The organism is Plantibacter sp. H53, assembly GCF_001650455.1.
GTDB classification, from domain to species: Bacteria; Actinomycetota; Actinomycetes; order Actinomycetales; family Microbacteriaceae; genus Plantibacter; species Plantibacter flavus_A.
The window spans coordinates 164,560-222,230 of sequence record NZ_LWCT01000024.1 but is presented as its reverse complement, the minus strand read 5'-3'; the positions used below and the strand labels follow the sequence as shown (position 1 = coordinate 222,230).

The window sequence follows — 57,671 nt, the reverse complement described above, 5'->3', positions numbered from 1 at the left end:
CTTCGTGGCGAGGAGACCCGACGGCGCGTACCGGCGCGACGGCAGCGCCGGATCCTCCGAACTCGGCCCGCCACCCGAGCGGAACGACCGCGCCGTGTGGAGGATCGCGAAGAAGATGACGATGATCGCGAGGGTCACGAACAGGATCGAGAGCACTCCCTGCACGGTGGTGTTCCGCACGACCGCCTCCATCGCCGCCCGCGTCGGCGCATTGCCGAAGCTGTCCTCGCCCGCCGCGAGCGCCTCGCGGAACGCCGCGTTCTGCGCCCAGTAGCCGACGGCCGGAACCGGCGAGAAGATCTTGAACATCGACGCGGTGATGGTGACCACGGCGGTGAAGGCCAGCGGGACGGCGACGATCCACAGCCACCGGAAGTTCCCGCGTTTCGCCACGATCGCCATGCAGACGGCGAGCGCGATGGCGGCGAGCAGTTGGTTCGCGATGCCGAACAACGGGAAGAGGGTGTTGATGCCGCCGAGCGGATCGGTGACGCCCATGATGAGGATCGCTCCCCACGCCGCCACCATCACCGCAGTGCAGATCCACGCTCCGATCCGCCAGTCCGGGTCGCGGAACTTCGGGATGATGTTGCCGAAGGTGTCCTGCAGCATGAAGCGCGCCACGCGCGTCCCGGCGTCGACGGCGGTGAGGATGAACAGCGCCTCGAACATGATCGCGAAGTGGTACCAGAACGACATGAGCGACGTGCCGCCGATGAGTTGCTGCATGATGTGCGCGAGGCCGAGGGCGAGCGTCGGCGCACCGCCGGTGCGGGAGACGATCGACTCCTCCCCCACGTTCGCCGCGGTCTGCGTGAGCACGTCGGGCGTGAGGTTGACCCCGGCGAGACCGAGCGAGTTCACGAACGCGACCGCCCCCTCGACGGTGCCACCTGTCGCCGCCGCGGAGGAGTTCATCGCGAAGTAGATGCCGCGGTCGATCGACAGTGCCGCGACGAGGGCCATGATCGCGACGAACGACTCCATGAGCATGCCGCCGTATCCAATGAAGCGGGTCTGGCGCTCCTTCTCGATCAGCTTCGGCGTGGTGCCCGAGGCGATGAGCGCATGGAAGCCGGAGAGGGCGCCGCACGCGATCGTGACGAAGAGGAACGGGAACAGCGAGCCGCTGACGACCGGGCCGGCGTCGCCACCGGCGAACTCGCTGAACGCCGGGACCGTGATCTCCGGGCGGACGAGGACGATCGCTCCCGCGAGCATGACGATCGTGCCGATCTTCATGAACGTGGAGAGGTAGTCACGTGGTGCGAGGAGCAGCCACACCGGCAGGATCGCGGCGACGAAGCCGTAGACGATGATCCCGACGGCGATGACCGTGCGGTCGAGGGTGAACGCCGCGGCACCCCACTCGGTCTCGGCGACCCAGCCGCCGGCGACGATCGCGAACATGAGCAGGACGAAGCCGATGATCGAGATCTCGGTGATCTTGCCCGGCCGGATGAACCGCAGGTACACGCCCATGAAGAGCGCGATCGGGATCGTCATCGAGACGCTGAAGACACCCCACGGGCTCTCGCCGAGCGCGTTGACGACGACGAGGGCGAGGATCGCGACGATGATGACCATGATCGCGAGCGTCGCGATGATCGCCGCCGTCCCGCCGATCACGCCGAGCTCGTCGCGCGCCATCTGGCCGAGGGAGCGGCCGCCACGGCGCATCGAGAAGAAGAGGACGAGGTAGTCCTGCACGGCACCCGCCAGGATCACGCCGATGATGATCCAGATGGTGCCGGGCAGGTAGCCCATCTGCGCCGCGAGCACCGGGCCGACGAGTGGACCGGCACCGGCGATCGCCGCGAAATGGTGGCCGTAGAGCACCCGGCGGTCGGTGGGGACGAAGTCCTTGCCGTTGGCGAGGTACTCGGCCGGGGTCGCTCGTCGGTCGTCGGGGCGCAGCAGCTTGCGTTCGATGAGCTTCGAGTAGAAGCGGTAGGCGATGAGGTAGGTGCAGACCGCCGCGAAGACGAACCAGATCGCGTTGACCGTCTCACCGCGGACGAGGGCGAGCATCGTCCAGGCGAGACCGCCGAGGAGGGCGATGGCGACCCACAGGATCACCTTCGCCGGGGTCCATCTCGGGGCGAGGTCGGCCTCGTCGACCGCCGTGGGCGGCAGCTCCGGATCCTGGACCAGGACGGGTTCCGCCTCCCCGCCGCCCGCGGGCTGCACCGCTCCGTCCCGCCCCGATCCTGCGCGTGCTCGGTCCTGTCGTCCGGCGTCGTTGCCCATGACGATTCCTCCCTCAACGGTGGTTTTCGTGCGTCGAGGCTAACAGCGTCGCGGCGGCGGGCGCTCGCGGGGTCGGGGTCAGACGCGGAAGGTGGTGCCTCGGACGACCAGGTCGGGTGCGAGCTGGACCGATGAGACGCGGGCGTGCTCACCCGAGAGCCGACCGAGCAGGAGATCGAGCGCCGCGTACCCGGACTCCTCGAACGGCTGGCGGACGGTCGTGAGGTCGAGTGCCGACGCCAGCGGTCCGTCGTCGTAGCCGACGAGCGAGCGCCCCTCGGGCAGGTGCGCGCCGGTGACGCGGAACGCCCGATGCGCGGCGGCGGCCAGCTCGTCGTGGTTGGCGACCACGGCGGTCGCTTCCGGGTCGGCCCGGAACGCCCGCTCGAGCGCGGCACCGACGGCTTCGACGAGGTCCGTCGCGGCGACGTCGGCCACGGCCTCGGAGACGGAGAGCAGGTGACCCAGGCCGCGCGCCCGCAGCATGCCGGCCGACACGTACTCCTCGGAGCGTTGCGGTTCGTGGAGGAACACCACGCGTTCGTGACCGAGCTCCGCGAGATGTCGAGCGATGAGTTCACCACCCTGCTCGTCGTCGATCAGGACCGAGGGCAGCCCGAGCCGCCGCTGCGCGCCGTCCGGGACGTCGACGAGGACGACGGGCGGGCCGGGGAGCGCCTTCGACTCCAACGCGGCCGGTGACAGCGGCACGCCCATCACGATGATCCCGTCGATCCCCGCACGCATGGGAAGCGCGTCGAGGACGGGACTGTCGCTCCCCGCCGCCGAGGGGAGGTCGTGCACGACGATCTCGACGGAGTCCGTCGCGGCGCGCTCCATGAGCCCCGACAGTCGCCGGTAGTAGGAGGCGTAACTCGAGAACGGCGCCGCGACGGCGATCCGCTGAGCGCCGCTCGCGGCGACGCCACCTCGGTAGCCGAGCTCCGTCGCCGCGGCGATGACCGATCGTCGCGTCGCTTCGTTCACGCGCTGCGGGTGGTTGATGGCCAGGGAGACGGTGGAGATGCTCACGCCGGCACGCTTGGCCACCGCGTAGATCGTGGCCTTCTGCGGTCGCTCGTCTATGGCGCACCTCCTCCGTCGATCCTAGCCCGTAAAAAGTTCTTTGATCGAAGTTCTTCGATAACGGATACTCGAACCGGACACGGCATCGATGCCGGGATCGGAGGAACACCATGGCTCGGAGCAAGCCCACCGTCGACGCGTTCGTCACGGCGGTCACCGGGCGTCTGGCATCACTGCAGCAGACGCCCGAGCCGAAGGATCCCGTCGGCCGGCGTGCACACGCGGCCGCCTTCGACCGGGTGTCCTCCGAGGCGCTCGGCACCGAGACCCTCGTGGCGGCGACCGAGGACCACACCGTCCACGTGCCCGGCCACCCTGACGCACGGCTCCGCGTCTACTGGCCCGACCAGCAGCGACTCCCAGCCCTCGCCGACGGTGCGTCCGGTGGTCGGCCCGTCCTCGTCTACTTCTTCGGCGGTGGCTTCACGATCGCCGGGATCGACTGGATCGGTTGGGATGCCGGGTTCCGTCGCCGCGCCAGGGAGGCCGGTGTCATCATCGTCGCCGGCGAGTACTCGTTGGCCCCGGAGGTCCGGTACCCCGCGCAGCCGGAGCAGTGCTGGTCCGTGTTCGAGTGGGCGGCCGAGCACGCACGTTCACTCGGCGGCGACCCCGACCGACTCGCGATCGGCGGTGCATCATCGGGCGGGAACCTCGCCGCCGCCGTGACCCTCATGAACCGCGACCGCGCCAAACGACCGATCCGGCTGCAGCTGCTCGAGGCGCCGTCACTCGACCTGACCCGCGGACACCTCGACGCCCGGGGGATCACGCAGGTCCCGGGTGCCATCCTGCGTCGCCTCGCGCGCCAGCTCGTGCTCCAGTACCTGGGGCCGGACCGGGCGACGCAGCGCGAACCGTACGCATCGCCGCTCCTCGCGACCGACCACCGGGATCTGCCGCCGGCCGTCATCTACACGGCGGAGATGGACCCGCTCCGCGGAGACGGCGAGGCCTACGCCCGCGTGCTGAGCGAGGCCGGCGTGCCGGTGAGCTGCGTCCGGTACATCGGGCAGACGCACACCTCCGGCGGGCTGACCGGTCACGTCCCGGCGGCAGACCACCTGCATCGCGACGTCATCACGACCCTGCGGACGCTGCACGAGGAGCCGGCGAGCTACGGTGCGCCGCTCCGCGAGCCGGCGGAGGCCTCGCGGTGACGTCCGTGGAGGAGCTGCGGCTGGATCCGGGTGTCCTCGCCTGGGCTGGGCGGATCGAGCAGCACGCGGAGCAGCTGCCGGCACTCCGCTCCTCGGACCTGGTCCTCCGTCGGCAGGCGGCGCGGCGGCTCTCCGACCTCCTGGCGGAGGAGTTCACCGAACCCGCGCCGCCGTCGGTCGAGATCACCACGAGCTGGATCGACGGACCGGCCGGGCCGCTCGAGCTCCGCCGATACCGCCCGGAAGGACTCCCGTCTCCGGCGCCGACCCAGCTCGCGCTGCACGGCGGCGGCTTCACGTCGGGCACCGTCCACGAGCTCCTGAACGACCGGCTCCTCGCCGCCCGGGCGCTCGCCGCCGGGATCCAGGTCGTCGCGCTCGGATACCGGCTCGCACCCGAGCACCCCTATCCGGCCGCCGTCGACGACACCGTCCACGCCCTTCGGGTCCTGACGACCGAAGCGGGCCCGAGCCGTTTCGACATCGACCCAGGCCGCCTGGGCATCGCCGGCAACTCGGCGGGCGGCGGGATCGCGGCGAGCGCCGTCCTCCACCTGCGTGACTCGAGTGATCTCCCGCTCGTCCATCAGGCGCTCGAGGTCCCCGCGGTGTCGCTGACCCCATCGGGCGACTCCGCCACACGGTATGCGCGCGGGTTCGGACTGGACGACGCGGAGGCACTCGTGCCGCTGTATCTCGGCAGTCCGCGGGCGGTGGACGCCTACGCCTCCCCGCTCGAGGCCGACGACCTCTCGGGCCTGCCGCCCACACTGATCCAGGTCGCCGAGCACGACCCGCTCCGCGACGCAGGTCTGGCGTACGGACGCCGACTCATGGAGGCGGGGGTTCCGACGATGACGTGGATCGGGCACGGGCACGTCCATGCGTCTGGTGGTCTCACGGCCGTCATGGAGGGGGCGAGGGAGTGGCAGGCGGTCCAGGCCACCGCGCTCCGTGAGGCCTACGGGACGAACCCGCTCACGCCAGAGCCGATCCAGCCGAGGAGACGATGATGTCAGCTCACACCCCACCCACCGGTCCGTCCACAGAACCCGCCGAGCCGGAGCCGCGGATCGGTGACGCCGTCCCCGTCGCGGCGGTCGATCCGGACGCCGTCCCCGGGTCACCGCAGGCACGCGGCTTCCTGCCGCTGTTCGTCCTGGCCTGGTTCGGGGTCACGCTGGCGCTCGGCACCATCAGCGGTGCGTCGATCCCGAAGGCCCTCGCCTTCCTCGACGACGCGACGAAGGGGACGAACCTCTCGATCGTCGCGGCGGTCGGTGGCATCGTCATCATGATCATCACGCCGCTGTTCGGCCGGCTGTCCGACCGTTCACGTTCGCGCTTCGGGATGCGGCGACCGTGGATGCTCGGCGGCGCGATCGTGGCGCTCGGTGGGGTCGCGATCCTGGCGACGGGTGACAGCCTCGCGGTGACGATCCTGGGCTGGAGCATCGTGCAGCTCGGCTTCGGTGCGACGAACATGGCGGTGCACGCGCTGCTCGCCGATCAGATCCCGGCGCGGATCCGAGCGCGTGTCGCGGCCGCCGCCAGCGTTTCGGGCGGGCTCGCCCTGATCGTCGGTGCGCAGATCGTCGCCGCCCTCCCGAATGACGCGCGGTGGACCTGGTTCGTCGTCCCGGGCCTGATCGGCGGCGTCCTGAGCACCGCGCTCGTGTTCGGGCTCCGGGACATCGTGCGGACGGTACCAGCTCCGCCGCTGCGCCTCGCCGACGTCCTGTCCACGTACTGGCTGAACCCCGTGCGCTACCGCGACTTCTTCTGGGCTTGGGCCTGCCGGCTGCTCGTGACGATGTCGATCGTCTCGGTGTCGATCTACCTGTTGTTCTTCATCATCGACCAGTTGGGCATCCCGAAGGAGCAGGCATCGGGGGTCCAGGCGAACGCGCTCATCATCTTCACGGTCGGGAACATCGTCATGACGGTGCTGTTCGGCTGGATCTCCGACCGGACCGGGCGACGGAAACCGATCGTGCTCGTCTCCAGCCTGCTGAGCGCCGTCGGGCTCGGGGTCGCGATCGTCTCCCCCGACGTCACCGTGTTCCTCGTCGGCATCTTCATCGTCGGAGCGGCTCAGGGAGCCTACGTGTCCGTGGACATCGCCCTCATGACGGAGGTGTTGCCGTCGTTCGACGAGGCCGGCAAGGACCTCGGCATCGTCTCCCTCTCGTACCAACTCCCGCAGCTGCTCGTACCGATCGTCGCCGTCCCCCTACTCGCGCTCGGTGGCGGGGAGAACTACCACGCGCTGTATCTCGCGGCGATCGTGTTCGCCGTCCTGGGCGGACTCGCCGTGCTGCCGATCAGGTCCGTGCGATGAGACCGGCACCTGCATGGTCAACGGCTTGCAGGGGTTGGTTCCGGGGTGGTTTCCAGGCGGGATCCATCTCGGACCCAGGACCCGGAGCGACACTGGATCACACCCGACCCTTGACCACCGGATCCCCATGACCCTGCCGTTCCCCACCTCGCCCGATGACGTACTGCAGCGGCGACCGCTCCGCGCCGCGCTCGCGGACGCCGTGCTGCAGGACTTCATCGACGACCTCCCGGTCCCCCTGCGACCGACCGACCTCGCGACCCGGCTCCTCTACCCGCGCTGGCAGGTGTACTCCGACATCCACGAGGGCAGACTCGTCGCCGAACGGGTCCGGAACAACAAACGGTTGTTGAAGATCGACGTCGAGCGGAACCGGGCGTGGATCGCTCGCGGGCTCGCCACCCGTCGGGCTCGCGCCGGGTCCGCCGTGGGCGAGGCGGGGCCCGAGTCGCCCGTCTCGGTCGTCATCGTGGATCCCGAGGCCCTCGCGCAGCTGAACACCCTCACGGCGACCGGCTTGAGCGTGCGGGAGGCGGTCGAGCATGCGCTCACCGTCCTCGGCTCGCGCGAAGCGGCGACCACCGCCACGGTGCCCGACATCGACTCGCGTGGCCGACAGGTGCGGGCGGGCTGACGCGGCGGAGACTCGTCAGATCGACGTGCGCATCGCGGCTCGAGCCAGTCGACTCCACGCGAGGCGTGGTGATGCGATCGCCGTCAACGGCCACCCAGCGCGAGAACGACGATGAAACCGACGACGAGGACGACGGCCGCGACGATGACGACGGTCGCAATGATCCCGATGCCGACCGTGGGAAGCTGGTCTGCGGACGAGCGACGACGCGCACCGCTGTCTCGTCGTGGTCTCACGTGTGGTCCCCCATGCAGATCGCGCTGGCTCTGCGCCGGCATCCTGGACCCCGACGCGCCGGGCAGCGTCGACCGACCCGGTTGACTCAGTATCGACGGCGCGGCGTTCCGTCCACATCCTGCCGCGGGCTATTCCACCCCCGCCACCTGGCGGGTTCGGCCTCCTGGCCGTCGCCGCGCGGTTCTCGGGACTCGTAGGGTGAGAGTCGAACTGAGGAGGACACCGTGATCGGAGTGGCCATCGTCGACGACGAGGCGTTGGTACGGTCCGGGTTCGAACTCATCCTGGGTGCCGTCGAGGACATCGAGGTCGTCGCCTCGGTCGACGGGATCGGCGCCGTGGAGGCGATCCGCTCGAGCCGTCCCGACGTCGTCCTCCTGGACGTCCGCATGCCAGGGCGTGACGGGCTCGACATCCTCGACGAACTGCAGACCTGGGACGACCCGCCCGTCGTCGCGATCCTGACCACCTTCGACTCCGACGACTACATCGCACGCGCCCTCCGCAGCGGCGCCGCGGGGTTCCTCGTGAAGGACACGGACCCGGAGCAGCTCCCGATGCTGCTCCGATCCCTCGCCGCTGGCGGCATCGTGCTGTCCCCGCAGGTGTCCCGGACACTCGTCGGCGGATTCGCCCGCACCGCCGACCGCGAGGCGGCGAAGCGACTGTCCGCGCTGACTGTCCGCGAACAGGACGTGCTCGCGGCGCTCCGGACCGGCGCGTCCAACACCGAGATCGGCGAGGCACTCCACCTCAGCCGCGCGACCGTGAAGGACCACGTGAGCGCGATCCTCGGCAAACTCGAGGTGACGACCCGACTCGAAGCCGCGATCATCGCCGAGCGTGCCGGGGTCCGCGGCGACGAGGCGACCCCGCGGTGAAGCGGCGCTCCCGGCTCTGGTCGGTCCTCCTCGAACTCGCCCTCATCGCGGCGGCGGCCGTCGAGAGCCTGACGACGCTCGAGTGGGCGACGCCCTGGGAGTCCGGCCTGGCGATCGCCGCCGCGGTCGGCCTCATCTTCCGGCGACGCTGGCCGTGGCTGTCGCTCCTCCTCGCCGTGCCGGCCTTCACCCTCAACCTCGCCACCCTGGCCGGGTTGGCGTCGCTGTTCTCCGTCGCGGTGCGGGAGCATCGACGCTGGCGGCTCGTCACGACGGGCGCCGTCGTCTTCGTCCTCGCCGCGGTGCCGTGGTGGGGGTGGACCTCGCCCAACTACACGATCCTGTCCATCGTGTACGCCGCGCTCTACGCGGCGGCGCCGATCGCTTTCGGTCTGCTCGTCCGCACCCGCCGCGAACTGTTCGACCGCATCCGCGACCTCGAGCAGATACGACGCAGCGAGCGGGCGCGCATCGCCTCCGACGTCCTCGTCGAGGAGCGCACGCGCATCGCCCGGGAGATGCACGATGTCGTCTCCCACCAGGTCAGTCTGATCGCCGTCCAGGCCGGTGCGATCCAGGTGCAGACCGAGGAACCCGCGACGAAGCGGATGGCGGTGACGATCCGTTCGCTCGCGTCGCGCACGCTCGACGAGCTGCGGGACATGGTGACACTGCTGCGCGCGGAGACCGGACACGCGCCGCTGGCCCCGCAACCGACAGTCGACGACCTCGCCCGGTTGATCGCGGAGAGCGGCATCGCCGTCACCTCCGCCATCGAGTTGCCGGACGGCCTCCCCGCACCCTTGCAGCGTGCGATCTACCGGACGGTGCAGGAGGGGCTGACGAACGCGCGCAAGCATGCGCCGGGCGCCGCGGTCGACGTGCGCGCGGAAGCCTCCGCCGACGAGGTCACCGTGGTCATCCGGAACGCCCGCCCCGCACGCGCGTCGGACAGCTCGCGGTCGTCCGCGGGCCACGGCCTCGTCGGCCTGAGCGAACGCGCCGAACTCCTGAACGGGTCCCTCCTCACCGAGGACGCGCCGACCCGGTTCACCCTGACGTTCCGCGCGCCCTACTGAGGCTCAGGGTCACTGACGCTCAGGGTCACTGAGCGTCAGGGTCGGAAGTCCGCTTCATCACCGAAGAGCGGCGTCTGGAAACGACGCTCGAAGCGCACGATGCAGCCGGTGCCCCGCACGAGCTCGTAGGCCTCGATGCACTCCGGATCCGTCGTCGCGGCGATGCGGTACTGCTCGTACGCGGCGAGCGACGGGAAGCTGAACAGCGCGAACGCCTCGTCGTTGTCGCCCTCCGCTGGGAGGAAGTAGCCGTGGTGGTCGCCACCGAGCCGGTTCACGAGGCGGATCCAGCGCCGCCCGTACTCGGTGAAGGTGTCGAGTTGCTCGGGGTCGATCTGGTAGCGGAGGTGGATGGTGATCATGGGTCCAGTCTGGCCGGTCAGCCGGCGGCGACGAACACCGTCCCGTCCGCGGACACGGTCACCGGCTCCGGGCCCGGCGAGACGAACACCGCAGCACCGCGCTCCAGCACCACCGTGTCCGGGCCCTGTTCCACGCGCGCGGTACCGGCGGTCACGACGATCACGGCCGCCCTGCCGCGAGCGAGGTCGCCCGCCGTCCCCCGGTCGACCTTGACGAGTTCGAAGTCGTCGACCGGCACCGGGTAGACGAGCCCGCCCTCCGGCCGGACGACCGGCTCGACGAACGGGACCGGCACCGGTTCGAACTCGAGGACGGCGAGCAGTTCCGGGACGTCGACGTGTTTCGGCGTCAGCCCGCCACGGAGCACGTTGTCGCTCGAGGCCATGACTTCGACCCCGAAGCCGGAGAGGTAGGCGTGGATGTTGCCCGCGGGCAGGAACAACGCCTCGCCCTCGTTCAGTGTCACGAGGTTGAGGAGCACCGCGACGACGATGCCCGGGTCGCCCGGGTACTCCTCGGCGAGTTGCCGGACGAGCTCGCGCTCGGCCGCCCAGCGTGGGTGATCGGGGTCGGTACGCGCGGCCGAGACGAGGGCGGCGACCACGCCGGGCGTCCGTCGTTCGAGCACCGCCCGCACCGTGTGTTCCAGACCGGCGTCGAGTAGCTGCCCCGCCAGTGTCTCGAGCACCCGCCGGTCGGTCCCCTCGACGAGGCCGGCGAGGTGGACGAGCAACGCCTGCGACCGGTCGGTCGCTCGGAATCCGCACAGTGCACGGAAGCCGTCCTGGAGGGCGACGATGATCTCCGGCTTGTGCGAGGCGTCCTTGTAGTTCCGGTGCGGCGCGTCCCGGGGCACGCCCCGGCGCTCCTCGTCCGCGAACCCGGCCCTGGCGCGGTCGGGAGTGGGGTGGACCTGGAGGGACAAAGGACCAGCCGCGGCCAGGAGCTTGAGCAGGAAGGGCAACCGGTCCCGTCCGCCCAGGGCGGCGTCGGGGTCCGAAGCGAGCCAATTGTTGAGGCTCGCGGGGCCGCCCTCCTCCGCGTGGACGAGGGTGGTCACGCTGTCGGGGTGCGCCCCGAGCCAGAGCTCGGCCTGGGGCGAACCGTCGGCCGGCACGCCAAGCAGCTCCGGGATGGCCGTCGTCGAACCCCATGCGTACCGTCGGGGGTCGCTCGTGATGCGGTGCAGGGTCATCCGTGCACGCGCCGACGACCGCGGAACAGCAGCAGACCGCCCATGGCGAGCAGCGCGAGAACGCCGACGATCCACGGCGTCGCCTCGAGGCCGGTGCGGGCGAGGTCGCCCGCGGGAGCGTCGGTGGCACCGGCGTTCGACCCTCCGGCCTCGCCGGTGCCGGGCTGTCCGGTGCCCGGCTCGCCTGTGCCGGGTTCCGGGTCCACCGCAGCGACGATCGTGGTGACGTCGTCGACCAACAGCGTGCCGGTCCCCTCGCCACCGAGGTAGAACCCGATCTGGGTGACGGAGGTGGGGTCGAACGCCGCCTCACCGGCCCACGCCGGCGGGGCGAAGTCCGAGAACGGGATCTCGACCAGCTGCCAGCCCTCGCCCACGATGGGCGCGACCGTCTCCCAGTACGTCCCCCGCGTCACGAACTGGACGGTGACGTCATCGCCCGGCGTCCCCTGCACCCAGAGCTCGAGCCCGCTGTACCCCCACCAGTCCTGCGGCGTCCGGAAGGTCCGGACGACACCGGCGTAGCCGGGACCGGCGAGGTCGTAGGCGGCCGACATCGCCTGCGACCCCGAGTCGGGGTTGCTCGTGAGCGTCGGCGTGATCGCTCCACCGCCGACGTTGCGCACATAGGCGGCTTGGAGTGCGGCGTCGTCGGTGTAGGACTCGAAGTCCTCCACGACGAGCGGCTCGCTCGGGAGGGCCTTCATCAGGAAGTCGGAGGCTCCCGTGCTCGTGGCGGTCGTCCCGGCCCCGTTGACCGCGGACACCGACCACCAGTACCGCTGCCCTGCCGTGAGCGAGACCGTCGGCGTGATGGAAGTCGTCCCGACGCCGTCGACGACGACGACCGGGTTCCCGAGATCGGCCTGTGGGGAGAGCGTGAAGCGGTAGTACGCCGCACCGGCCGACGGCTCCCAGGTGAAGGTCGGCGTCGCCGTCACGTCGACGGTGCCCGGTACGGGCGACGTCGAACCGAACGCCGCGGGCGGTCCGCTCGGGGCGTCCACCGCCGACCAGATGGTGGCCCGCGACAGCGTCGCGCCCGCGGCGAGGGTCACCCGCAGGTACGGGCCGACGAGGTCGCGTGCGACCACCGCGCCGCCGACGCCGGCCTCGGTCGCCGCGGTCTGCCAGGTCGAACCGTCGGCGCTGGACTCGACGACGACCGATCCGGAGACCGCGAACGCCGCCGCCGACAGTCGGTCCTGCTTCCAGGTGACGCTGGCACCGTCGGCGACCGCCGTCACGCTCGTCCCGTCGGCACGGGGCGTGATCGCCAGGTCGTCGTGCGCTTCGGTCAACAGCCAGGACTCGAGCGGGTCGACGAGCACGCGGGTGTCGGTCTCGGTCGGGACCGGGTCCGATCCGGACACGGGCACACCGCTCGCATCGAGCGCCACCACCCGGTAGACGGCGCCGGTCGGCGAGCCGAAGTCCGTCGCCGATCCCGCGTCGGCGGCGAGGACACCCGTGTCGACCGGTGTCCAGGCCGCACCGTCGATCGTCCACTCGACACGGTACGAGACCGCACCGCCGGCACCACGCCACCGGACGGTGTTGATGCCGTTCGCCCGGTCGATCGCCGTGATGAGCGGCGTCCCGACGGCGGGAGCGGCCGGCACGGCGCCGATCGCGGCGGCGTAGGCGGTGATCGCGGAGACCCTGGCGCGCTCGGCGTCGGTCGCACCGGGAGCGTGGATCGTGAAGCCGTCGTCGTGCGGCACGAGCCCGCCACGGTCGTTGTTGCCGAACAGCGACCAGAACAGCATGCCGGTCACGTTCGGGTCGGCGACGAGCGGTTCGAGGAGCGCCGGGCTCGCAGCCGTCGAGGCGTACTCGCCGGCCAGGTAGACCTTGCCGGCGGCGGTGACCGTTGCCGCGTCCGCGGAGACGCGTGCGGCGGTGGGCGGGTAATAGTGCACGTCGACGATGTCGAGCCCCGGCGCGGCGAGCGTGTCCGGATCGATGTCGAACCGACGTCCGGCCGCCACGAGCTGCTGCGGGGCGCGTTCCTTGATGAATGCGACCTGCCGGTCGATCCAGGGCGCGGTCATCCCCTCCAACTCGTTCCCGAGTTCCCACGCCATGATCGTCGGGTCCTCGGTGTACCGGACGCCGGTGAGCGCGTTCGTCCGCTGGAGGATCGCGTCGACGTACGCCTGGTAGGCGGCGATCGGACGCTCGTCGGTGTAGAAGTCGGCGGACGACAGGCCGTAGGGCGTCGTGAAGTCGCGATGACCGCCGTGGTAGTACTCCCACTCGTCGGTGAGCGGGAGGACGAGCCGGATCCCGAGTTTGCCCGCGTAGGCGATGGCGAAGTCGATCGTGGCGAACGCCTCCTCGTTCATCTGCCCGAGGGCCGGCATGATGGCGAGCGGGTTCGCGCCGTCCTGACCGGTCGAGGTCATCATGTGCGTCCGGACGACGGTCGAGCCCATCCGTGCCGCCGCGTCGAGGGTGTCGGCGATACGGAAGGCGGTCGGGTAGTCGACCCCGCCCACGTTCTCGTCGAGACCGAGCCAGTAGATGTTCGGTCCGCTGAAGCGGAAGGTCTCGCCGTCGAGCACGAGCCGGGAGCCGTCACGCTCGACGAACGAGGTGTTGAGCGACGTCCAGTCGGTGGGCGCAGCGGCGGCGGGGGTCGCGAGCGCCGGGAGCAGCGCGGCGGTGACGGCCGCGGCGAGTACGCCCGCCGCGAGACGTCCTCGGGCGCTGCGACGGGGATGGTGCGGGTCGGTGGTGCGGTTCATCGTGCCAGGCTCCTTCGTCTGGGATGGTGCATCAGGTCGTTCGCCGGGAGGCCGAGAGCCTCCGGTCGGTGGATGAGTGCTGCGGCGCCGAGGATCGGTCCGGCGCCGTCGAGGGCGGAACCCGTGACGACCACGTCGGCGGCGTAGTCGAGCACGATGGCGTCCTGCACCGCGGCGCGGACGAGGTCGAGGTAGTCGGGGCTGACGGCGGTGAACCCGCCGCCCACGGCGACCGCTTCGAGGTCGAGGAGGGTCGCGGCGCTGGCGATGGCCTGGCCGACAGCCGTGGCCGAGCGGACGACGGCCGCACGGGCAAGCGGGTCGCCGGTGGCCGCCGCGACGGCGAGTTCCTCCCCGGTGTGTCCGTCCCAGCCCATGGACCGGGCCCAGGCGACGCTCCGCGGACCGGAGGCGATGCGTTCCAGGGTCGCGTCGTCGGCGGACGTCCGCGCGTCCCGCGAGGCGATCTGCACCTGACCGATGTGGCCGGCGTTGCCGCTGCGGCCCGCGATCAGGCGGCCGTGCAGGATGATCCCACCGCCGACCCCGGTCGAGACGATCATCGCCATCGAGTTCTCGGTGCCACGCGTCGCTCCGAGCCAGTGCTCGGCGAGGGCGATACAGGTGCCGTCGAGCCGGACCACCACCGGGACGTCCGGTAGCAGCCGCCCGACGTGCGCGCGCAGATCGAAGCCGTGCAGCCGCGGGAGGTTCTTGGGGCTGACCGTCCCGCGCTCCAGGTCGACCGGGCCGGCGGAACCGATGCCGACGCCGACGAGCGCGGACCCGTCCGGCAGGTGTGCGACCGAGGCGAGGACGACCCGGTCGACGGCTTCCTCGAGCGCCCGGCGCCCGGCATCGGGCCCGGTCGGCGCCCGGTGCGCGCTGCCCTCGACCACGACGCCTTCGGCCGTGACGAGTGCCGCCTCCACTTTGGTACCGCCGAGGTCGACCGCGAGCGCGATCGATCCCGACGGGTCCTGCCTCCCGGTCATGTCCGCCAGGGTCACCGCGCCCAGTCCTCGACCAGCTGGTTCGCCGTGCGGACGACCCGGGTCGACCGGAGCTCGTCCTCGCCGAGTTCGGCTTCGGTCCGCACGCGGAACGTCACGCGCTCACCCGGCAGGAGCGTCACGAGTTGGTCGTCGACGACGGCGGCCGGGTCGACCTTGTCCACGAGCAGGGTGAGGTCGCGCAGGAAGGACTCTGCCGCGACGGTCACGGCGTACCCGCCCTCCTCGCGAGCGATCTCGATGCTGAGGCGTGGAGCGGGGAGCGCAGACACGCGAGCCTCGGCGAAGAACCAGAAGCCGCGTTCGGCACCGAGGGTGGCGACGAGCACCTCGTCGGTCGTCGATCCCGCGACCGCGACCGCTTCGGGGATCTCGACGAGCGTCGAGGAGCGTCGGTCCAGGTCGACCGGGACCCGCACGGAGGCCAGTTCCGTCCCGTCGAACCGGAGGCGTCGGATGACGAGCTCGTCCGCCCAGGCGTCCGGTCCGTCGTTGAGGACGGCGACCACGAGGCCTTCGCCACGCGGTTGGACGGTCACGAGGCGATCGGCGTAGACGTGCTTGAGCGCATAGAGCAGTGGCTTGGCGCGCTCGTCGCCGTCGACGGCGGCCCAGGAGGTCACGGGCCAGCAGTCGTTCAACTGCCAGACGATCGATCCCATGCAGCGCGGGCTCCAGGACCGGAAGTGCTCGATCGCCACCGTCACCGCGTTCGCCTGGTTGAGCGACATCGCCCAGTGCCAGTCCTCGGTGTCGTCCGGGAGCGGCAGGTGGGCGACGAGTCCGTCGGTCAGCTTGTCGTTGCCGTCGATCGCCTTCTGGTGGTGGATCATGCCGGGCGACTCCGGCGTGAGCGGCGAGTCCGAGATGGCCCGCCCGATCGTCGACCACGTCGCCGGCCCCTGCCAACCGAACTCGGCCACGAAGCGCGGCGAGACGTCGCGGTAGGCGGGGTAGTCGACGCGGTTCCACAGCTCCCACAGGTGCACGGATCCGTGGTCCGGGTCGTTGGCCGGGATGTCCGGCGTTCCCGACCAGGGGCTGCCCGCGGTGTAGTTGCCGGCCGGGTCGAGCTCGGCGACGAGCCGCGGCAGCAGGTCGAGGTAGTAGCCCATGCCCCAGGTGCGGCCCTGGACGCGCTTCTCCCATCCCCACTCCTCGAAGCCCCAGATGTTCTCGTTGTTGCCGTTCCAGAGCACGAGGCTCGCGTGCGGCATGATGCGCGTGATGTTGTCGCGCGCCTCCGCCTCGACCTCACTCCACAGCGGTTCCTCCTCGGCGTAGGCCGCACAGGCGAAGAGGAAGTCCTGCCACACCATGATCCCGCGCTCGTCGCAGAGTTCGTAGAAGTCGTCGGACTCGTAGTAGCCGCCACCCCAGATGCGGAGCAGATTGAGGTTCGCGAACTCGGCCTGGTCCATCCGGCGCGCGAGCCGGGCGCGGTCGACGCGGGTCACGAAGGCGTCGTCGGGGATCCAGTTGGCGCCGCGCACCCACACGGCCTCACCGTTCACGACGAAGCGGAACGAGGTGCCCTCCGCGTCGGGTTCGAGTTCGACGGCGACGGTCCGGAAGCCGATCCGCTTCGACCACTCGCCGAGGCGTGCCTCGTCCTGCCCGAGCGCGACGTCGAGGTCGTACAGCGGCTGCTCGCCGTAGCCGCGTGGCCACCACAGCTCGGCGTCCGGGACAGTGAGCTGGACGACGGCGGAACCGGCACCGGCCGGGAGCACGACCTCGGCGTCCACGCCGGCGACCGTGGCCGAGAGTGCCAGGGCGACATCGCCGTCGCCGGCGCGTTCCACGTCGACGTGCACGGCCACCCGGCCCTCGCCGCCGTCGACGGTCACGACCGGACGCACCGAGGCGAGCCGGGCCGTCGACCACGACTGCAGACTCACGGGCTTCCACAGGCCGGAGGACGCGGCGTCGAGCCCCCAGTCCCAGCCGAAGTTGCAGGCGGCTTTGCGGATGGCGTTGAACGGGTGGGAGTAGGTGTGCGGGCGGTAGCCGATCTCGAGGCTCGCGACGTCGGCGGCTGCGACGGGCGACGCGAAGTGCACGACGAGGTCGTTCTCTCCCTCGCGGAGGACGGCGCCGACGTCGATGCGGTAGGTGCGGTGCTGGTTCCGCGTGGTCGCGACGACCGAGCCGTTCACCGTGACCGTGGCGACGGTGTCGAGTCCCTCGAACACGAGGTCGTGCCGCTCGTGGCCGTCCGGCTCCCAGGCGAAAGTGGTGCGGTACTCCCAGTCCGTCGATCCGATCCACGTCACGAGGTGCTCGTTGCGGTCGAGGAAGGGGTCGGGGATGAGCCCTGCGTCCAGGAGGTCCGTGTGCACGAGGCCGGGCACCGTCGCGGGGACGCTCGTCCCGACGAAGGCCTCGGGGACCGCACCGCCGACCGCACGCAGACTCCACCCCTCGTGGAGGAGACGGGTGGTCAGGGGACGGACGGTGGCGGTGTCGATGATGCTCACTTGGTTGCTCCAGAGGTCAGGCCGTTGTAGATGTATCGCTGCAGGAAGAGGAAGGCGACGAGCGTCGGGATGATCACGAGGATCGTCCCGGCCGCGATGATCTGCCACTGGGCGCCGAACGGTCCCATGAACCGGAACAGCGAGGTGGAGATCACCCCCAGGTCCTGCGACGGCATGTACAGGAAGGGGATGTAGAACTCGTTGTAGATGGCGATGCCCTTGATGATCACGACCGTCGCGACGGCGGGTTTCAGCAGCGGGAGGATGATGCGCCAGTAGATCGTGAAGCGGTTCGCACCGTCGAGCATCGCGGCCTCGTCGAGGGACACCGGGATCGACTGCATGAACTGCAGGAAGATGTAGATCGCGACGATGTCGGTCCCCATGAACAGCAGGATCGCGGCGCCGCGGGTGTTGAACAGTTCGAGCGCCGAAACGACCTGGAACGTGGCCACTTGCGTGGTCACCGACGGGACGAGCGTCGCGAGCAGGAACAGCCCCATGACGAGCTTCCGGCCGCGGAACCGGAACCGGTCGAGCGCGTACGCCGACATGGTGCCGATCAGGATCGTCCCGGCGACGGAGACGAGCAGGATGATCGCGGTGTTGAGGAAGCCGGTGACCATGCCGCCCTGATCGAACGCGACGACGAAGTTGTCGAAGTTGAACCAGTTCGACGGTGGGGTGAGCGGGCCGGTCGTCCGCTGCTCGCGGTCGGTCTTGAACGCGAGCATGAAGATCGTGGCGAGGGGGACGACGGCGAAGAGGCTCGCGATGATGAGCGAGGCGTACTTGATCGTCGTCGCGGTGAGGGCGCCGGCGCCCTGTGGACGCTTCGGCCCGCGCCTCGTCCGCCGCAGCGGGGTGCGGGGCTCGGGAGCGGACGCGGAGACCGGTCGGTCGGTGGTGGCGGTCACGACTCGCCTCCCTTCTCGTCGGGGAACACCCGGCGTTGGACGAAGGTGATGATGAGGACGATCAGCAGCAGCACGACGGCCATGGCCGACGCCAGCCCCACCTTGGAGAACTTGAAGGCCGTGTTCACGGTCTGGATCACGAAGGTCTCGGAGCCGTTGGCACCGCCGGTCATGATGTACGGCATCTCGAAGGCGGACAGGGCCCCGGCGATCGCCAGGATGAACGACAGGCCGAGGATGCGCCGGATGCTCGGCAGGATGATGAAGCGGAACTTGTGCCACGAGTTGGCACCGTCGAGGTCGGCGGCCTCGTACTGCTCCGACGGCACCGACTGGATGGCGCCGAGGAAGAGCACGAAGTTGAGGCCCATGTACCGCCAGACCGAGGTCGCCGCGAGGGACGCGTTCACGAAGGACGGGTCGCCCAACCATTGCGGGGTGTCCTGCACGCCGACCGCCGCGAGCAGGGCGTCGAGGGTGCCGCCGGGTCGCAGGAAATAGAGGAAGACCAGACCGATCGCGACCCCGTTGATGAGGTACGGGAAGAAGATGACGCCCTTGAAGAGGTTCTTGAAGCGGGTGCGGAAGCTCAGCAGCGTGGCCAGGTAGAGGGCCAGGACGAGCTGGGCGACGGCACCGACGAGGTAGTACAGGCTGACGAAGAAGACCTGGAAGATCTCCGGCTTCGTGAAGATCTGCACGAAGTTGTCGATGCCGACGAACTCCTGCTCGGGCTCCAGGCCGTCCCACGAGGTGAGGCTGTACCAGAACATGTTCGCGACCGGCACGTAGGTGAGCACGATCAGGAAGGCGAGCGGCACCACCAGGAACAGCCAGGGGGTGACGCGCGAGCCGGTGGCCTTCGGCGGTCTGCCCGGCCGCAGTGTGCGCGCGCGGCGTGGATGGTTCGTCACCACCGCTCGGGTGGCGGGTGACGCTCCCTGGACTGTGACCATGTTCGTTGCCTTCGATTCGCTGGAGTGGGTGGATGGCGCCCGGGCCCGCCGGACCGGAGGTCCGCTGAGGGGGTTCGTGGGCCCGGGCGCCGGTCGGGTGCTACTCGGCGACGTCGGCGCGGGCTGCCGCCCAGCGCTCGTTCAGGTCGGCGAAGGCGCTCTCCTTGTCGCCGTCGGCGGCGCCGCGGGCGATGTCGATGAGCTTCTGGCGGTAGGTGTTGCCGAAGAGGTCGATCTCGGCGGCGTTCGCGATGTCGTTGATCACGGCCTCCTTGCCGACCGGGTCGGGAGCGAGCTCCAGGTAGGTGACACCGAGGTCGGCGAAGTCGGACAGCGAGTCGGGTGCCGGGTCGCTGATGACCGGGCTGATCGCACCCTGGCTGGCGGCGAAGCCGGACTCGTTCGTGAACCAGTCGATCCACGCCTTCGCGGTCGCCTTGTTCTTCGAGTACTTGCTGACCGCCAGGAACTTGTCGGAGGCGGTGACGGAGGTGAAGCCCTCGTCGGTCTTCCACGGCATCGGCCAGAAGCCGATGACGTCGCGGGACTCGCCGGCCTTCTCTGCGGCGTCCTGCATCTGCGAGACGGCCCACGAGCCGAGGACCATCGAACTGATCTCACCGGAGGCGAGGAGGTTCTTCGACTCCTCCCAGTTCGTGGTGGTGGGGTCGGGTTCGCTCAGACCGGCGGCGACGGTGTCGAAGAGGAGGCCGTCGATGTTGTACTGGTCGTTGCCCTCGGTCCACGGGCTGTCGGTCGCGATCATCTCGGTGCGGACCTTCGGGCCCTGCACCGCTCCGAGGTTGCCCTCGAGCGTCGCGAGCGGCCAGCCGTCCTTGTAGTTCGTGTAGTACGGGATCGAACCGGTGGCCTTGATCTTCTCGAGCGCGGCCAGGTACTCCTCCTCGGTTGCCGGGGGCTCGGTGATGCCGGCCTTCGTCCAGACGTCGCGGTTGAAGACGTAGCCCATGGCGGACCCGAAGGTCGAGACGCCGTAGGCCGTCCCGTCGAAGGAGGCCTCGTTCGCGAAGCGGTAGGTCTTGGATTGCTCCTCGGTGCTGCCGAGCGGCTCGAAGAAGTTGGCGTACTGGTCCTTCGTGACGTTCGAGGACGGGATGAGGAGCACGTCGCCGTAGTCCTTCGAGTTGAGGCGGATCTTGGCGTCGCCCTCGTAGTCGGTCAGGGCTTCGAACTTGACCGTGGTGCCGGGGTACTGCTTCTCGAACTCCTTCGCGTAGTCCTTGAAGGTGGTGTCGACGAGGTCGGTGCGGTTGGTGAGGACGGTGATCTCACCGTTCGGCTTGCCGTCGTCGTTGGCGGCACCGCCGGAGCAACCGCTGAGGACGAGTACCGCGGCGGCAGCCGTCGCGGCGAGGCCGATGATCGGTCTCCGGGACATGGGAACTCCTTCGTTCGTGGGGGCGAAGGGCCGGGTCGCCTCCTCGCTCGCTGTCCAGCATCGTCTGCCGTCCAGCACCCGTCAAGAGTAAACATTATTAATTTATATAACAAATCGATCACAGGAAATCCGCCCGCCGGTCACCCTCGAAGCCTCAGGCGACGGGGACGGGACCCGAAGTGGAGCGCTCGATGACCACGGCGTGCGGCGCTTCCCGGGTGGCGCCTGGGCGACCCGCCAACAGCTCGAGCAGCTCCTCGCCCGCCATCTCGCCGATGCGTTGCACGTCGTGACTGAGCGCCGACATCGGCGGGTCGGACAGCTGGCACTGCGACGAGTCGTCCCACGCGACGATCGACAGGTCGTCGGGGACGCGCAATCCGGCCTCCTGCACGGCCTGCAAGCCGCCGAGCGCCATGACGTCGCTGTCGAAGACGACCGCCGTCGGTCGCGGGTCCCGTGCGAGCAGCGCCTGCATGGCCTGGACACCGGACGCCCGGGAGTAGTCGCCGCCGATCGAGACGGTGTCCACGTCGGGCAGGTCGGAGGCGAGGGTGAACGCCTCCATGCGCGAGAGCGTGTGGGTGAGTTCGCGCGGACCGGTGACGTGCGCGAGCCGCCGGTGCCCGAGGGAGACGAGGTGGTCGACGGCCTCGTGCATCGTGACCGCGTCGTTGGTCCAGACGGCCGGCAGCCCCTGGGCCGTCGTCGGTGCGCCGATCACGATCGCGGGGATGCCCGAGCGCTCGACGAAGGCGACCCGCTCGTCGTCGTCGATGAGGTCCACGAGGATGACGGCGCTCACCGTGCCGTCCCGCTGCCAGCGTCCGAGCTGCAGCAGCTCCTCTTCGCGCGTCGGCAGGACGCGCAGCAGCACCGACAGGCCATGCGGGCGGACCACGCGATCGATGCCCGCGATGAGCTCGTGGTAGAACGGCTCAGCCCCGTAGATCTCCGAGGCACGGAACAGCGTGAGGCCGATCGGCCGGGGCTGCGCGATAGTCTGTTCGGCGTCGAGACCCATCGGGACGCGGCCTTTCGTGAGGAGTGGTCGTGTGGCCCTCACATTACGCGCTCGACGATCGCCGGGAGGGACAGATGGCCAGACGCGAGTCCGTGCAGTCGGGCCCCGGTAGCCAGGCACTCATCGTCGACCTCATCCGCTCGGCCGGCACGATCAGCCGCACGGAGCTCACCGAGGCGACCGGCCTGACCCAACCGTCGATCTCCAACATCGTGCGTCGACTCATCGAGGACGGGCTCGTCCGCGAGACCGGCCGCGCAGCACCCCGAGGCGGGAAACCGCGGACCCTCCTCGAGATCAACGCGAGTGCGAAGTACGGGATCGGCGTGCAGCTCGGGTTCGAGTCGATCACGCTCGTCGCCACCGACGTCCGTGGTGGCGTGGTCGGCCGGCAGCTCGTCGACGGCGCGGGATCGGCCACGCCGGAGCAGGTGACCGATCGCCTCGTGACGCTCTACCGCGACTTCGTCGCCGGGGTCGGGCTCGCGGCGCCGTCGATAGCCGGGGTCGCGGTCGTCGCACCCGGGCCGATCGCCCAGCTCGGCGGGGTGCTGCTCGGGCCACCGACGCTGGTCCGCTGGGACGACTTCCCCCTGCAGCAGGCGTTGCAGGAGAACCTCGACGTGCCGGTGGTCGTCGACAACGACGCCGCCGCCGCGGCCGTCGGCGAGTTCTGGAGCCGCCAGGTCTCGCGGACGGAGTCGTTCGCCTGCGTCTACATGGGCACCGGCATCGGCGCCGGTATGGTGCTGGGCGGTGCGCTCTACCGCGGTTCGAGTTCGAACGCGGGTGAACTCGGTCACATCAGCATCGAGGTCGACGGTGTCCCCTGCCACTGCGGCAACCGCGGTTGTCTGGAACGGTACGCGGCACCGGCGGCCGTGATGGCCACCGCCGAAGCGGTGCGGGACCGTCTCGACGGCCTGGGTCTCGGCTTCGCACCGGAGACGCTCAGCCGTGACTTCGACCAGCTCGCCCGGGCGGCCGTCAGCGGTCACGAGGTGGCGCTCGACCTCATCCGGTTCTCGGCCGACCGGGTCGCCGCAGCCACGGTGACGCTCGCGAATCTGCTCGACCTCGACCGACTCGTCCTCGCCGGCCCCGGCATGGCGGTCGCCGGTTCGCTCTACGCCCGCGCCATCAGGGAACGCCTCGAGGAACGGTTCTTCGCCCGCCGGGCACACCCGATCGTGGTCGAGCTCTCCGCCAACCCGCGCGACGCGGCCGCCATCGGTGCCGCGTCACTCGTCCTGCAGGGCACGATCGCCCCGGGGCACGGTCCGGCGCTCACCCGCTGAGGCGCGGTGACACCGGCACAGCGGCGCTGAGCGTCCGGCCCGTCAGCCGCGCGGGGTGTCCTGCCAGGTGGAGACGTCGAGCTCGACCGCCTCGATGGCCGCCCACAGGCTGTCGTCGATGGGCACGGCGGCGAGGTCGAGCGTGCGCGTGTAATCCTCGAGCCGTTCCATGCCGACGATCGTCCCGGTGATACGCGGGTCGCGGAGCGACCACTGCAGCGCGGCGGCGGCGAGTGGCACTCCTGCCTCGTCGCACACGCGGCCGATCCGATCGACGGCTCGGAGCATCGCCTCGGGGGCGGTGCCGTAGGCGTACCGCGTGGTCCGCACGGGCCAACTGGTGAGCAGGCCTCCGCCGTAGGGCGCGGCGTTCAGGACACCGAGCCCCGCCTCGGCGGCCAACGTGAGCAGCGCATCCGCCGACCGGTCGACGAGCGTGAACCGGTTGTGTGTGATCACGGACTGGAAGTGGCCGGTGCCGACGAACCGCGCGAGCAGCTCGGCCGGACCGCCGGATATCCCGAGCGCGCCGATCAGGCCTTCCTCGCGCGCCGCCACGAGCGCGGCGACCGGGCCGTCGTCGGCCATCGCGAGCTCCCAGGTGGTGTTCTCGGGATCGTGCAGGTACACCATCGGGAGGTGGTCGACGCCGAGCCGTTCCATGCTCTGTTCGAGCGACCGACGCATCTGCGGTGCGGAGAAGTCGTCGGTCCCCGGCTCGCGGTCCGCCTTCGTCTGCACCCGGAGCCGTCCGGCCTCGTCACCGAGCCGGGCGAGCACCTGGGCGATGCGCCGCTCGCTGTCGCCGAAGCCGTAGTTGTTGGCCGTGTCGATCGTGGTCACGACGCCGTCGCCCGCCATCGCGGCGGCGAGCTCGAGGCTCTCCTCCGGTGACGAGCCCGAGCCGTCCTCCCGACGACGCCAGCCTGCGGCACCCGCGATGATCGGGCTCACCGTCACACCCGTGTCACCGAGGGGCCGTTGCTCGACGAGGGCCGAGATCCGCTCCGTCATGGTCATCCTTTCAATCCACCGCTGATGAGGTCGAGCTTCCAGAACCGCTGCAGGAACAGCATGAGTGCGACGAGCGGGATGAGCGACACGAACGCGCCGACGATGGCCGTCGTGTACAACAGCTCCTTCCCGTCCCCGGTGCTCAGCAGGGTGAAGAGCCCCAGGGTCAGCGGGTAGAGCCGTTCGTTGGACAGCATCAGGTACGGCAGGAGGAAGTTGTTCCAGGTGCCGATGAAGTGCAGGAGGAAGACGGTCACGAGCCCGGGCACCATGATCGGGAGCGCGATCCGCCGGAAGATCGAGAACTCCCCCGCCCCGTCGATCCTGGCCGCCTCGAGAAGGTCGGACGACACCGAGGAGGTGGCGTAGACCCGACAGAGGAAGATGCTGAACGGGCTGATCACCATCGGCAGGAGCACCGCCCAGTATGTGTTCGTGAGACCGAGGCCAGCCATCACGAAGTACTGCGGGATCGCCAACGCGATCCCGGGGATGAGCACCCCACCGAGGAGGATCCGGAACATCGTGTCGCGCCCTGGGAATCGGAACTTCGCCAGCGCGTACCCGGCGAGCGCAGACACGAGCACGCACAGCACGGAACCGCCGAGCGAGTACACGATCGTGTTGCCGATCCACGAGAGGAAGACGCCGTTCTGCATGGTGAACAGCTTCTCGAGGTTGGAGAGGAAGCCGGTCCCGGGCGCCAGGGTGAAAGTGGAGAAGAGCTCCTGTGGCGACTTCGTCGAGGCCATGACGACCCAGACGAGCGGGGAGAGGCAGTACGCGGCGCCCATGATCAGGATGACGGTCGGGATGAGCGGTCCGCGGCGGGGTCGTCTCGGCACGGCGGCGCCAGGAGCCGTCGCCCCGGCGCGGAGGGTGGCGGTGGTCATGAGGCGTCGCTCCGATCCCGGGTCACACGCAGCAGGATGGCCGAGGCCGCGAGGGTGAACCCGGCGATGATGACCGCGGTCGCCGCTGCGCCGTTGATGTTGTCGTTGGTGAAGGCATCCGTGTTGACCTTCATCAGCGGGAAGAAGGTGGAGCTGATGGTGTCGGTGAGCGGGCGGAGCGCGGTCGGTTCGGCGTAGGCCTGGAGCGTCCCGATGAGGGCGAACAGCGAGGTGAGGACGAGTGACGGCGCGATGAGCGGGATCTTGATCCGCACCGCGATGTCGAACTCGGAACAGCCGTCGATGCGGGCGGCCTCGTAGACCTCGGCGGGGACGGCTCGCAGCGCGGTGAACATGATGACCATGTTGAAGCCGAGCGACCCCCAGACGCTGATGTTCGCAAGGGCGGCGATGACCGAACCGGAGGCGAGCGGTTCGACCGCGGGTAGTCCGACGCCGGTGAGCACCGCGTTCACCGGGCTGGTCGACGGCAGGTAGAGGAAGCCCCACATCATCGCCGCGATGACGCCGGGGATGGCGTAGGGCAGCAGGATGCCGGTCCGCCAGATCCGCGCGCCACGGATGCCGGGGAGGTCGAGGAGGAGCGCGAACAGCAGAGCGATGCCGAGGGTGCACGGGATGACGATCACCGCGTAGAGACCGAGGCGACCCACACTGGCGACGAACTCGGGGTCCGTGAGTGAGGTGACGTAGTTGTCGAGGCCGACGAAGGTCTGCTCGCGAGCCCCGTAGCCCCCGGATCCGGCCGGGACCCGTTGCCCGAACAGGCTCAGCACGACGGCGTAGCCGATGGGCGCGACGAGGAACAGGAGGAAGAGCACGATGGCCGGGAGGAGGAACAGGTACGGGGCGATCGGTGCCGGGACCCGGTGACGAGGCGTCCTGACCCGGCCATGGTCCGGAACCGGAGGTGACGCGCTCGTGGCTCTCATGAGCGGTGTGGTGTTCATTCGACGTCGAATCCCGACTTCTCGAGGTCCGCGCGGACCGTCTGCTGCACGGCTGCGAGTGCATCGGCGAGGGGGCGACCGGCCTGGATGGCCTTCCCGACCTGATCCGTGTAGGCGCTGAAGGCGACCGTCGTGTTCGGCCCCCAGGTCACGTCCGTGGTGTCGGCGGCGACGTCGAGCAGGATGTCGTGGAAGTCCTCCTGTCCGGCGGCCGCCTTGTCGGCCGGCTGCGGGATGCTCGCGTAGACGTCGAGGCCGGGTGCGGAGGCCGGGAAGTTGCCGCCCTGCTCGATCATGACGCCCTGCCCCTCCGCGGTGGAACCCAACCAGGCGAGGAACTCGGCCGCCTGCTTCGGGTGCTTCGACGTCGTCGTGACGAGGCTCGACGAGCCGCCCTGGAACCCGACGCCCGGGTCGTCGTCGGTCCATGACGGCAGCGGAGCGATCCGCCACTTCCCGATGGTGTCCGGCGCGCCGGTCTTCACCGAGGATCCGGTCGCGCCCCAGGACCCGATGACCTGGGTGAGGATCTTGCCAGAGTTCAGTTGCGCGTTGAACTCCGGCGTCCCGCTCGCGCCGGCCGAGACGACGCCCTCGCCGACGAGTCCGTCCCAGTAGTCGGCCACCTTCGTCGGTGCCGCGCCGTCGATGTCGACGGACCAGGAGCCGTCGTCGAGTGACCACCAGTCGCCGCCGGCTTGGGCGGTGAGCCCGGCGAGCCAGCCGGCATCACTGGTCGGGAAGTTCGCGAGGACCGCATCCGGAGCGGCCTGTTTCGACGCCCTGGCGGTGTCGGCGAACTCGTCCCAGGTAGTGGGCACGGAGAGCCCGTACTGCTCGAAGAGGTCGGCGCGGTACATGAGCAGCATCGGCGCCTGGTCGAGCGGGACCCCGTAGACCCCGTCGTCACCGAGATGGACGAGGTTCCAGACGGCAGGACTGTACTGGTCCTCGATGCCGTCCACGTACTCGCTGATGTCTGCGGCGACGCCGCTCGAGATGTACGAGGGGAGCCACTGGTACTCGGCGAGCGCGAGGTCCGGGCCCTCCCCGGCCCGCACGGCGGCGTTGAGTTTGGTGAACTGATCGGTGCCACCCCCGACGTTGGTGACCTTGACCTGGATGTCCGGGTGTTCCGCGTTCCAGGCGTCCGCGATGCCGGGGGCGCCGGCCCACCAGGTCCACCAGGTGAGCGTCACCGGGCCGCTCTCGGCGGGTGCCTCGCTGTCGCTCCCGGCGGAGCATCCGCCGAGGGCCAGGGCCCCGACGACAGCTGCGGTGATCCAGACGGCTGATCGCTTCATGGAATTACCTCCTCGTAATCCTTCGGTGGTGCACCGGTCGTCGCTACAGCCGGTGCTGCTGTCAGGAACAGTAGCTTATGTTCAAGACTTGGACAAACTTAGGCCGTCATTCCCGTGGCATCACCGTCGAGCAGCCAGCCGAGGCTGCGCTGCAGGAGGATCTGTCGTTCGGGCGAGTCGAACGAACGGATGTCGTGACCCAGTGCGTCGTAGACGACGCGGGCGGGACCCGGGCGGTGCGTCCACAACACCGGATGACGGACGCCCTCGTGCTCGTGGAAGGCGAGCGGCCGGACGGCGTCGGAGATCCGGAGGTGCGTGTAGCGCTCATCCCAGACGGTGAAGTCGCCGAGACCCCGCGTGATCGGATGCCCGGTGTCGGGCACCTCGATGGCAGCCTGGCCGATCTCGGGATGCATCGAGACACCACCGACCCACCGACCGCCGATCACCCGCTCCCACGCCGGCATGTGGGGGAACGACGTGGCTGAGACGTGGTGCGACCAGATCGACCCTCCGCCGCGCGCGTAGGCCTCGAACCCCTCCTGCGCCGCCGCGAAGGTTGACGACTCCAGTCCGTGCCGTGTGGGATTGCCGACCATGAGGACGAGGAGGTCGACATCGTCGAGTGATGCCAGCTCCTCCTCCACCGCACCACTCACCCGGACCCCGAGCCCCTCCTCTCGGGCGAGATCGGCCACGCGGCCCGACGTCGCCGCGAAGTCGTGCCAGGGATCGGCGTAGCGCCCCTCGCCACGAAGAATGAGTACGTTGTGCATGCCGGTCTCCTCGATCGCGTTGCATTTGTGCAAGACTAGAACTTATCAGCTCGCTCCGCATCGGTCGCGGAGGAACCCCGTCGAGAGGACCCCATGAGCATCGGAACCCCCTCCGGGCACACCCTCGAGGACATCCGACGGCGGAACGTGTCCGCCGTCCTCGCACTCGTCCACGGCGACGGTGGCCTCTCCAGAGCGGAGATCACCAGGCGCACCGGTCTCTCCCGCTCGTCGGTGGCGACCGTCATCTCCGACCTCGAACTCGCCGGCGTCGTCCGCCAGGAGGCCGCTCCCCCGGCGACCCGGGTCGGGCGCCCCTCCCCCGTCGTCGTCCCCACGGATCGGTTCCTCGCGGTGTCCGTGAACCCCGACGTCGACGGGGTCCGAGTGGCCCTCTGCGCCCTCGGCGGGCGGATCGTCGCGCAGACCTTCCGTCCGAGCGAGCGGGTGGTCACCCCGAACGAGGCCGCCGTGATGACCGCCGAAGCCGTCGGCGAGCTGCACGCGGCCCTACCGGACTCCCGCCTGGTCGCGCTCTGCGCTGCCACCCCGGGCCGCGTCGACAAGACCGGTGAAGACGTGGTCTACGCGCCGCACCTGCGGTGGCGGAACGTGCCGTTCGCCTCGCTGTTGCAGGACGCGACCGGTATCCCCTCCCGGGTCGCCTTCGACGCCGCCGTCGGGCTCGCCGCTGAACGACACTGGGGCGCGGCCCGTGACACCGACGACGCTGTCTACCTCTACGGCGGCCCCGGCGGGATCGGGGCGGCGGCTCTCGTCGACGGCCGGATCCTGCAAGGCGCGAACGGCGGCGTCGCCCGCCTCGGCCATCTGCTCGTCGCCCCCGACGGACCGGTGTGCAGTTGCGGCAACGTCGGCTGTCTCACGACCGTCGTCTCCTCGCACGCCATCGCCGCGGCCACCGGTGCCGCCTCGGTCGCGCTCGCGGACCTCCGTGCCGCGCTCGCCGAGGGATCCGCCGCCCGGACCGCCGGCGCCCTCGACCGGCAGCTGGAGTACGTCGCGACCGCGATCCGGGTCATCACCAACATCTACGACCCCGAGATCGTCGTCATGGGCGGCTTCTTCGGTCTGCTGCTCGCCCAGGGCGACGGCGCGATCCGACGGCGACTCTCGGACGAGACCATCTCCGCGCTGCGCAGCCCGGCCCGCCTCGTCGAACCGCGGCTCGGCGAGAGCCAGCTCCTCGCGGGGGCGAGCGACGTCGCGTTCGCCGCGCTCCTCCGGGACCCACTCGGGTTCACCGCCCGCGAAGCGACCGCATGAGCCGCGCGATCCGACCGGTGTCCTCGACGGGACACCGGCGATGAGCGCGGGCGACGCGGCACCGGCGGCCGACGACTTCGCACGCCGACGGATCGCGTACGTCATCGCGCTGGGACTGCTGCAGACACTCAGCACCTTCACGATCGACATCTACCTGCCGGCCTTCCCGCAGATCGCGGGCACGTTCGGCGTCTCGGAGGGGTCGATCCAGTTCACCTTCACGGGCGCCATGATCGGCATGGTCTTCGGACAGTTCTTCGCCGGCCCCTGGAGCGACGCAGTCGGTCGGCGCCAGCCGATGCTCATCGCCACCGTCGTCCACGTCGCCGCCTCGATCGCCTGCGCCCTCGCGCCCTCGGTCGAGATGTTGGTGGCCGCTCGCGTGCTCCAGGGCGCGGCGTCGGCCGCGACGGGCGTCATCGCGCTCGCCATCGTGCGCGACCTCTACTCCGGGTTGTCGATGATGCGCATGCTGGCGTCGATGTCGCTCATTTCGGGGATGGCCATCGCCGTCGGGCCACTGTTCGGGTCGCTGTTGCTGGAGGTCATGGAGTGGCGGGGCGTCTTCGCCTCCCTCGCCGGATACGGACTCGCCATCGGGCTGCTCGTGCTCGTCCTCATCGGCGAGACGCTCCCGCCGGAACGTCGGCACCCCGGAGGACTGCGCGCCCGCGCCTCGGCGATGCGGCGGGTGGGCTCCGACCGGCCCTTCGTCGGGCTCGTGCTCGTGACCTCACTGGCGTGGGCCGGCATGTACAGCTATCTCGCGGCGTCCTCGTTCCTGTTCCAACGGGTCTACGGGCTCAGCGAACTGCAGTACGGTCTCGTCTTCGCCTCGCACGCGCTCATGATGCTCCTCGGCACGCAACTCGGGGTCCGCATCGCCCATCGCATCGAACCTCGCCGCATCGTCATGCTGTCCACCGCCGGTCTCGGGCTCTCCGCCATCGGGCTGCTCCTGATCGGGCTCCTGCCCGTCGGGCCGCTCGTGAGCATCATGGTGTTCCTCTGGGCGTTCACCTTCTTCCTCGGTGTGAACACCCCCTGCATCCAGACCCTCGCGCTCGCCCGCCACGGCGGCGACGCCGGCACCGCGGCGAGTCTCCTGAACGCCACCCGGCAGGGCTTCGGCGCGCTCGCCACCCCGATCGCCGGATTCATCGGGGTGACGAGCGCCGCACCCGTGGCCGCGGTCATGGTGGTCGGCCAGCTCGCCGCGATCGTCATCCTGTGGGTCGTCGTCCGGCCGGGACGACTCGACCCCATCGACTGAGGCGCACGGCTACAGCACACCACGAGACGACGCCCCGGACCAGGAGGGTCCGGGGCGTCGCGGTCCGTTCGGAGTCGGATCAGGGAATCACCCCTTGATCGCGCCGGTCAGCATGCCCTTCGTGAAGTGGCGCTGGATGAACGGGTAGACGATCAGGATCGGCAGGGTCGCGAGGACCACGACCGCCATCTGCACCGACTGGGACGGTGGTGTCGGGACGTCCGAACCGATGATGTCGGTGAGGACGGACCCCTGGATGACGTACTGGTTCAGCACGACCTGCACCGGCCACAGGCTCGAGTCGTTGATGTAGAGCAGCGCACTGAAGTAGCTGTTCCAGTACCCGACGGCGGCGAAGAGCCCGACGACCGCGAGCACGGGGCGCGACAGTGGCAGGACGATCTTCCAGAGGATCCGGAAGTCGCTCGCGCCGTCGATGCGCGCGGACTCGATGAGACTCGCCGGGATGCTCATGAAGAAGTTGCGCACGACCACCATGTTGAACGCCGAGATCAGGCCAGGGAGGATGAGCGACCACAGGGTGTTCAACAGGCCGAGGTTCTTCATCAGCAGGTAGTTGGGGATGATCCCGGCACCGAAGAACATGGTGAACACGACGAGGAGCAGGATCGCACGCGAGCCGGGGACCTGCCTGGTGCGGCTGAGCCCGTAGGCCAACATCACGGTGCAGGTGAGCGAGAGCGCCGTCCCGACGATCGTCACGAAGGCCGAGATGAGCAGCGAACGCGTGACGATGTCGCCGGCGAGGATCGCCTGATACGCGTCCAGCGAGAACGAGGTCGGCAGGAAGCCGCTCGTCTGCGCGTCCTTCGAGGCGAAGCTCATCGCGATGATGTAGACGAACGGGTACAGCATCACCAGGACGATGAAGCCGATGACGAGGGCTTTGAGCGCCTGAACGGGGACGGAGGGGCGCCCCATCCACGCCGGTCGGTCGCTCGCGGGACCGCGTCGCCGACGTTTGGTCCGCGGTGGGCGAGCGCTGCCCGCGGCTTCCGATGCCATCGGCGACGTCGGCGTCTCCGGTGCTGTCATGGTGGTCACAGGACCCCCTCCGTTCCCATTCGTTTCGCCAGACGGTTCGCGCCCAGCACGAGGAGCGTGCCGATGACGCCCTTGATGAGTCCTGCGGCTGCGGAGATCCCCCAGTCGCCTCCGACCACGCCTCGGAAGTACACGAAGGTGTCGATGACCTGCGCAGCATCCGCGCCGACGATCGGTTGTTGCAGGAGCAGCTGCTCGAACCCGACGGTCAGCACGTTGCCGACGGTCAGGACCAGCAGCAGCGAGATCACCGGGACGAGCCCCGGCAGGGTCACGTGCCACGTCTGCCGCCACGGCTTCGCGCCGTCCACCGCCGCGGCCTCGTAGAGTTCCTGCGGGATCGCCGCGATCGCCGCGAAGAAGATGATGGTCCCCCAGCCGATGTCCTTCCAGATGACCTGCGAGGTCACGAGGAGCTTGAAGGTGTCCGGATTCGACATGATGTTCACGCCGTCGACGCCGAGGGACTCGAACAGCCCGGCGACCGGTCCGGCGCCGCCGAGGATCTGCTGCCAGATGGAGATCACGATCACCCAGGAGATGAAGTGCGGCAGGTAGACGATCGACTGCACGACCCGCTTCACGCGGGACGACAACAGGCTGTTGAGGAGGAGGGCGAGCAGGATCGGTGCAGGGAAGGAGAAGACGATCTGGAGGACGGCGATCTGGATCGTGTTGACCACTGCCCGAACGACCTCCGGGTCGCTGACGATGCGGACGAAGTTGTCGAAGCCCACCCACGGTGAGCCCTCGATCCCCAGGAACGGCGAGAACGCCTGGAAGGCGACGACGTTGCCGAGGATCGGGACGTAGGCGAAGAGCACGAAGAACAGGAGCCCGGGCAGGATGAGCGCGTACATCCGCCACTCGCGACGCATCCGGGTCCCGAGCGGGGTGCGGTGCCGGCGGGCCGCGTCCTCTCGACGACGATCGCGGGCGGCGGAGCGCGCCGACCTGGTCTGCAGCTGCGTCATGACGTCACTTCCGTTCGTCGAGGAGCTTGCGGTAATCGGCCTTGACCTGGTCGCCACCGGCTTTCCGCCAGTCGGACCGCCAGTCCTTGATCGCGGAGACCGAGAGCTTGCCCGAGACGATCTTGTTGCGGTAGTCGTCGTTGATCTGGGTCAGCTGGGCCCCACGGCTCGTCTGCGTGGTGGACGTCAGGCCGACGACCGGGCTGTCGACGGCGGCCTTCGTGAGGTACTCCATCTGCGCGACGAGCCCGTCGGCGCGCCCGGCGTTCTCGTTGTTCAGCATGATGTACGGCGGTGCGGTGACGCCCAGCCATTTGAGGCCCTGGAGGTTGGCGAGGGCGGTCGCGTCTCCCGTCGAGACGATCTGCTTGCCCGGCCCGAAGGTGTAGTTGTAGCCCTCCAGACCGGAGCCGCCGATGAACAGGTTCTCCTCGGTGCCGAACGGCGCAGCCCACCAGTCGAGGAACCGCAGCAGCTCCGCCAGGCGCTTCGGGTCCTTGGCCGCGGAGGCGGAGATCCCGTCGAAGCCACCGTAGCCCGGTCCCGCCTGTACGACGATGTCCCCGCCGTCGTGGCCGGGCGGGGTCAGGTACCCGACGCGGGCGCCACTCGTCGACTCCTCGACCTGCAGCATGCCTTGCGAGGAGAGCCAGGCCGGGTCGTCGAGTTCGAAGGCGATCTGGCCCTCGAGCCAGAGCTGCTTCTCCTTGCTGCGCTGGGAGTCGGATCCGAGCGCGATCGCGTCGGGGTGGAACACGTTCCGCTTCCACAGATCGGCCAGGTACTCCATGGTCGCCTCGAATTCGTCGGTCTCGATCGTGTTGACGAGCGAGCCGCCGGAGCCGAGCGTCCAGTCCGCGCCCGCGCCGAACATCCAGCGCGACAGCAGTTGGATCTGACCCGTGCCGAGGCCACCGACCGCCCACACGCGACGGCCGGCGTGTTCGCCGAGCTTCGCGATCTCCGCCAGGACGTCCGCGAACGCCGCCGCGTCGGCCGGCTGACCGGTCACACCGACCGCCTCCATGAGGTCGGTGCGGATGACCGGGCACGCCGTCACGCGGGGGCTCGTGCGCGGGACGCCCATGATGCGGTTGCCCTTCGCCGAGTTCCGCCACGCATGGGTCTCGAGGTTCGCCAGGTTCGGGTACTCGAGGACGGCGTCGCCGCCCAGCGCGTCGGACAGGTCGGCGAATGCACCGGCCTGGATCGCCTGCTGCACCGCCGGGACCTCGTCTCGGAGGTACATGATGTCCGGCAGCGTGCCGCCCGCGAGCGTCGTCGCGACCTTCGCGTCGTAGTTGTCGCCGGAGGCGTAGCTCGGCTTGAAGTCGGCGTTGATCCGCTTGTTGAGCTCCTGCCAGAACGGGTTCGACTCGAGTGGTGCGGGTGGCGAGAAGTAGAGCATCTGGAACGTCTTCAACTCGCCGCCCCGGCCCGGCGCCGCGGCGACACTGGTCCAGTAGCTCGCGGGGTACGAGGTGTAGACCGGTTGCACCCCGGCAACCTGGCTCACGATGGCGGTGGCGTCCGCGGCGCGCTGCGCTCGGAACGTGGGCAGCAGGAGCTCGGATCGCGCGGCCTGGGTGCTCGCGCCACCCGACGAGCACGCCGCGAGGGCCATGGCGGCGAGACCGCCGATACCGAGGCCGAGCGCGGTGCGGCGGGTGAGCTGGACGTCGTGCAGGGGGTTCGTGTGTGACATCTGTCTTCTCCTCTGAAGCTGATGTGTCGCTGGAACGGTTGTGTCGAGGTATCAGGCGGTGAGCACTGGGGAGGCTTCGGTGAAACGCCGACGGGCGGCGAAGGGGTCATGGACGGTCCGGCTCCGACGGTCGAGGACGCGGGTGGAGCGCTCGGGACCGTACGCCGGCCACGCGGCATCCGGGGAGGACGGGTCCCCCGCGGCGACGAACGCCGCCCATCCCGCGCTCATCCGCTCGCTGAGCTCGAACGGCGGTTCGGCGCCGAGCTCCTCCCTGGCCGCGGCGCTGTCGTCGAGGTGTCGGAACACGAACGGCAGCTCGAGCGAATGACCGGAGCGGCGGGCCCACGTGGGCGTGTCCGGTCGGCTCCAGGCGAAGAGGTAGCCGAAGGTGTTCGCCTCCGTACCGGAACGCGCGTCGAGCAGACGGCTCACCGGCCGTCGGTAGAGCCGGTCGGAGACGTACGATTCCAGCGCCTCGACCGGATCGAGCACCCGCCCGTCGTCCGCAGCGCAGGCAGCCAGATAGGCGTCGGCGGTTCCGCCTCGACCGTCGGCCTGGAGTTCGCGGTCGAGCGTGGCCAGGGCCTCCGCAGGCGCGAGGCGGAGCAGGTCGACGTATCCGCTCGCCTCGTTCCGGTTCGTTCCGATGATCGCGTCGATGTGGGCGCCGGCGCCGCCTGCGATCGACCGCAGCGGTACATCGTGGACGAAGCGCCCGTCGATGACGGGCCGGAAGGGGATGCCGGGCCCCCGCCGGGTCGCACGCCACCGGTCGACCATCCGTTCCTGGGCGGCGACGAGCTCGGCCGGACCGGTGCGCAGCAGCTCGCCAGGGTCGGCGTCCGAGCCGGCCAGCTCCACCAGCAGTTCATCGGTCACCTCGGCCGCTTCGTCGAGCGTGTGCACCCGCTCGGCCGTCGCGCTCTCGATGATCACCCGACGGAAGGGAGAGTCGCCGGAGCTCTCGGCGAGCAACGTGGCGACGGCCACGCCGCCGGCGGACTGCCCCATGACGGTGATGCGTGCGGGATCGCCCCCGAAGGCCGCGATCTCGTCATGCACCCACTGGACGCCGGCGAGCGTGTCGCGGAGCGCCAGGTTGCCGGCGTCCACATACTCCGGGCCGAGCAGGTGGTCGAGGCGGAGCGAGCCGAGTGCGCCGAGCCGGTACGCGATCGACACCACGATGATCCCGTGCGCCGCGGCGAGGCGGGCACCGTCGCACAGCGGGTGCGCGTTCGAGCCGTAGAGGTGCGCGCCGCCGTGGACCCAGACGAGGACCGGTCGAGGGGTGTCGACGCGTTCACCGGGGAGCCAGACGTTCGCTGTGAGGCTGTCGGCCTCGCTCATCGGTGCCCCTCCGGCCCGCGCCGCGTCCTGCCAGGCGATCGGGCCTTGAGCGCTTGCGCGGACACCGCGCCAACCGTCCGGCCGTACCGCCGGCTGGAACCGGGCTGCGACCCGAGCGGTCGGGAGCCCGAGGACCGCGACCGCCGCGCCGTCCGGGGTGTCGATCCGCTCGCCGCGCACCCGGCCCAGTGATGTGACGTACTCGAACACCTGACTCCCATCGTCGTTGATGGATCGATCCTCCGCCTAGCGATCAAAGTTGTCAAGCAACTTCTCGGGAAGATTCTCTAAGTAACCTGACTAAATCAAGGTGCTTGGCCGAAAAGTCGCCGAATGACGCCCCAAACACGCCAAAAGATGTCTGACACCTTTGTCCAGCTACTCACTTGGGCCAAAAGTTGTCTGATACCTTCACGGCATGGATCACACCGGAGGGACCGAGTCTCGGGTCGAGGACATCGCCGACGACTTGCAGCGGGAACTCGCCGACGAGTTCGAGTTCGGCGCGAAGCTCCCGAGCGAATCCGAACTCTCCGAGCGCTACGGGATCAGCCGCGCCACGGTCCGAGAGGTGTTGAAGGTCCTGAGCGGCCGAGGGCTCATCGAGTTGGGCCGTGGGCGCCGCGGCACGGTGACCCGGCCGACCAGCGAGGTGCTCGGCATCCAGCTCGGCGCCCTGGTCCGCCGCGATCCCCAGCGTCTGATCGAGCTCGCGCAGATCAGGGACTTCCTCGACGAGTTCGTCGCGCAGCGGGCGGCCGAGCAATCCTCCCCGTCGGCCTCGCACGCGGTCGACTCGGCCCGATCCGCCCTCGATCGGATGCGGAGTGCCGAATCCGGCGACGCCCTCGGCGTCGCCAACGGCGAATTCCACGCGGCGCTCGTCGACGCGGCCGGCAGCGAGGTGCTCTCCTTCCTGCTCGACGGCATCGAGAGCGCCCTGGTCTCGACGCAGCGCTCCGCATACGGCGGCAGGTTGGTCCGCGACGAAGCGGCCCAGGACTCGCTCGCCGTCCACGAGCAACTGTTCGAGGCGATCGCCACCGGTCAGGTGGACGAGGCCCGGACGGCGGCGCGGGAGCACGCCCGGCTCGTCCGGGCAGGACTGCGCCACCGCGTCGCTGCGCTCCTCGGCCTCCGCTGACGGGGCGTCGCCGGGGTCACCAGTCGTGGACGGTGCCGTCGGCGAGACGGTTGTAGGGCAGGTACGCACGCTGATATGGATACTTGCCCGCCTCGTCCACGTTCAACTCGACACCGAGGCCGGGCTGGTCCCCCGGGTGGAGCATGCCGTCCTCCCACGTGTACGACTGCTCGAACACGGCGTCGGTCTTCGCTCCGTGCTTCATGTACTCCTGGATGCCGAAGTTGTGGATCGACAAGCCCAGGTGCATCGCGGCCGCCATGCCGACCGGGGAGATGTCCGTCGGCCCGTGCATGCCCGACTTGATCTGGTACTGCGCCGCATAGTCCAACGTCTTCTTCAGATGCGAGATCCCGCCCATGTGCGTCACCGCACCACGCACGTAGTCGATGAGCTGTTCGCGGATGATCTGCTGGTAGTCCCAGACCGTGTTGAAGATCTCACCGATCGCCAACGGCGTCGTCGTGTGCTGCCGCACGAGGCGCAACGCCTCCGGGTTCTCCGCCGGCGTGCAGTCCTCCAACCAGAACAGGTCGTACGGCTCCAGGCTCTTGCCGAGCTTCGCGGCCTGGATCGGCGTCATCCGGTGATGCCCGTCATGCAACAACGGCAGCTCCGGACCGAACTCGTTCCGCACCGCCTCGAACACCGTCGGGAGGTGACGCAGGTACGACCTCGTGTCCCAATCCTCCTCGTTCGGCAGGCCGCCACGCTGCGCCGGCTCATGGTCGTACCGGACACCCGTGTTGCCCTCGAAGGTGGCATTGGACGCGATGCCGTAGATCGACTGCAACCCCGGCACCGCCGTCTGGATCCGGATGGCCTGATACCCCTGCGCCTGATGCTCGCGCACACTGTCGAACAGCTCCTCGTTCGTCTTCCCCGACGCGTGCCCGTAGGCGAGCAGCCCCGTCCGGGACGCACCGCCCAGCAACTGATACACCGGCATGCCCGCAGCCTTGCCCTTGATGTCCCACAACGCCATATCGACCGCCGCAATCGCCGCCATCGTCACCGGCCCCCGACGCCAATACGCCGACCGATACAGGAACTGCCACGTGTCCTCGATCCGCGACGCATCACGGCCCAGCAACAACGGCACCACGTGCTCGGACAGATACGCCACCACCGCCAGCTCGCGCCCGTTCAACGTCGCGTCCCCCAGGCCGGTCAGGCCGTCGTCGGTCGTGAGCTTCAACGTCACGAAGTTCCGATCGGGACTCGTGACGATGACCTCGGCCTTGTCGATGATCATGCGCGCTGCTCCCGGTACTCGACGATCTCCACCCCGAACGGTGGCAGGGTCACGGTGGTGACGGAGGATCCGTCGACGCGGTCCACCAGTCCGCCGTCGGAGACCGGCTCGACCGTGCGGGTCTCGTCGCTCTGACTGATGAACCAGACGAATCGACGACCGTCGCGGTGGGTCATCTCACCGGTCATCACGAGCGCGTCGTCGACCCGGACCGACGGTGTTACGCCGGCTTCCGCGGCGAGCGCCGCGTAGAGCTCCCAGGTCGGCTCGGGGTTGACCCGCGGCACGGCCGAGGCGAAGTACTCGACCGGGTAGGTGGACAGGATCATCGACCCGCTGCCGACCCGTCGTCGGAGCAGCGCCGGCCGACCGTCCCGATCGGTCGCGATGACCTCGGCGTCGACCGGTTCGACGGGCAGGTGCGAGCGGCCGTCGACCGTGCCTCCGACGGGGAAGGCGAGGGAGGTGCCGCGGGCGATGCCGCCGAAGTCCGTCTGGAACTCGAGCGTGACGGTCTCGTCGAGGACGGGTTCGATGAGTCCGTAGCGCAGGCGTTTGCGGACACCGAACAGGTCGTCGAGCTTCGGCCACCACGATCCGCGCTGATTCGCGTGCATACCGTTGAAGTAGGAGGCGTACACGGTGGCACCGGCGGCCGCCCGGCGCTCGAGCTCCGCCCAGGTGGGTGCGAGGAGCGCCTTCGTCGACGGGACGATGATGAGGTCGAGGTCCGCCGGGAGCCCGTCCAGTTCTCGGACGACGCCGACGGGCAGGTCGGCGGTGCGGGCGGAGACGTAGGCCTGCCGTGACACCTGGAACACGGTCGGGCCGTCCTCGCGGGCGGTGAAGGCGTAGGGCGACTCGAGGAACGAGGACACGAGCAGGCCGATGCGGGTGTCAGGTCGTTCGAGCCCCCGGAAGTCGAGCTCCGAGAGGGTGGCCGCGAAGTCGCGGACCTCGAGGAGCTGCGCCTTCGGGACCCCCTGGTCGGTGACGAGACCGAAGTGCATCTCGAACGGGTGGTGTGAGTAGGGCTCGCGATCCGAGAACGCGTCGTAGTCGACGTTGTTCCACGGGATCCAGGCGGTGGCGCCGCCGAGCAGAGTCGCGTGGAGGACCTGGCGGTAGTAGTGCGCCGCGTTCTCGTCGTCCACGTAGTCGGACGTGACGCCGAACTCCTCCATGACGACGGGCTTGCCGCCGAGGTCCAGCAGTTCGCAGATGAAGGCGGCTCCGAGGTGCTGCCGGACCGGGTCGTCCTCCATGCGGTAGACGTGCGGACCGAAGAAGTCGATCAGCGGCTCGAGCTCACGGACCCGGAAGCCGTTGTCGTTCCCGGTGATCTCGACGCCCCAGGCGCCCTCGCCGACGGACACCGGCTGGGTCCCGCCGCCGGCCCGCACCGCGTCGATCAGCAGCTGTGCCCAGGCGGTGACCGCCTCGGCGTCGATGGTGTCGATGCCGCGTGAACGCCAGTCCGCGTAGATCGGCACCTCGTTCGTCAGCAGCCACCCGTCGATCGCGGGGTGCTCGGTGAAGCGGGAGACCACCTCGCGGATGTACCAGGCCTGGCGCCCGACGAACCAGACGTCGGAGAAGACGTCGCGCCCGTCGCGCCACGCCGGATCCCAGTTCTGCGCGGACATGTGCCCGACGAGGAAGGTGGGGATCGTCCACATCCCCGCGTCGGTGTGCCGCTGCAGGAAGTCGGCGAAGTGGGCGAGCATCTCCTCGGACAGGCGATCGGGCTCCGGGTGGAAGTCCGGCCAGTACAGGAAGCTCCGCGTGTGCGTGATGCCGTGGGCGCGGAGCTGCTCGAGCTCCTGCGCGACGACCTCGCCGTCGTAGTCCCGCCACATGAGCGGACCACCGGTGCGTGACCAGTAGTTGACGCCGATCAGGGCGTCGACGCCGTCCGGGGTCGGGAGTTTCGCGGAGTGTCGTTTCATGAGGGTTCCTTCTGGATCGTCTTCCGTGACGTCGTGGTCACGGAAGGGTTCGCGGGGCGGTGGACGCCCGCGGGAGGAGTTCGGGGCGGGCGGCGTCGAGGCGCACCGGGCGACCGGTGCGGATCTGGTCGAGGAGCGCTTCGGCGACGAGCGCCCCGAATGCCCGGACGTCTCGCCGGATCGCGGTGATCGGCGGTGTCGCCAGCTGGCAGAGCATCGAGTCCTCCCAGGACAGGATGCTGAGGTCGTGCGGAACGGCGAGTGAGAACTCGGCGGCGACCGGCAGCGCCGCAGCGGCCATCACGTCGTTGTCGTAGATGACCGCGGTCGGGCGGTCCGCCCGCGCGAGGATCCTCCGCGTCGCCGACGCACCGCTCTCGGCGGTGAAGTCCGTCCGGATGATCGACGACTCCACGCCGAGTTCGTGTGCGGTGTCCTCGAACGCCCGGTCGCGTGCCGAGACGTGGCGGAGGTGCTCGGGACCCGCGACCCGGGTGATGCGCCGGTGGCCGATGGCCTGCAGGTAGCGGACGGCGTCCGCGGTGGCCCCTCCGTGGTCGACCACGACGGAGGACACCTCCGGTCGGTCCGGAGCGTCACCGAGGACGACCGCTCGCAGGCCCGTCTCGACGACGACCTCGAGGCGGGGGTCCTCGGTCCGCGGATCGACGACGATGATCCCGTCGACGCGTTCCGATGCACCCCATCCCCGGTAGATGCGCGCCTCCGCGTCGACGTCGGCGACCACTCGGAGCAGCAGGTCGAAGTCGTTGGCCGCGAGGGTCTCCTCGAGACCGGCGATGAGCTGCATGTAGTAGGTCTCGACGCCGAGGGTCTCAGCCGGTCTCGCGATGACGAGGCCGACCGTGTTGGTGCCGCCACCCCGCAGACTGCGCGCGGCCTGGTTCGCGGCCCATCCGAGTTCGGCCGCGATCGCGAGGACTCTCGCGCGGGTCGTCTCCGACACCCCGGGTCGTCCGTTCAAGGCGTAGGAGACGGCCCCGACGGACACCCCCGCCGCGGTCGCCACGTCGTGCATCGTCGGTCGAGGTGCCCGGGATCGCACCCTGGCCTTGGTCGGTTCGTCGGGTCCACCGGTCATTTGAGCGCTCCATCCACGAGGGCGTCCTGCATCCGTCGATACAGGACCGCGTAGACCAAGTAAACCGGTAGCAGCGTGATCACGATGCCGGCGGCGAGCTGGCCGTACTGCGGGCTCTGCTGGCTCGTGAGCAGCGGCAGCGCGACCTGGATCGTGCGGTTCTCGGGCGCCGGCGCGAGGATGAGCAGGGAGAAGAGGTACTCGTTCCAGACCGCGAGGAAGTTGAGGATGGTCACCGTGACGATGCCCGGCGCGGCCATCGGGATGATGAGTCGCAGGATGATCGAGAACCGGTTCGCCCCGTCCATCTGGGCGCTCTCCTCCAGTTCGTACGGGATGGCCCGGATGAACTGCGTGAGGAGGACCACCGAGATCGGGAGGGCGGTGGCCGGGAAGAAGAGCATCAGGAACTCCTTCGTGCCGTAGAGCGACAACCAGAAGGAGAGGATGACCGTCGGGACGAGCGCGGCGAACTGCGGGATGAGGAACCCTGCGGCGAACACCCGTTCCACGATGACGCCGATCCGACCGCGACTCCTGGCGATGGAATACGCAGCCGGGATCGCGAGCACGAGGGTGAGGACGAGCGAGACGGCGGTGATGAGCACGGAGTTCACGAGCGCCTGACCGAGGTCGACGCTCGTCCAGGCGCCGAGGTAGTTCTCGAAGAGCCACTGCCGCGGGATCCCGAACGGGTCGCCGAAGATCTCGGTGTTGTCCTTGACCGAGCTGATGAGCAGGTAGTAGATGGGGATGATCAGGAGCGCGGCGTACACCCAGGCGAAGATGCCGCCCACCCAGAGGCTCGACCGCCCGTGGGGCTGGCGGCGTCGACTCGGACGGGATGCCTGCACGATGGCCTGTGTCGAAGCGGTCACAGTAGAAGAGGTCACAGTCGGGGTCCGTTCAGTAGTTCGCTCGGATGGTGCGACGGATGACGAGCATCCCGACGAGCCCGACGAGGAAGAGCACGACCGAGGCGGCCTGGCTGTATCCCACCTGGCTCGACTGGAAGGCGAGGTCGTAGACGAAGTAGGACAGCGTGGTCGAGGCGGTTCCCGGCCCGCCCTGCGTCAAGAGCAACACCACGGGGGCCGAGTTGAAGAGCGTCCAGATGAACTGAAGCATCACCATCGTGCCGACGTAGTCCTTCGTGATCGGGTACGCGATGCGCCACATCATCTTCCAGTGCCCGGCACCGTCGAGGGCCGCCGCTTCGTAGACCTCCCGGGGGACGCCCGCGAGTCGCGCGTTCATCAGGATGGCCGTGTACCCGATCCCGTTCCACAGGTCGATGGCGATGATGCACGCGAGTGCCGTCTTCGGGTCGGCGAGCCACGCCGTGGTGGCGGCGTCCGCTCCGATGCCGCTGAGGAACCCGTTGAGTGCGCCGTTGGGGGCCAGGATGGCGAAGAACATCATGGCCTTCACCGACAGGGAGATGAGCCCGGGCGTGAAGAAGATGATCGACAGGAACTGGTGCCCGCGGGGACTCTGCTGCAGATAATAGGCGAGCATGAACGCCAGCGGGATCATCACCGGGATCACGACGATCAGCTGCACGGCGGTGTTGCCGGCTGCCGCCCAGAACGTCGGATCCTGCACGAGCGCCGCGTAGTTGTCGAAGCCGATGACCTCGCTCGGCGCGATGATCTTCGGCCAGCGCAGGAAGCTGATGCCGAACATCGCGATGATCGGCGCGATCATGAAGAAGAGGTACCAGACGAGGGCCGGCATCCCGAGGATGGTGAGCCCTCGGTCCGGCCGGGAAGGCCGGACCGAGGGGGTGGTGCCAGGCATCACGCGGGTCATTCGGCGAGCGCGGCGTCGAGGGCCGCGCAGATGTCCGAGGTGCTCGCCGACTCCGCGTAGGCTCCTGCGGTCGCCTTCGCCCAGGTGGTGGTGGCGGTGTCGGCGACGTGGTCGTCCGGCAGGACGGCACGCTGGCCGGTGTCGCTCAGCCCGAGCGCCTGCTGCAGGAGCGGGTCGGTCGCGGCCGCGGAGAAGTCGGTCGTCAGGGGTGAGACGAGCGAGGCCTCTGCGACGAGCCGCTCCTGTGCCTCGTCGGAGAGCAGGAAGGCGACGAGCTTGCCGACGGCGTCGAGGTTCTTCTCACCGTTCGGGCTGATCCAGAGCCCGCTCCCGAACTCCGAGTAGTAGGAGGGGCCGGTGAAATCGGAGTCGGCCGGCACCGGTACTCCGCCGATGACGACGTTCGGCTTGATCTCCTCGGGGACGTTGCCGAAGCCCCATGAGGCGTCGGAGTAGATCGCCGCCTTGCCGGTGTAGAAGTCGGTCTGGGCGAGGTCCACGGTGTACCCCTCCGCCTTGTCGACGAAGACGCCGCCGTCGCGGAGTGCGACGAAGTCGTCGATGCCCTGCTTGGCCGCGTCGGAGTCACACCAGCCGCCCTTCGTGAAGAGCTGGGCGGCCTCGTCGGCACTGACGTGCGTCTGCGCGATCTGCGCGAAGAGTTTCTCGCCGCTCCAGTCGGAGCCACCGATCGCCCAGGGCGTGATTCCCTTCACCCGCAGGGCGCTCGCGAGCTGCAGGAGCTCGTCCGTCGTCGTGGGTGGTGCGTCGAAGCCCGCTTGCTGGAGCATCTCGGTGTTGTACATGACCGGCCACGTGTAGCCGTTCAGCGGGATGCCCATGAGCCCGCCGTCGGCGTCGGACCAGGCGTCGACCGCGTCCGGCTTGAGCCTGTCGGTGATGCCCCACTCGTCGGCGTACGGCTTGGCGTCGACGACGCTCCCGTTCTGCAACCAGTCGAGATTCTGGTAGCGGTTGGTGAGGACGAGTTGTGCCTCGCGGCCACCGGCGAGCGTGGTCTCGTACACCTGGTTCGTGTCGTCGCCCTGCTCGATGACCTCGACGGAGATCCCGGTGTCCTGCTTGAACTGGTCGAAGAGGGCGAAGAACGCCCTACCGCTCGCGGTGTTCTTGGACACGTTGGACAGGACGGTCACCGTCTTGGGGTCGATCTCGGCTCCGCCGCCGCTGCACGCGGTGAGTGAGGCGCCGAGGATCGCCGCTGTGGTGAGGGCGACAGCAACGCTGCGTGTGCTCTTCATGTGCTTCCTTGCCATGGGGGTCGGGGCGTCGCGGGTCGAGACGCCTCTCGGGAACGAGACGCTACCGTGCCGGATCGGCGAAGTCAATGATACGTTTAAGCTCGTTGTCCCAAGCAATGAAGGGGCAGTAGACCTGTTTACTTAATTTTTAAGCAATCTGGAGGCATCCGTGGACACCGTCCCGCTGCGAGATCACTGGCTGCTCGAGGTCGGGAAGCACCCGCGACGGGACGAGGTCGCTCCAGTCCCCGCGGTCGTCCCGGGAAGCGTCCACCAGGACCTTCTCGCCAACGGGCTGATCGACGACCCGCTGCTCGGCCTGCACGAGATCGACGCCCTCTGGGTCGGACGGCGATCGTGGCGTTACCGTCGCCCGTTGGCGCTGACAACCGACGCCGAGCGGGTCGACCTCGTGTTCGACGGGCTCGACACCCTCGCCACGATCACCGTGGGCGACACGGTCGTCGGCAGGACCCGCAACATGCATCGGCGGTACCGATTCGACGTCACCGACCTCATCGGTCCCGACGACCGCGAGCTCACGGTGGACTTCGCGTCGGCGCAGGAGTTCTCGGACGCGGCCGCGCGGGAGCTGGCGCCGGCACTGCCGAACGCGACCGGAACGACCTTCCAGTACGTCCGTAAGATGGCCTGCAGTTACGGCTGGGACTGGGGACCGGTCCTGGCGACGGCGGGTATCTGGCGAGAACCCCGGCTCGAGGCCTGGTCCACCGCCCGCATCTCGGGGTTCCGCCCGCAGACGACGCTGACGGGCGGCGTCGGTGTCGTGGAACTCGCCGTCGAGCTCGAACGGACCTCGTCCGGCGCCGGCCGGCCATTGGACGCGGAGATCACGGTGACGTCCGACGGACGACGCACCACCCGCACGCTGCGGATCGACGTCGACGAGTTGCGCGAGACGATCCACATCGACGAGCCGGCCGTCTGGTGGCCACACGGCTACGGCGAACCGCGTCTGTCCGAGCTGACCTTCCGGCTGTGGGATGGTGACCGTCTGCTCGACGAACGGCACCACCGGATCGGGTTCCGCTCGGTCCGCATCGACGAGACCGAGGACGATCACGGGCGCGCGTTCACCCTCGTCGTGAACGACGTACCGCTGTTTGCGCGCGGGGTGAACTGGATCCCCGACGACCTCCTCCTGGCGCGCGTCACCCCTGATCAGCTCGACGAGCGCCTCGGGCAAGCCCGCGCGGCCAACGTCGACCTCGTCCGGGTGTGGGGTGGCGGCGTCTTCGAGGACCGGCACTTCTACGAGCGCTGCGACGAGCTGGGGCTGCTCGTCTGGCAGGACTTCCTCTTCGCCTGCGCCGCGTACCCCGAGGAGGATCCCCTCGCCGGTGAGGTCGAGGCCGAGGTCAGGGACAACCTGGACCGGCTGTCGCCGCACCCGTCGATCGTGGTCTGGAACGGCAACAACGAGAACTTCCTCGGGCACGAGAACTGGAACTGGAAGCCGCTCATCGGCGATCGGACGTGGGGCCGCGGGTACTACCTCGACCTCCTGCCCCGGCTCGTGGCCGAGCTCGACCCGTTCCGGCCGTACACGGCGGGCAGCCCGTGGTCCGGTTCCGAGGAACGGCATCCCAACGACCCGCGGTACGGCAGCGTCCACGCGTGGACGAAGGACGACTACCTCGCCTACCGGAACACCGCGCCGCGCTACGTGTCCGAGTTCGGCAACCAGGGGCCGGCCACCTGGACCACCCTGGTCGACGCGATCGGCGGCGTTCCCGCGTCACCCGAGGCCCCGGAGTTCACGCACCGTCAGCGGATGGTCAACGGGAACGCGCTCATCGGCGAATCGATCGAGCGCCACTTCGGCGGTGCGGCGGATCTGGCGAGCTGGCACTTCCTCGCGAGCCTCAACCAGTGCCGCGCGAACCAGACGGCGATCGACCACTGGCGCTCGAGGTGGCCCGACACCGCGGGAGCCGTGCTGTGGCAGTTGAACGACTGCTGGCCCGCGGTGTCCTGGTCGGTGATCGATTCGGCGGGGCGGCCGAAGCCGATGTACACAGCGCTCCAGCAGTCCTTCGCGCCTCGGACGATCAGCGTGCAGCCACGGGACGGACGCCCGGTGCTCGTCGTCGCGAACCAGACGCTCGAGCCGTGGTCGGACGAGTTCGTCGTCCGGCGGATGAGCCTGTCCGGCACCGCCCTGGACCGTCACACGCTCCCCGTCACCGTCGAGGCGAACAGCGTCGCGATCGTCGACCTGCCGGCGAGGCTCACGAGCTGGACCCATCCGAAACGGGAGTTCGCGGTGGTCGAGGCGGCGAGCTCCGGTCAGCGCGCCTGGTGGTACGGCGTGGAGGATCGGGACTTCGAGCTCATCCCGGGGGCCCTGGACGTGGCCGTGACCCGCTTCGACGACCACGACGAGTACCGACTCACCGCAACCTCGCTCGTCAAGGACGTCCTCATCCAGCCAGACCGCGCCGGGGCCGTGTCCTGCGACGCCGAAGGGTTCTTCACCATGCTGCCCGGCGAGGTGAAGGTCGTGCGGCTGTTCGCCTCGGGGAGTGCAGCGTTGCGGCTCCCTGACGCGGACGGCGACCCCTGGGTGGTGGCCAACCTGAACGACGTCCTCGCCCGCTCGCGCAGCGGTCCCGGTGCGCAGGTCGCCGGTGTGGCGGCCGTGCGGCCCGACGAGATCGCGACCTCTGGACCGGCTGCGAGCTGACGTGCGGGAGCCCACTTGAGGGACCTCGGGCGGGCTCCCGCACCTAGGCTGGAATCGAACCGACACAGCTCTGGGAGGTCGCTCGATGAGCCAGGAGTACGACGCCGCTGCAGCGAACGGTCTGGCGATCGCCCTCCGTGCACCCGTCCCCTCGGACCGACTGCAGGCCGCACTCGCCGCGGGCACCACCCCGAGGACCGCCTACATCGAGGTGCTCGTCGACCGCTGCGCCGTCGAGCCCGACTTCTTCGTGCGCGACATGCTCACCTGGGCACTCGTCCGGCACGACCCCGAGGTGACCGTCCCTCGCCTGATGGAGGAACTCGGGTCGGTCTTCCCACAGGCACGCAGCCAGGCGCTGCACACCCTCTCCAAGACCGGAGACCCACGCACCTGGTCGGCCATCACCCTCGCGTTGCTCGAGGACGAGGAGGATCAGGTCGCCCGTGCCGCGTGGCGCACCGCTGCCGGGGTCGTCCCCGAGCGGGAGGCGCCGGCGCTCGCCGAGCTGCTGACGAAACAGTTCGGCCGCGGCGACCGCGAGGTGCAACTCAGCCTCACTCGTGCGTTCACCACGATCGGCGAGCCCTCGCTCGAGCCCGTCGAACAGACGGCCGCATCCGAGGCGTTCGAGCGAGCGGCCCGTGCGCACGCTCGCGCGACCGCCCGGATCCTCCACGACCCCGAACTGGACTTCGACGAGGCGATGCAGGAGGCCCAGCACGCGCTCCGCCAGGGTGACTGACGAGCGGGCGGCCAGGCGGCCCCGCCCCGTACACTCGACGGGTGCGGGGATCTGACAGCGTGAGCGAGTCGGCCCTCGACGAACCCGACCTCCGCATCCCGGACCCCACACCACGGCACACGCCGTTGTGGACCGTCCTGTCCGCCTGGCTGCTGCGGGTCGAGCGGTGGTTGCAGTCACGTGGCGGCTCCCGCCTCCGCAGGGGCCTGCGGCAGCTCTGGGGGCTCGTCGCCATCGGCGGGCTCATCCTCCTGGTCGGCCCGGTCATCAACCCTCCCCTCACCCTCGACGACCTCACCGAGGAGGCGTCCGACGTCACCGACACGTGGATCGCCCGTTCCTTCGCGGCCGACTACCGCGTGACCACCGGTGAGGACGGCCGACTCGTCACCGACGTCGAAGAGCGCATCGATGCGTTCTTCCCGACGGACCTCGACGACCGCACCATCGAGCGGGTGCTCGCCACCGAGTACCAAGGGCACGCCCTCGACCCGTCCATGATCTCGGTGACGCTGGACGGCGTGGAGCAGGACGTTCGCAGGGAACGCGCCGCGGTCTTCCTTCGCCTCGTCGTCGACCCCGGCGAGCAGCTCACGGGCGATCACGAACTCGTCATCCGGTACCAGCTCTCCGATCTCGCGTACGTCGACACCGATCCGGCGACCGGGCGACCGGTCGACCTCCTTCGCTGGGACGTGTTCGGCCCCGATCTGCAGCAGGCCGTGGCGAAGCTCGACGTCCGGGTGACCATCCCGCAGGAACTCGACGACCGTCTCGTCCGGCAGCCCCGAGGCTCGCTCGCGTGGACCCTCGTGGGCGCCGGGCAGTGGCTGACCCCGGAGCCGGACGCCCCACCCGGCGAGGTGGCCTACGCCTTCACGAGCGACGACGCGGCCCCGCCGCATGCGCAGGCGCGCTTCACCATGCCGTTCGCGGCGGGCTCGATCACGATGCCGCCGCAGTCCTGGATCTTCTGGGTCCAGACCTTCGGACCCGTCCTGCCGATGCTCGTCCTCGCGGCGACGCTTCTGCTGTCGTTCGCGGCCCGTGCGGTCGCGTGGGGTGATGCCCGGGGACGTCCGTGGTACCTCGCGCAGTCGGAACCGCCGGACGGCATCTCGCCCCGCACCGCGGCGCACCTCCTCCGATCGCCGGCGACGATGGAGCTCGCCGAACGGCTCAAGGACGCCGCGATCAGCGGCACGAAGCAGCAGGCGAAGCGACAGGCGCGTCTCGTCGCGGCGGCGGGCGCCGCCAAGCGGTCCGGCCGGCTGGGCGACCGACCCCGGGCCCTGCGTCGGTACCTGGCCGGGCCGGAACGCGCCGGGCAGGTGCGCGACGGCCTGCGTCGTGTGCCGACGGGCTTCGTCCGCGACTGGTTCATCGCCGCACCGATCGCGCTGACCATCCTCCAGTGGGGCATCGTCCGGCAGCTCTCCCACCAGGCCGTGCTCGCAGTGGTGTGGTGGCCGCTCGCCTTCGTCGTCCTCTCGACCGTCTTCGCCGTCATCGTGCTCGCGATCGCCCTGACCGCCCGGCCACTCACCCGCAAGGGGGCGCTCCTCAAGCAGCACCTGCTCGGCATTCGCGTGTTCGCCGAGCGGACGCAGCTGCTCGATCGCGCCAGCCTGCGCGACAGGCTCCTGCCCTACGCCGTGCTCGGCGCCCCGCCCCGGGCGACCGGCCGGCGGGTGGCGGCCCTGATCGCGCCGGAGGTCACGATGCCGGCGGCCGCGGCCGATCGCGCATCGCGCGCCGACGGGTCGACAGCGGGCTTCCTGACCGGTCCGCGGATCGCCGTCCGGGTGCTCGCCGTGCTCCTCGTCGTCGGCGCGATCGTCGCGGTGAGCGTCCTCCCGGCTCCGTCCCTGGAGCCCGAGACACCCCGTTCCTACACGGGTGACATCCCCGGATCGACCCTCACGACGATCGCGACAGCCGACCTCGACGCGGAGCTCACGAGGACCGACGGCGACGGTGCGCGACTGCGCGTCACCGAACGCCTCGGCGTGGACTTCTCCGACGAGGGTGCGGTGCCCGGTCAGGTGGTGCGCGAGTGGCCCGCGGTCGTCGACGGTCAGGACCTGGGCCTCACGGTCGACGGAGTGACGATCGACGGCGAGGACGCGCCGTTCACGACGGAACTCGAGGACGGGCGGCTGCTGCTCCGGACGACCTTCGAGGACGTGCGCACCGGTCTGCACGACGTCGTGATCGAGACGACGTCCACGAGGCCGGCCGTCGTCGCGACCGTCGACGGCCAGGACATCGACCGGGTCAGCTGGGTCGCGCTCCTCGACGGCTGGACGAGCGGCGTCGCCTGGGACGAGGACGTCGCGCAGGGACCGTTCCGGCTCAGCTTCACCGCCGGCGACGACCTCCTCGACGACGCCGTCGACGCCGGGTGGACCCCAACCGAGGCAGGCGCTTGGCGTCCCGCGGCGTCCGAGGGCGGTTCCGGTCGCGAGACGGCGACCATCGAGCTCACACCTGATGACGACGGCGGATGGCCGCTCGACGTCCGTGGCGACGACCTCGGTGTCGTCCTCGACCTCCCGGCCGGGACGGTTGCGGGCGTCGATGCTGGAGCACCGATGACCGCTCGGCTGGCGGTGCAGTGGCCGGGGCTCGTGGCGATCACCCTGTCGGTGCTCGCGGTCCTCGGCGCGGTGCTGGGCGTCGCCGGCGCGGTGCGGCGCCGCAGTCGAGGCATCGAGGGCACGCCTGGCACGGCGCGTGACGCTGTGCGCTGGCTGGCCCCGTCCGCCATGATCACCGCCCTGGTGATGGGCGTCTGGATGCTGAACGGCATCCCCGCTGACGATCCGTTCGGTGGGCTCCTCCTCGCTGGGCTCGGCGCGGGTGTCCTGTCGATGCTCGTCTGGTGGTTCGTCGCCCGTCGATTCCGAAGCCCTCGCTGACCCCTCTCCCCCTGACGCCGGCGCGGTGCGCTGACGCCACCGCGCCCCACACGCGCGAGCGCGCCCCTCCGGAGACCCGCGCTCACGCACACGACCCGCGCCCACGCCCACACACCCGCGCTCACGCCAGCGCACCGCGCTGGCCGAAGGCACGGGGACTCAGCGCAGGGGCACGGCGAGGGAGGAGAGTCCCTCGTCGATGCGCGCGACCACCTCCGGGGGCGCCGCGACCGCCGCGAGCTCGGCACGCAGCGTCCGTCCCGGCACCCAGCGGATGTAGGCGTCGAACTCCTCGGCGAGCGCCGGCTCGGCCTCCCGCAGGACCGCCGAGACGAGCGCGCCCACGCCGCGGTGGTCGATGAGTCGCGCCAGGTCGTCGTCGACCCCCAGGGCGACGGGCCGTTCGCCGGTCGGGAGCAGGACGGTCCATCGATGCGTCCCTGAGGCGACCTCGAACACGGGCCGGTCGGGAAGGCGGACCTCGGCGCTGCTCCCGGTCGGGACCGTCGCGCACACCGTCACACCGTCCGGCACGCGTTCCCAGGCGACCGCCGCGCGGCCGAACGGGGTCTCGTGCACGACGGACGCGTGCCGGAGGGCTTCCGGGAACCACGGTCGCACGAGGATCCGCCGGTACCCGGGTGCGGCGGGCGCGAGGCCCCCGATACGGCGGTGCAGCACGTCGGCCACGGCACCGAACGCGCAGTGGTTGAGGGACACCATCCCGGAGGGATGCACCGAACCGTCCGGCCGGATGGCGTCGGGCCGTTCCCACACCGTCGTCGCGCCCTGGGTCACCGGATACAGCCACGACGGGCAGGCGGTCTGGAACAGCAGGCGCTCGGCGGCCCGTTCCTGGCCGTGGTCGAGGAGCGCGTCGAGGACGAACGGCGTCCCGAGGAACCCGGTGGCGAGGTGGTGTCCGCCGGCACGGAGCAGGGCGGCGAGTCGTTCGGCGAGGACGGTCCGGCGCCCTACCGGGGCCAGGTCGAACGCCAGGACGAGGGCGTAGGCGGTCGGGGTGTCGGACATCAGCCGGCCGGCGGGGGTGAGATAGGCGTCGCGGAAGGCCCGGCTCGTCTGCTCGGCGAGTGCCCGCGCCCGTTCCGCGCCACGGTGGTCCCCGGCCTCCTCGAGCGCGGCTCCCGCGAGGCGCGCGGAATGGACGTGGAACGCGGTGGCGACGAGGCCGGGATCCGTACGCGCCTTGTCCGGACGGCTCACCGTCGGGTCCAGCCAGTCGCCGTACTGGAAGCCCCGCTCCCACAGCCCGGAGGGGTCGGCGCGCTCGGCGCACGCCTCGACCCAGGTGAGCATGGATGCGGCGTGGCGGCGCACCACCGCCAGATCGCCGTACCGGTCGCGGAGTACGTCCGGCACCATGGTCACCGCGTCACCCCAGCCCGCTGCGGCGACCTCGCTGAACGAGCCGAGCGGGTTCGGCACGACGGTCGGGACGACCCCGCCGGCCGCACGCTGTTCCAGGGCGAGATCGTCGAGCCAGGACGCGAAGCAGGCGTCGACGTCGAACAGCGACGCCGCGGCTGCCGAGAAGACCTGCGCGTCGCCCGTCCAGCCGAGCCGCTCGTCCCGCTGCGGGCAATCGGTCGGGATCGCGAGCGTGTTGCCGCGGACGCTCCACACGACGTTCTCGTGGAGGCGGTCGAGCGTCGGGTCGGAGGACGAGAACCACCCGGTGCGGCGCAGCGCGGACTGCAGGACGACGGCGCGGACGTCGTCGGCTCCGACCGACTCAGGCACGCCACGCACCTCCGCATAGCGGAAGCCGTGGAAGGTGAACTCCGGCTCGACCCAGCGCGGGCCTCGGCCGTCGGCGACGAACCGGTCGGTCGCCGACGCGGCACGCAACGACCGGGTGTACAGCTCACCGTCCTGGAGCAGTTCGGCGTGCCGGAGGATCACCTCGGTCCCCGCCGGTGCGTCCAGGCGGAGCCGGAGCCGACCGACCAGGTTCTGACCGAAGTCGATGATCGTCCCCGTGCCGTCGTGGTTCGGCCACACGGCCACGGGAGCTCGTTCGTCGACGACGCGCACCGGCTCGACGTCGGCGGCCTGCACCTGGACGTCGGCGGGGAACGGGTGCACCGCCGCGGCGAGCCACGGCTCGGACCCGTCACCCCGACCGTCGACCTCCAGACGGAGATCCCAGGTCTCCCCGGCGTAGAGCCCGCTCTGGACGAGGGCGGGCGCAGGGTCGACGAGCCACGCGCCGTCACCTCCCACCCGGACCATCCGGCCGTCCGCGCATCGCAGCTCGAGTCGGAGGGAGACCGCCGGCTGCTCCCCGTAGTGTCGGCGAGCGGTCTCGCCGAAGCCGTAGCGCTCGGTGAACCAGCCGCCGGCGACCCGGACGGTCACGACGTCCTCCGCCCCCGGGGTGAGCAGCGCGCCGACCTCGGTTCCCGTGACCGTGAGCCGATCCCGGTAGCTCGTCCAACCGGGCTTGAGGACATGGTCGTCGACGTCGACGCCGTTGATGGAGACCTGGTGGACGCCGTGCGAGGTGCTCCACAGCGTCGCCGACACGAGGTCGGCGGGGACGGTCACGACCCGCCGCAGGACGAACGGCCCGGCCTCCCGCGTCGGGGCGGGGTGGGCGAGGAACGGCTCGGACCAGGGCGCGTCGAGGAAACGGGTGACGAAGCGGAGCGGCGGACTCCACTCCGACGCGGTGCCGTCGACGCCGTCGACACGGACATCGAGCCGATGCTCCGAACCGGGCGCCAGCGGTGCGAACGGCCAGCGCTCGAGCACCCCGTGGGGGCCGAGCTCGCGCTCCTCGACACCGTCGAGTCGTACGACGGCGCGGGCGCCGACCCAACCGGGCTCGGCCTCCACCGTCCACGAGACAGACGGATCGGGGACCGCGGCGACGGCGACGTCCCGCCGTCGACCGACCCGCAGGCCGGTGACGACGGGACGGCGAGGCGTGCCGTCGGTCACGGTCGGTGGCCACTCGCGCGTCGGCCACGCGCGACGACGAACGCCCCGGCGGCGAGCGCCCCGAGTCCGAGCATCGCGAGTATCGCCGTGCCGTCGACTCCGGTGCCGGCGAGACCGCGCGTCCCGGACTGGGCCGTCGACGCGGCTCCTCCGTCCAAGCCACCCGAGGTGCCGGTACCCGTGCCCGTCCCGGGCTCGGTGCCCGGATCCGTGCCACCACCGGTACCGGCCGCCGGCAGGAGCCGCACGGGCAGGAACTGCGCGGAGTCCTTCTCGGCCGCGATGCCACCGCCCCAAGCGAGGTACCCGTCGCGCCCCTCTCCGTCGGCCTCGTTCACGATGAAGGCACTGCTCAGCAGTGCCGCGTCCGGACGGACACCGGTGAGCCGCACCCAGGGCACCGCCACCTCGTACACGGTCGTCGCGGCGGCGTCGTCCCGTTCGACGGCGACCCGCGCTCCCGCGACCGTTCCGGGACCCTCGCCCACCGCGAGCCACCGGTACAGCTGGGGCCCGGCCGGGGTCAGCGCCATCCCGAGTTCATGCCATCCGGTGGCCGATCCCGGGGCACCCGCTGCGACGGTGAACTGCACCGAGTCGCCCTGCCAGATGTTCGCGCCGGCCGCCGGCTGGTCGTGGACGTCGTCGGTCACCTCGACCGACAGGAAGAGGTCGTCCTCGTCCCAGGTGTACCAGGCCCGCGCGGACTGGTCGTCAGCGGCACGTCCGGTGGCCGCCGGGACGATCGGCGTGAGGTCGTCGAGGTCGTCGAGCACGCCGTCCACCTCGATCGTCCGATGCGCGGCGTCGACCGCGGTTCCGAGGTCGAGGGGCACGACGACACCCGACGCTGTCAGTTCGCGCCCGCCCACGAGCGCCACGGCGCTCCAGTCCGTGCGACCGGCGAGACCGGCGAGCGGGAGATCGGCGGTCGCCGACTCGTGTGCCGCGACCGTCACCCCGTCGAGGAACGTCTGCGTGGAACCGCCGAGGTCGACGGTCAGTCGGTCGATCGTGACCGGCTCGCCCGAGGCGTTGTCCACGGTCAGGCGGAGTGCGCTGCCGTCGGCCAGGGCGACCTGATCGCCGACGAGCGTGACGGGTTCCCCGACGGTGGTGCGTGCTGTGAGGCGCCCGAGCTCGACGTCGTCCTCGAGGAGGGTGGCCTCGACGAGCAGCTCTCCGAGCGCGCTCGCCGGTGGCAGCTCGACGACGACGCTTCCGGTGGTCCCGGCGGCGACCGTCTGCGACGCCTCCTGGCCGTCGTCGAAGCGGAGCACGACGGTACGGTCGGTGGTACCCGCCCGGTTGTCCATGGTCCACCTCGCGGTGACCGCCTGCCCCAGGTAGGCGGGGTCGAGCGTCAGCGCGGTCTCCGAAGCGGTCACACCGGCCACCTCGCCCTGGACGTACACCGGGCCCTCCCCCAGTTCGAGCAGGATGCTCGTGCCGTCGCCGGCCGCGACGGTGCGCGACGCGCCGTACAGGTCCGTGATCACGACCTCCCCGCGCAACTCGAGGGTGACCGCCCGGTCCGAGGTCGACCAGAGCGCATGCAGTGGCCCGTCGGGCGTGTCGAAGGAGACGTTCCAGAGATCGGCGACGGAGGTGTCCCGTCCCGTGGCCGTCGCGTCCAGTAGCAGCCCGGCCGCCGTGGAGTAGGAGACGAACGCCGGCTTCGGGGTGAACGCGCCCAGCGGGTCCTGCGGGTGGTGCAGCAGGCCGAAGTTCTCCTCGGTCTCCTGCGCGTCCACACCGTCGTTGACGAGGTCGTAGATGAAGGTCCGCTGCACGTCGTGCATAGCCGTGATGACCGCCGACTTGGCGATGTCGGCCGCCTGCGACGACTCGGAGACGGCTCGGGCGTTCGTGCCGGTCGGCCAGCCGAGCTCGGTCACCCACAGGGGGATGGACTCGCCGCCGTTGTACTGCCGGACCAGCGCGTCGACACGGCTGAGGGTCTCGTCGAGCGCCTCGGCCCCGACCGGGTAGCTGTAGGGGTGCAGGACGATGCCGTCCAGGTATTGCAGCGCTCCGAGACGGAACGTCTGTTCGAGCCAGTCGGTGTTGAGGTTCGCGACCGCGGGACCGATGACCGGCAGCTCGGGGGCGACCGCCTTCACGGCGGGGGACGCCGCGGCGAGGAGGTCGACGTAGTGCTCCGGGGCGACGTTGGTGTTGCCACCGAGCCCGAGGTCCCACTCGTTCCAGATCTCGAGGCCCGTCGACATGTCGCCGAACTCGTCGGCCATCGCCGCCGCGTACGCGGCGTACGCGGACACGGCTTCGTCACTCACCGGTCCGTTGCCACCGTCGTAGAGCGGGTTGCCGTAGCCGGCGAGGAGGAGCGGTTTGACGCCGGAATCGCGTGCAGCATCGAGGAACTCGGCTCGCGGGCGCGACCAGTCGTAGACACCTGGGGTCGTCTCGACCTCGCTCCAGTACACCTCGTCGCGGAACTGCGCGACACCGCCGACCGCGAGGGCGCCCATCGAGGCCGGGTCCCAGCCCTGGCCGTAGTGGGTGGCTGCACCGTACCGCCCGGTCGCCGTGGCGGCGACGTCGGTCTCGGCGAGGACCGCGAACGTCGTGGTGGCGGAACCCACCGACTCGCCGGCGGCGAGGCCTTCGACGGACAGCGAGAACCATCCACGACCGGGTGCGGTGAGGTCCAGCGCACCGTCGGCGTCCTCCTCGCCTTCGTCGACCACGCGTCCGTCCCCGTCCGTGACGGTCCAGCGCACCGTGTCGGCACCGGTCGTGTAGGGAAAGGCGAGCGGATCGCCCTCGGTGAACAGGTTGCCGAGCGTCCCCGGCGTCAGGGCGAACCCGGAGGGGGCGTCCGCGGCCCGGACGGTGAGGTCGTCGACGAGCAGGCGGGCGGTCGGCTGGGCTGTGTCCGCCCGAGCCCACCCGTTGACGACGAAGCCGACCTGCCGCGCCGGGCCGTGCCAGATCCCGTCACCAGCGCCGCCCCAGGCGCTGTGACTCGGCTCGGTCACGGGCGATTGCAGGGTGAGCTCCTGCCACCCGTCGGACGCGGGGACCGGGAGGAAGCTCTGGTGCGTCTGCCCGGTCGCGTCCACGAGCTGGACACCGACGGTGGTCACGTTCTCCGCGCGGACCCAGAACGACACCGCGTCCAGCGGAGCGTCGTCCAGCGAACGGACGGCCATCTCCCAGCCGTCCACCGTGCGCGCTCCGGTGTCCAGGAGGACCTCGACGGCGCCCGCACCCGTGTGGCCGTCGGCGGCGATGCGCGGAGCACTCGGCGCGACCGACGTCCCGTCGAACGCGACACCCGACCAGCCCACGAGATCCTCGACGGGGATCGTCGTCTCCTGCGCCACCGCCGCGGTCGGTTGCGCCAGGGCGCCGACCGCGAGGAGGACCCCCAGCGTTGCTGCCGCGAGCCGCCGCGGGTGCGACGGGCGTCGTGTTCGTTCGGTCATCACTGTCTCCTCGTTGAGCGTGCCCCGTCCGACGGGGAAAGCGGTTTTCCTGACGAAGCCTGCCGAACCATCGGGCCCACTGTCAAGCACCTCTTCGCAGCAGCGATTGAGCACGATCAAGGTGGAAGTCCGCTTTGACGAACCACCGTCGAACCTGCTAGACATCCGTAGAGCAATCGCTTTTCCTCTCACCCGAGCATCGAACGAAGGAGTTCACATGACTGGACGCATCCGCGCAGCAGCGGCTGTGCTGGTGATCGGCGGCATCGCCGTCGCAGCGGCGGGCTGTTCGCCGCAATCGTCGGAAACGGCCGACGGCAAGACCACCATCGAGGTCGGCGACCGCCCGTCGGCGGACCGCCCCGAGGATCGCAAGTACTTCGACGAACGCGTCTCGGCGTTCGAGGAGGCCAACCCCGACATCGACGTGAAGGCGGTCGAGACCGCTTACGACCCGACGACCTTCCAGGCCCTCGCGGCCGGCGGCAGCCTCCCGGACGTCCTGAGTGTCCCCCTCACCGAACCCCAGGGGCTCATCAAGCGCGGCCAGGCTGCCGACCTCACCGACACCCTGAAGTCCGAGGGCCTGCTCGACTCGCTGAACCCGGCGATCCTGAAACTCGCCTCCGATGCCGACGGCAAGGCCTACGGCGTCCCCACGAACGCCTACTCCTTCG

At 70.0% G+C, this 57,671-nt stretch carries 43 protein-coding genes (2 of these 43 only partly in view); 14 read left to right on the top strand and 29 right to left on the bottom strand.

What is annotated here, in order from left to right; all coding sequences use genetic code 11:
* Nucleotides 1-2,250 carry the 5' portion of a carbon starvation CstA family protein gene (locus tag A4X17_RS12400; protein ID WP_082916134.1) on the bottom strand. It extends 72 nt beyond the left edge of the window, so the window shows 2,250 of its 2,322 coding nt (coding positions 1-2,250); its start codon is at nt 2,248-2,250; its stop codon lies off the left edge, out of view.
* Between the two features lie 78 nt (nt 2,251-2,328).
* On the bottom strand, nt 2,329-3,300 hold the full coding sequence (locus A4X17_RS12395; RefSeq protein WP_255376694.1) for a LacI family DNA-binding transcriptional regulator: 972 nt from the start codon (nt 3,298-3,300) through the stop codon (nt 2,329-2,331).
* 146 nt (nt 3,301-3,446) lie between these two features.
* Between A4X17_RS12395 and A4X17_RS12390 the strand changes: the two genes are divergently transcribed.
* The 4 genes from A4X17_RS12390 (at nt 3,447) to A4X17_RS12375 (ending at nt 7,471) form a co-directional block, all read left to right on the top strand.
* Nucleotides 3,447-4,496 (top strand): alpha/beta hydrolase, encoded by a 1,050-nt coding sequence (locus A4X17_RS12390; protein WP_064295966.1) that lies wholly within the window; start codon nt 3,447-3,449, stop codon nt 4,494-4,496.
* Nucleotides 4,493-5,509 carry an alpha/beta hydrolase gene (locus A4X17_RS12385; protein WP_064295965.1) on the top strand — a complete coding sequence of 339 codons (1,017 nt, stop codon included), beginning with the start codon at nt 4,493-4,495 and terminating at the stop codon, nt 5,507-5,509. The genes A4X17_RS12390 and A4X17_RS12385 overlap by 4 nt, the downstream gene beginning before the upstream one ends.
* Nucleotides 5,509-6,837, top strand: coding sequence for an MFS transporter (locus A4X17_RS12380; RefSeq protein WP_175116868.1), 1,329 nt, complete (start codon nt 5,509-5,511; stop codon nt 6,835-6,837). The genes A4X17_RS12385 and A4X17_RS12380 overlap by 1 nt, the downstream gene beginning before the upstream one ends.
* Before the next feature lie 127 nt (nt 6,838-6,964).
* Complete coding sequence (locus A4X17_RS12375) at nt 6,965-7,471, top strand: hypothetical protein (RefSeq protein WP_064295964.1); 507 nt, start codon at nt 6,965-6,967, stop codon at nt 7,469-7,471.
* A gap of 83 nt (nt 7,472-7,554) precedes the next feature.
* Here A4X17_RS12375 and A4X17_RS19295 read toward each other — a convergent pair whose 3' ends face one another.
* Nucleotides 7,555-7,707, bottom strand: a complete 153-nt coding sequence (locus A4X17_RS19295; protein WP_157583494.1) for a hypothetical protein — start codon at nt 7,705-7,707, stop codon at nt 7,555-7,557.
* Between the two features lie 225 nt (nt 7,708-7,932).
* Between A4X17_RS19295 and A4X17_RS12370 the strand changes: the two genes are divergently transcribed.
* Both A4X17_RS12370 and A4X17_RS12365 read left to right on the top strand, forming a co-directional pair.
* Nucleotides 7,933-8,589 (top strand): response regulator transcription factor, encoded by a 657-nt coding sequence (locus A4X17_RS12370; RefSeq protein ID WP_064295963.1) that lies wholly within the window; start codon nt 7,933-7,935, stop codon nt 8,587-8,589.
* Entirely contained in the window at nt 8,586-9,668 is a 1,083-nt protein-coding gene (locus A4X17_RS12365) for a sensor histidine kinase (RefSeq protein WP_064295962.1), read from the top strand. The genes A4X17_RS12370 and A4X17_RS12365 overlap by 4 nt, the downstream gene beginning before the upstream one ends.
* A 35-nt stretch (nt 9,669-9,703) precedes the next feature.
* Here A4X17_RS12365 and A4X17_RS12360 read toward each other — a convergent pair whose 3' ends face one another.
* From A4X17_RS12360 to A4X17_RS12320, 9 genes are all read right to left on the bottom strand, one after another.
* A complete protein-coding gene (locus A4X17_RS12360; RefSeq protein ID WP_064295961.1) occupies nt 9,704-10,030 on the bottom strand; it encodes an NIPSNAP family protein in 327 nt (108 codons plus the stop codon).
* Between the two features lie 17 nt (nt 10,031-10,047).
* Entirely contained in the window at nt 10,048-11,226 is a 1,179-nt protein-coding gene (gene manA / locus A4X17_RS12355) for a mannose-6-phosphate isomerase, class I (protein WP_064295960.1), read from the bottom strand.
* Nucleotides 11,223-13,976 carry a CIA30 family protein gene (locus tag A4X17_RS12350; RefSeq protein ID WP_064295959.1) on the bottom strand — a complete coding sequence of 918 codons (2,754 nt, stop codon included), beginning with the start codon at nt 13,974-13,976 and terminating at the stop codon, nt 11,223-11,225. The genes manA and A4X17_RS12350 overlap by 4 nt, the downstream gene beginning before the upstream one ends.
* Complete coding sequence (locus A4X17_RS12345; RefSeq protein ID WP_064296005.1) at nt 13,973-14,971, bottom strand: ROK family protein; 999 nt, start codon at nt 14,969-14,971, stop codon at nt 13,973-13,975. The genes A4X17_RS12350 and A4X17_RS12345 overlap by 4 nt, the downstream gene beginning before the upstream one ends.
* A gap of 11 nt (nt 14,972-14,982) precedes the next feature.
* Nucleotides 14,983-17,469: a glycoside hydrolase family 2 protein gene (locus A4X17_RS12340; RefSeq protein ID WP_231884374.1), complete on the bottom strand. Its 2,487-nt coding sequence runs from the start codon at nt 17,467-17,469 to the stop codon at nt 14,983-14,985.
* The gene (locus tag A4X17_RS12335) at nt 17,466-18,386 is read right to left on the bottom strand and encodes a carbohydrate ABC transporter permease (RefSeq protein WP_064295958.1); all 921 of its coding nucleotides are present in this window, start codon (nt 18,384-18,386) and stop codon (nt 17,466-17,468) included. The genes A4X17_RS12340 and A4X17_RS12335 overlap by 4 nt, the downstream gene beginning before the upstream one ends.
* A complete protein-coding gene (locus tag A4X17_RS12330; RefSeq protein ID WP_064295957.1) occupies nt 18,383-19,342 on the bottom strand; it encodes a carbohydrate ABC transporter permease in 960 nt (319 codons plus the stop codon). Before A4X17_RS12330 ends, A4X17_RS12335 begins: the two co-directional genes overlap by 4 nt.
* A 100-nt stretch (nt 19,343-19,442) precedes the next feature.
* A complete protein-coding gene (locus A4X17_RS12325) occupies nt 19,443-20,741 on the bottom strand; it encodes an ABC transporter substrate-binding protein (RefSeq protein ID WP_064295956.1) in 1,299 nt (432 codons plus the stop codon).
* Between the two features lie 154 nt (nt 20,742-20,895).
* On the bottom strand, nt 20,896-21,765 hold the full coding sequence (locus A4X17_RS12320; RefSeq protein ID WP_157583492.1) for a LacI family DNA-binding transcriptional regulator: 870 nt from the start codon (nt 21,763-21,765) through the stop codon (nt 20,896-20,898).
* A gap of 74 nt (nt 21,766-21,839) precedes the next feature.
* Here A4X17_RS12320 and A4X17_RS12315 point away from each other — a divergent pair, with 74 nt between their 5' ends.
* Nucleotides 21,840-23,063, top strand: a complete 1,224-nt coding sequence (locus A4X17_RS12315; RefSeq protein ID WP_197479074.1) for an ROK family transcriptional regulator — start codon at nt 21,840-21,842, stop codon at nt 23,061-23,063.
* Between the two features lie 42 nt (nt 23,064-23,105).
* On the opposite strand, the gene A4X17_RS12310 is transcribed toward A4X17_RS12315, so the two are convergent.
* From A4X17_RS12310 to A4X17_RS12290, 5 genes are all read right to left on the bottom strand, one after another.
* On the bottom strand, nt 23,106-24,077 hold the full coding sequence (locus tag A4X17_RS12310) for an aldo/keto reductase (protein ID WP_064295955.1): 972 nt from the start codon (nt 24,075-24,077) through the stop codon (nt 23,106-23,108).
* A gap of 2 nt (nt 24,078-24,079) precedes the next feature.
* On the bottom strand, nt 24,080-24,970 hold the full coding sequence (locus tag A4X17_RS12305; RefSeq protein ID WP_064295954.1) for a carbohydrate ABC transporter permease: 891 nt from the start codon (nt 24,968-24,970) through the stop codon (nt 24,080-24,082).
* The gene (locus A4X17_RS12300) at nt 24,967-25,923 is read right to left on the bottom strand and encodes a carbohydrate ABC transporter permease (protein WP_064296001.1); all 957 of its coding nucleotides are present in this window, start codon (nt 25,921-25,923) and stop codon (nt 24,967-24,969) included. The genes A4X17_RS12305 and A4X17_RS12300 overlap by 4 nt, the downstream gene beginning before the upstream one ends.
* 14 nt (nt 25,924-25,937) lie before the next feature.
* Nucleotides 25,938-27,245 carry an extracellular solute-binding protein gene (locus tag A4X17_RS12295; protein ID WP_064295953.1) on the bottom strand — a complete coding sequence of 436 codons (1,308 nt, stop codon included), beginning with the start codon at nt 27,243-27,245 and terminating at the stop codon, nt 25,938-25,940.
* Nucleotides 27,246-27,343: 98 nt separating this feature from the next.
* Nucleotides 27,344-28,024 carry a ThuA domain-containing protein gene (locus tag A4X17_RS12290; protein ID WP_064295952.1) on the bottom strand — a complete coding sequence of 227 codons (681 nt, stop codon included), beginning with the start codon at nt 28,022-28,024 and terminating at the stop codon, nt 27,344-27,346.
* A gap of 93 nt (nt 28,025-28,117) precedes the next feature.
* Between A4X17_RS12290 and A4X17_RS12285 the strand changes: the two genes are divergently transcribed.
* Together A4X17_RS12285 and A4X17_RS12280 are read left to right on the top strand one after the other, a co-directional pair.
* Nucleotides 28,118-29,311 carry an ROK family transcriptional regulator gene (locus tag A4X17_RS12285; protein WP_064295951.1) on the top strand — a complete coding sequence of 398 codons (1,194 nt, stop codon included), beginning with the start codon at nt 28,118-28,120 and terminating at the stop codon, nt 29,309-29,311.
* Between the two features lie 40 nt (nt 29,312-29,351).
* On the top strand, nt 29,352-30,584 hold the full coding sequence (locus A4X17_RS12280; protein ID WP_064295950.1) for a multidrug effflux MFS transporter: 1,233 nt from the start codon (nt 29,352-29,354) through the stop codon (nt 30,582-30,584).
* Nucleotides 30,585-30,671: 87 nt separating this feature from the next.
* On the opposite strand, the gene A4X17_RS12275 is transcribed toward A4X17_RS12280, so the two are convergent.
* The 4 genes from A4X17_RS12275 to A4X17_RS12260 are packed head-to-tail and all read right to left on the bottom strand — an operon-like array spanning nt 30,672 to nt 35,891.
* Entirely contained in the window at nt 30,672-31,640 is a 969-nt protein-coding gene (locus tag A4X17_RS12275; RefSeq protein WP_079003796.1) for a carbohydrate ABC transporter permease, read from the bottom strand.
* 5 nt (nt 31,641-31,645) lie between these two features.
* A complete protein-coding gene (locus A4X17_RS12270) occupies nt 31,646-32,623 on the bottom strand; it encodes a sugar ABC transporter permease (protein ID WP_064295949.1) in 978 nt (325 codons plus the stop codon).
* A gap of 4 nt (nt 32,624-32,627) precedes the next feature.
* Nucleotides 32,628-34,328 carry an extracellular solute-binding protein gene (locus A4X17_RS12265; protein ID WP_064295948.1) on the bottom strand — a complete coding sequence of 567 codons (1,701 nt, stop codon included), beginning with the start codon at nt 34,326-34,328 and terminating at the stop codon, nt 32,628-32,630.
* Between the two features lie 51 nt (nt 34,329-34,379).
* A complete protein-coding gene (locus A4X17_RS12260) occupies nt 34,380-35,891 on the bottom strand; it encodes a carboxylesterase/lipase family protein (RefSeq protein WP_064295947.1) in 1,512 nt (503 codons plus the stop codon).
* 208 nt (nt 35,892-36,099) lie between these two features.
* On the opposite strand from A4X17_RS12260, the gene A4X17_RS12255 reads away from it, so the two are divergent.
* Nucleotides 36,100-36,825: a FadR/GntR family transcriptional regulator gene (locus A4X17_RS12255; protein ID WP_064295946.1), complete on the top strand. Its 726-nt coding sequence runs from the start codon at nt 36,100-36,102 to the stop codon at nt 36,823-36,825.
* 16 nt (nt 36,826-36,841) lie between these two features.
* Here the strand turns inward: A4X17_RS12255 and manD are convergent, their stop codons facing one another.
* Genes manD through A4X17_RS12225 form a run of 6 tightly spaced genes read right to left on the bottom strand, consistent with a single transcriptional unit; the run spans nt 36,842 to nt 44,205 of the window.
* A complete protein-coding gene (manD, locus tag A4X17_RS12250) occupies nt 36,842-38,080 on the bottom strand; it encodes a D-mannonate dehydratase ManD (protein ID WP_064295945.1) in 1,239 nt (412 codons plus the stop codon).
* Complete coding sequence (locus A4X17_RS12245; RefSeq protein ID WP_064295944.1) at nt 38,077-40,029, bottom strand: cellulase family glycosylhydrolase; 1,953 nt, start codon at nt 40,027-40,029, stop codon at nt 38,077-38,079. The genes manD and A4X17_RS12245 overlap by 4 nt, the downstream gene beginning before the upstream one ends.
* A gap of 37 nt (nt 40,030-40,066) precedes the next feature.
* The gene (locus A4X17_RS12240) at nt 40,067-41,131 is read right to left on the bottom strand and encodes a LacI family DNA-binding transcriptional regulator (RefSeq protein WP_064295943.1); all 1,065 of its coding nucleotides are present in this window, start codon (nt 41,129-41,131) and stop codon (nt 40,067-40,069) included.
* Entirely contained in the window at nt 41,128-42,009 is an 882-nt protein-coding gene (locus A4X17_RS12235) for a carbohydrate ABC transporter permease (protein ID WP_217634989.1), read from the bottom strand. Before A4X17_RS12235 ends, A4X17_RS12240 begins: the two co-directional genes overlap by 4 nt.
* Nucleotides 42,010-42,037: 28 nt before the next feature.
* Nucleotides 42,038-42,931, bottom strand: coding sequence for a carbohydrate ABC transporter permease (locus tag A4X17_RS12230; protein ID WP_197479073.1), 894 nt, complete (start codon nt 42,929-42,931; stop codon nt 42,038-42,040).
* Between the two features lie 8 nt (nt 42,932-42,939).
* The gene (locus tag A4X17_RS12225) at nt 42,940-44,205 is read right to left on the bottom strand and encodes an ABC transporter substrate-binding protein (protein WP_064295940.1); all 1,266 of its coding nucleotides are present in this window, start codon (nt 44,203-44,205) and stop codon (nt 42,940-42,942) included.
* A 169-nt stretch (nt 44,206-44,374) separates the two neighbouring features.
* On the opposite strand from A4X17_RS12225, the gene A4X17_RS12220 reads away from it, so the two are divergent.
* The 3 genes from A4X17_RS12220 (at nt 44,375) to A4X17_RS12210 (ending at nt 50,578) form a co-directional block, all read left to right on the top strand.
* The gene (locus A4X17_RS12220) at nt 44,375-46,912 is read left to right on the top strand and encodes a hypothetical protein (RefSeq protein WP_064295939.1); all 2,538 of its coding nucleotides are present in this window, start codon (nt 44,375-44,377) and stop codon (nt 46,910-46,912) included.
* 85 nt (nt 46,913-46,997) lie between these two features.
* Nucleotides 46,998-47,657 (top strand): HEAT repeat domain-containing protein, encoded by a 660-nt coding sequence (locus A4X17_RS12215; protein WP_064295938.1) that lies wholly within the window; start codon nt 46,998-47,000, stop codon nt 47,655-47,657.
* A gap of 41 nt (nt 47,658-47,698) precedes the next feature.
* Nucleotides 47,699-50,578, top strand: coding sequence for a hypothetical protein (locus A4X17_RS12210; protein WP_157583490.1), 2,880 nt, complete (start codon nt 47,699-47,701; stop codon nt 50,576-50,578).
* 159 nt (nt 50,579-50,737) lie between these two features.
* Here A4X17_RS12210 and A4X17_RS12205 read toward each other — a convergent pair whose 3' ends face one another.
* Nucleotides 50,738-53,542 (bottom strand): alpha-L-rhamnosidase, encoded by a 2,805-nt coding sequence (locus tag A4X17_RS12205; RefSeq protein ID WP_157583488.1) that lies wholly within the window; start codon nt 53,540-53,542, stop codon nt 50,738-50,740.
* Nucleotides 53,539-56,994, bottom strand: coding sequence for a sugar-binding protein (locus A4X17_RS12200; RefSeq protein ID WP_064295936.1), 3,456 nt, complete (start codon nt 56,992-56,994; stop codon nt 53,539-53,541). Before A4X17_RS12200 ends, A4X17_RS12205 begins: the two co-directional genes overlap by 4 nt.
* 217 nt (nt 56,995-57,211) lie before the next feature.
* Between A4X17_RS12200 and A4X17_RS12195 the strand changes: the two genes are divergently transcribed.
* Nucleotides 57,212-57,671 carry the start of an extracellular solute-binding protein gene (locus A4X17_RS12195; protein ID WP_064295935.1) on the top strand. 899 nt of this gene lie beyond the right edge of the window, so only the first 460 of its 1,359 coding nucleotides appear in the window; it begins with the start codon at nt 57,212-57,214; its stop codon lies beyond the right edge, outside the window.

Bases quoted from the DNA above. Each gene is read 5' to 3' on its own strand.
- A4X17_RS12305 (WP_064295954.1), bottom strand. From the start codon at position 24,970: ATGACCACCGCCACCCTCCGCGCCGGGGCGACGGCTCCTGGCGCCGCC.
- A4X17_RS12270 (WP_064295949.1), bottom strand. From the start codon at position 32,623: ATGACGCAGCTGCAGACCAGGTCGGCGCGCTCCGCCGCCCGCGATCGT.
- A4X17_RS12280 (WP_064295950.1), top strand. From the start codon at position 29,352: ATGAGCGCGGGCGACGCGGCACCGGCGGCCGACGACTTCGCACGCCGA.
- manD (WP_064295945.1), bottom strand. From the start codon at position 38,080: ATGATCATCGACAAGGCCGAGGTCATCGTCACGAGTCCCGATCGGAAC.
- A4X17_RS12360 (WP_064295961.1), bottom strand. From the start codon at position 10,030: ATGATCACCATCCACCTCCGCTACCAGATCGACCCCGAGCAACTCGAC.
- A4X17_RS12275 (WP_079003796.1), bottom strand. From the start codon at position 31,640: ATGACAGCACCGGAGACGCCGACGTCGCCGATGGCATCGGAAGCCGCG.
- A4X17_RS12290 (WP_064295952.1), bottom strand. From the start codon at position 28,024: ATGCACAACGTACTCATTCTTCGTGGCGAGGGGCGCTACGCCGATCCC.
- A4X17_RS12375 (WP_064295964.1), top strand. From the start codon at position 6,965: ATGACCCTGCCGTTCCCCACCTCGCCCGATGACGTACTGCAGCGGCGA.
- A4X17_RS12320 (WP_157583492.1), bottom strand. From the start codon at position 21,765: ATGGGTCTCGACGCCGAACAGACTATCGCGCAGCCCCGGCCGATCGGC.
- A4X17_RS12230 (WP_197479073.1), bottom strand. From the start codon at position 42,931: ATGCCTGGCACCACCCCCTCGGTCCGGCCTTCCCGGCCGGACCGAGGG.
- A4X17_RS12265 (WP_064295948.1), bottom strand. From the start codon at position 34,328: ATGTCACACACGAACCCCCTGCACGACGTCCAGCTCACCCGCCGCACC.
- A4X17_RS12345 (WP_064296005.1), bottom strand. From the start codon at position 14,971: ATGACCGGGAGGCAGGACCCGTCGGGATCGATCGCGCTCGCGGTCGAC.
- A4X17_RS12285 (WP_064295951.1), top strand. From the start codon at position 28,118: ATGAGCATCGGAACCCCCTCCGGGCACACCCTCGAGGACATCCGACGG.
- A4X17_RS12245 (WP_064295944.1), bottom strand. From the start codon at position 40,029: ATGAAACGACACTCCGCGAAACTCCCGACCCCGGACGGCGTCGACGCC.
- A4X17_RS12300 (WP_064296001.1), bottom strand. From the start codon at position 25,923: ATGAGAGCCACGAGCGCGTCACCTCCGGTTCCGGACCATGGCCGGGTC.
- A4X17_RS12315 (WP_197479074.1), top strand. From the start codon at position 21,840: ATGGCCAGACGCGAGTCCGTGCAGTCGGGCCCCGGTAGCCAGGCACTC.
- A4X17_RS12310 (WP_064295955.1), bottom strand. From the start codon at position 24,077: ATGACGGAGCGGATCTCGGCCCTCGTCGAGCAACGGCCCCTCGGTGAC.
- A4X17_RS12215 (WP_064295938.1), top strand. From the start codon at position 46,998: ATGAGCCAGGAGTACGACGCCGCTGCAGCGAACGGTCTGGCGATCGCC.
- A4X17_RS12380 (WP_175116868.1), top strand. From the start codon at position 5,509: ATGTCAGCTCACACCCCACCCACCGGTCCGTCCACAGAACCCGCCGAG.
- A4X17_RS12390 (WP_064295966.1), top strand. From the start codon at position 3,447: ATGGCTCGGAGCAAGCCCACCGTCGACGCGTTCGTCACGGCGGTCACC.
- A4X17_RS12330 (WP_064295957.1), bottom strand. From the start codon at position 19,342: ATGGTCACAGTCCAGGGAGCGTCACCCGCCACCCGAGCGGTGGTGACG.
- A4X17_RS12350 (WP_064295959.1), bottom strand. From the start codon at position 13,976: ATGAACCGCACCACCGACCCGCACCATCCCCGTCGCAGCGCCCGAGGA.
- A4X17_RS12225 (WP_064295940.1), bottom strand. From the start codon at position 44,205: ATGAAGAGCACACGCAGCGTTGCTGTCGCCCTCACCACAGCGGCGATC.
- A4X17_RS12240 (WP_064295943.1), bottom strand. From the start codon at position 41,131: ATGACCGGTGGACCCGACGAACCGACCAAGGCCAGGGTGCGATCCCGG.
- A4X17_RS12255 (WP_064295946.1), top strand. From the start codon at position 36,100: ATGGATCACACCGGAGGGACCGAGTCTCGGGTCGAGGACATCGCCGAC.
- A4X17_RS12200 (WP_064295936.1), bottom strand. From the start codon at position 56,994: ATGACCGAACGAACACGACGCCCGTCGCACCCGCGGCGGCTCGCGGCA.
- A4X17_RS12295 (WP_064295953.1), bottom strand. From the start codon at position 27,245: ATGAAGCGATCAGCCGTCTGGATCACCGCAGCTGTCGTCGGGGCCCTG.
- A4X17_RS12325 (WP_064295956.1), bottom strand. From the start codon at position 20,741: ATGTCCCGGAGACCGATCATCGGCCTCGCCGCGACGGCTGCCGCCGCG.
- manA (WP_064295960.1), bottom strand. From the start codon at position 11,226: ATGACCCTGCACCGCATCACGAGCGACCCCCGACGGTACGCATGGGGT.